Source organism: Nocardia sp. NPDC047648 (assembly GCF_040642815.1).
In the GTDB taxonomy this organism is placed as follows: domain Bacteria; phylum Actinomycetota; class Actinomycetes; order Mycobacteriales; family Mycobacteriaceae; genus Nocardia; species Nocardia gamkensis.
Genome location: NZ_JBEYSX010000001.1, coordinates 282,903 through 340,051 on the forward strand (window position 1 = coordinate 282,903; position 57,149 = coordinate 340,051).

The 57,149-nt window shown below is 66.1% G+C and carries 58 protein-coding genes and 1 pseudogene (2 of these 59 cut by a window edge); 33 read left to right on the top strand and 26 right to left on the bottom strand.

From position 1 onward, the window contains the following. The 4 genes from ABZ803_RS01260 to ABZ803_RS01275 form a co-directional block, all read right to left on the bottom strand. A protein-coding gene (locus ABZ803_RS01260) for a GDSL-type esterase/lipase family protein (RefSeq protein WP_357031142.1) crosses the window boundary here: on the bottom strand, positions 1-837 show its 5' portion. 360 nt of this gene lie to the left of the window's left edge; the window shows 837 of its 1,197 coding nt (coding positions 1-837); it begins with the start codon at positions 835-837; its stop codon lies off the left edge, out of view. A gap of 220 nt (positions 838-1,057) precedes the next feature. Next, complete coding sequence (locus tag ABZ803_RS01265; protein ID WP_357031145.1) at positions 1,058-2,644, bottom strand: GMC oxidoreductase; 1,587 nt, start codon at positions 2,642-2,644, stop codon at positions 1,058-1,060. A gap of 184 nt (positions 2,645-2,828) precedes the next feature. Beyond that, positions 2,829-4,163 carry a lipase family protein gene (locus tag ABZ803_RS01270; RefSeq protein ID WP_357031148.1) on the bottom strand — a complete coding sequence of 445 codons (1,335 nt, stop codon included), beginning with the start codon at positions 4,161-4,163 and terminating at the stop codon, positions 2,829-2,831. 133 nt (positions 4,164-4,296) lie between these two features. Beyond that, a complete protein-coding gene (locus ABZ803_RS01275) occupies positions 4,297-4,860 on the bottom strand; it encodes a hypothetical protein (protein ID WP_357031150.1) in 564 nt (187 codons plus the stop codon). 1,182 nt (positions 4,861-6,042) lie between these two features. Between ABZ803_RS01275 and ABZ803_RS01280 the strand changes: the two genes are divergently transcribed. Both ABZ803_RS01280 and ABZ803_RS01285 read left to right on the top strand, forming a co-directional pair. Further along, positions 6,043-6,354: a hypothetical protein gene (locus ABZ803_RS01280; protein WP_357031153.1), complete on the top strand. Its 312-nt coding sequence runs from the start codon at positions 6,043-6,045 to the stop codon at positions 6,352-6,354. 477 nt (positions 6,355-6,831) lie between these two features. Next, positions 6,832-7,062: a DUF6400 family protein gene (locus ABZ803_RS01285; protein ID WP_357031156.1), complete on the top strand. Its 231-nt coding sequence runs from the start codon at positions 6,832-6,834 to the stop codon at positions 7,060-7,062. Positions 7,063-7,173: 111 nt separating this feature from the next. On the opposite strand, the pseudogene ABZ803_RS01290 reads toward ABZ803_RS01285, so the two are convergent. The 3 genes and pseudogenes from ABZ803_RS01290 to ABZ803_RS01300 all read right to left on the bottom strand — a co-directional run. Beyond that, positions 7,174-7,251, bottom strand: a pseudogene (locus tag ABZ803_RS01290) (ferredoxin); the annotation flags it as partial. A 187-nt stretch (positions 7,252-7,438) separates the two neighbouring features. Beyond that, positions 7,439-11,833: a hypothetical protein gene (locus ABZ803_RS01295; RefSeq protein WP_357031159.1), complete on the bottom strand. Its 4,395-nt coding sequence runs from the start codon at positions 11,831-11,833 to the stop codon at positions 7,439-7,441. Further along, entirely contained in the window at positions 11,826-13,121 is a 1,296-nt protein-coding gene (locus ABZ803_RS01300; protein ID WP_357031162.1) for a hypothetical protein, read from the bottom strand. Before ABZ803_RS01300 ends, ABZ803_RS01295 begins: the two co-directional genes overlap by 8 nt. A gap of 496 nt (positions 13,122-13,617) precedes the next feature. Between ABZ803_RS01300 and ABZ803_RS01305 the strand changes: the two genes are divergently transcribed. From ABZ803_RS01305 to ABZ803_RS01315, 3 genes are all read left to right on the top strand, one after another. Next, positions 13,618-14,517 carry an AraC family transcriptional regulator gene (locus ABZ803_RS01305; RefSeq protein ID WP_357031165.1) on the top strand — a complete coding sequence of 300 codons (900 nt, stop codon included), beginning with the start codon at positions 13,618-13,620 and terminating at the stop codon, positions 14,515-14,517. 146 nt (positions 14,518-14,663) lie between these two features. Then, positions 14,664-15,044: a peptidase inhibitor family I36 protein gene (locus ABZ803_RS01310; protein ID WP_357031168.1), complete on the top strand. Its 381-nt coding sequence runs from the start codon at positions 14,664-14,666 to the stop codon at positions 15,042-15,044. 414 nt (positions 15,045-15,458) lie between these two features. Then, positions 15,459-16,700, top strand: a complete 1,242-nt coding sequence (locus tag ABZ803_RS01315; protein ID WP_357031171.1) for a hypothetical protein — start codon at positions 15,459-15,461, stop codon at positions 16,698-16,700. Positions 16,701-17,083: 383 nt separating this feature from the next. Here the strand turns inward: ABZ803_RS01315 and ABZ803_RS01320 are convergent, their stop codons facing one another. The 4 genes from ABZ803_RS01320 to ABZ803_RS01335 form a co-directional block, all read right to left on the bottom strand. Continuing rightward, entirely contained in the window at positions 17,084-17,482 is a 399-nt protein-coding gene (locus ABZ803_RS01320) for a PPOX class F420-dependent oxidoreductase (protein WP_357031174.1), read from the bottom strand. Positions 17,483-17,667: 185 nt separating this feature from the next. After that, positions 17,668-18,144, bottom strand: coding sequence for a DUF1772 domain-containing protein (locus tag ABZ803_RS01325; protein ID WP_357031177.1), 477 nt, complete (start codon positions 18,142-18,144; stop codon positions 17,668-17,670). A gap of 391 nt (positions 18,145-18,535) precedes the next feature. Then, entirely contained in the window at positions 18,536-19,108 is a 573-nt protein-coding gene (locus ABZ803_RS01330; RefSeq protein ID WP_357031179.1) for a TetR/AcrR family transcriptional regulator, read from the bottom strand. Between the two features lie 201 nt (positions 19,109-19,309). Further along, a complete protein-coding gene (locus ABZ803_RS01335; protein WP_357031182.1) occupies positions 19,310-19,801 on the bottom strand; it encodes a DUF2199 domain-containing protein in 492 nt (163 codons plus the stop codon). A 124-nt stretch (positions 19,802-19,925) separates the two neighbouring features. Here ABZ803_RS01335 and ABZ803_RS01340 point away from each other — a divergent pair, with 124 nt between their 5' ends. Together ABZ803_RS01340 and ABZ803_RS01345 are read left to right on the top strand one after the other, a co-directional pair. Then, complete coding sequence (locus ABZ803_RS01340) at positions 19,926-20,429, top strand: hypothetical protein (RefSeq protein WP_357031185.1); 504 nt, start codon at positions 19,926-19,928, stop codon at positions 20,427-20,429. After that, on the top strand, positions 20,430-22,841 hold the full coding sequence (locus ABZ803_RS01345) for a hypothetical protein (RefSeq protein ID WP_357031188.1): 2,412 nt from the start codon (positions 20,430-20,432) through the stop codon (positions 22,839-22,841). It abuts the gene before it with no gap. A gap of 34 nt (positions 22,842-22,875) precedes the next feature. Here the strand turns inward: ABZ803_RS01345 and ABZ803_RS01350 are convergent, their stop codons facing one another. Beyond that, a complete protein-coding gene (locus tag ABZ803_RS01350; RefSeq protein ID WP_357031191.1) occupies positions 22,876-23,304 on the bottom strand; it encodes a helix-turn-helix domain-containing protein in 429 nt (142 codons plus the stop codon). A 65-nt stretch (positions 23,305-23,369) separates the two neighbouring features. Next, positions 23,370-23,888 (bottom strand): DUF2199 domain-containing protein, encoded by a 519-nt coding sequence (locus ABZ803_RS01355; protein WP_357032604.1) that lies wholly within the window; start codon positions 23,886-23,888, stop codon positions 23,370-23,372. 338 nt (positions 23,889-24,226) lie between these two features. On the opposite strand from ABZ803_RS01355, the gene ABZ803_RS01360 reads away from it, so the two are divergent. Both ABZ803_RS01360 and sigJ read left to right on the top strand, forming a co-directional pair. Then, positions 24,227-25,420, top strand: a complete 1,194-nt coding sequence (locus tag ABZ803_RS01360; protein ID WP_357031193.1) for an FAD-dependent oxidoreductase — start codon at positions 24,227-24,229, stop codon at positions 25,418-25,420. Beyond that, positions 25,417-26,337 (top strand): RNA polymerase sigma factor SigJ, encoded by a 921-nt coding sequence (gene sigJ / locus ABZ803_RS01365; RefSeq protein WP_357031196.1) that lies wholly within the window; start codon positions 25,417-25,419, stop codon positions 26,335-26,337. Before ABZ803_RS01360 ends, sigJ begins: the two co-directional genes overlap by 4 nt. A 651-nt stretch (positions 26,338-26,988) precedes the next feature. Here sigJ and ABZ803_RS01370 read toward each other — a convergent pair. From ABZ803_RS01370 to ABZ803_RS01390, 5 genes are all read right to left on the bottom strand, one after another. Then, positions 26,989-27,573 carry a hypothetical protein gene (locus ABZ803_RS01370; RefSeq protein ID WP_357031199.1) on the bottom strand — a complete coding sequence of 195 codons (585 nt, stop codon included), beginning with the start codon at positions 27,571-27,573 and terminating at the stop codon, positions 26,989-26,991. 174 nt (positions 27,574-27,747) lie between these two features. Beyond that, on the bottom strand, positions 27,748-28,509 hold the full coding sequence (locus tag ABZ803_RS01375; protein ID WP_357031202.1) for a hypothetical protein: 762 nt from the start codon (positions 28,507-28,509) through the stop codon (positions 27,748-27,750). A 281-nt stretch (positions 28,510-28,790) separates the two neighbouring features. Further along, positions 28,791-29,429 carry a hypothetical protein gene (locus ABZ803_RS01380; protein WP_357031205.1) on the bottom strand — a complete coding sequence of 213 codons (639 nt, stop codon included), beginning with the start codon at positions 29,427-29,429 and terminating at the stop codon, positions 28,791-28,793. A gap of 47 nt (positions 29,430-29,476) precedes the next feature. Further along, a complete protein-coding gene (locus tag ABZ803_RS01385) occupies positions 29,477-29,821 on the bottom strand; it encodes a PEP-utilizing enzyme (RefSeq protein ID WP_357031208.1) in 345 nt (114 codons plus the stop codon). Positions 29,822-29,862: 41 nt separating this feature from the next. After that, positions 29,863-30,123 (bottom strand): hypothetical protein, encoded by a 261-nt coding sequence (locus ABZ803_RS01390; protein WP_357031211.1) that lies wholly within the window; start codon positions 30,121-30,123, stop codon positions 29,863-29,865. 171 nt (positions 30,124-30,294) lie between these two features. On the opposite strand from ABZ803_RS01390, the gene ABZ803_RS01395 reads away from it, so the two are divergent. After that, the gene (locus tag ABZ803_RS01395) at positions 30,295-30,843 is read left to right on the top strand and encodes a hypothetical protein (protein ID WP_357031214.1); all 549 of its coding nucleotides are present in this window, start codon (positions 30,295-30,297) and stop codon (positions 30,841-30,843) included. Here the strand turns inward: ABZ803_RS01395 and ABZ803_RS01400 are convergent. Next, positions 30,743-31,960, bottom strand: a complete 1,218-nt coding sequence (locus ABZ803_RS01400) for an FAD-dependent oxidoreductase (protein ID WP_357032606.1) — start codon at positions 31,958-31,960, stop codon at positions 30,743-30,745. The genes ABZ803_RS01395 and ABZ803_RS01400 overlap by 101 nt on opposite strands. A 24-nt stretch (positions 31,961-31,984) precedes the next feature. Further along, positions 31,985-32,245 (bottom strand): hypothetical protein, encoded by a 261-nt coding sequence (locus tag ABZ803_RS01405; RefSeq protein WP_357031217.1) that lies wholly within the window; start codon positions 32,243-32,245, stop codon positions 31,985-31,987. Positions 32,246-32,688: 443 nt separating this feature from the next. On the opposite strand from ABZ803_RS01405, the gene ABZ803_RS01410 reads away from it, so the two are divergent. From ABZ803_RS01410 to ABZ803_RS01420, 3 genes are all read left to right on the top strand, one after another. Further along, entirely contained in the window at positions 32,689-33,099 is a 411-nt protein-coding gene (locus ABZ803_RS01410; protein WP_357031220.1) for a hypothetical protein, read from the top strand. Between the two features lie 608 nt (positions 33,100-33,707). Beyond that, a complete protein-coding gene (locus ABZ803_RS01415; RefSeq protein ID WP_357031222.1) occupies positions 33,708-34,007 on the top strand; it encodes a DUF6342 family protein in 300 nt (99 codons plus the stop codon). Between the two features lie 565 nt (positions 34,008-34,572). Next, positions 34,573-34,875, top strand: a complete 303-nt coding sequence (locus tag ABZ803_RS01420; protein WP_357031225.1) for a hypothetical protein — start codon at positions 34,573-34,575, stop codon at positions 34,873-34,875. A gap of 311 nt (positions 34,876-35,186) precedes the next feature. On the opposite strand, the gene ABZ803_RS01425 is transcribed toward ABZ803_RS01420, so the two are convergent. After that, the gene (locus ABZ803_RS01425) at positions 35,187-35,852 is read right to left on the bottom strand and encodes a helix-turn-helix domain-containing protein (RefSeq protein WP_357031228.1); all 666 of its coding nucleotides are present in this window, start codon (positions 35,850-35,852) and stop codon (positions 35,187-35,189) included. 233 nt (positions 35,853-36,085) lie between these two features. Here ABZ803_RS01425 and ABZ803_RS01430 point away from each other — a divergent pair, with 233 nt between their 5' ends. The 6 genes from ABZ803_RS01430 to ABZ803_RS01455 all read left to right on the top strand — a co-directional run bounded on the left by ABZ803_RS01430 (position 36,086) and on the right by ABZ803_RS01455 (position 40,576). After that, positions 36,086-37,270, top strand: coding sequence for a cytochrome P450 (locus tag ABZ803_RS01430; RefSeq protein ID WP_357031231.1), 1,185 nt, complete (start codon positions 36,086-36,088; stop codon positions 37,268-37,270). 13 nt (positions 37,271-37,283) lie between these two features. Next, the gene (locus ABZ803_RS01435; protein WP_040787029.1) at positions 37,284-37,481 is read left to right on the top strand and encodes a ferredoxin; all 198 of its coding nucleotides are present in this window, start codon (positions 37,284-37,286) and stop codon (positions 37,479-37,481) included. Beyond that, positions 37,478-38,608 carry an NAD(P)/FAD-dependent oxidoreductase gene (locus tag ABZ803_RS01440; protein ID WP_357031234.1) on the top strand — a complete coding sequence of 377 codons (1,131 nt, stop codon included), beginning with the start codon at positions 37,478-37,480 and terminating at the stop codon, positions 38,606-38,608. The genes ABZ803_RS01435 and ABZ803_RS01440 overlap by 4 nt, the downstream gene beginning before the upstream one ends. Positions 38,609-38,668: 60 nt before the next feature. Next, positions 38,669-38,791: a hypothetical protein gene (locus ABZ803_RS01445; RefSeq protein WP_357031237.1), complete on the top strand. Its 123-nt coding sequence runs from the start codon at positions 38,669-38,671 to the stop codon at positions 38,789-38,791. A gap of 70 nt (positions 38,792-38,861) precedes the next feature. Further along, positions 38,862-39,947: an S-(hydroxymethyl)mycothiol dehydrogenase gene (locus ABZ803_RS01450; RefSeq protein WP_357031240.1), complete on the top strand. Its 1,086-nt coding sequence runs from the start codon at positions 38,862-38,864 to the stop codon at positions 39,945-39,947. Continuing rightward, on the top strand, positions 39,944-40,576 hold the full coding sequence (locus ABZ803_RS01455; RefSeq protein ID WP_357031243.1) for an MBL fold metallo-hydrolase: 633 nt from the start codon (positions 39,944-39,946) through the stop codon (positions 40,574-40,576). Before ABZ803_RS01450 ends, ABZ803_RS01455 begins: the two co-directional genes overlap by 4 nt. Positions 40,577-40,648: 72 nt before the next feature. Here ABZ803_RS01455 and ABZ803_RS01460 read toward each other — a convergent pair whose 3' ends face one another. Next, complete coding sequence (locus tag ABZ803_RS01460; RefSeq protein WP_357031246.1) at positions 40,649-42,022, bottom strand: FAD-dependent monooxygenase; 1,374 nt, start codon at positions 42,020-42,022, stop codon at positions 40,649-40,651. A 35-nt stretch (positions 42,023-42,057) separates the two neighbouring features. Between ABZ803_RS01460 and ABZ803_RS01465 the strand changes: the two genes are divergently transcribed. Beyond that, positions 42,058-42,744, top strand: a complete 687-nt coding sequence (locus ABZ803_RS01465) for a TetR/AcrR family transcriptional regulator (RefSeq protein ID WP_357031249.1) — start codon at positions 42,058-42,060, stop codon at positions 42,742-42,744. Between the two features lie 71 nt (positions 42,745-42,815). Here the strand turns inward: ABZ803_RS01465 and ABZ803_RS01470 are convergent, their stop codons facing one another. After that, the gene (locus tag ABZ803_RS01470) at positions 42,816-43,718 is read right to left on the bottom strand and encodes a helix-turn-helix transcriptional regulator (protein ID WP_357031252.1); all 903 of its coding nucleotides are present in this window, start codon (positions 43,716-43,718) and stop codon (positions 42,816-42,818) included. A gap of 109 nt (positions 43,719-43,827) precedes the next feature. Between ABZ803_RS01470 and ABZ803_RS01475 the strand changes: the two genes are divergently transcribed. Next, complete coding sequence (locus tag ABZ803_RS01475; RefSeq protein ID WP_357031255.1) at positions 43,828-45,183, top strand: hypothetical protein; 1,356 nt, start codon at positions 43,828-43,830, stop codon at positions 45,181-45,183. A gap of 540 nt (positions 45,184-45,723) precedes the next feature. Here the strand turns inward: ABZ803_RS01475 and ABZ803_RS01480 are convergent. After that, entirely contained in the window at positions 45,724-47,244 is a 1,521-nt protein-coding gene (locus ABZ803_RS01480) for a catalase (protein WP_357031258.1), read from the bottom strand. Positions 47,245-47,710: 466 nt separating this feature from the next. On the opposite strand from ABZ803_RS01480, the gene ABZ803_RS01485 reads away from it, so the two are divergent. From ABZ803_RS01485 to ABZ803_RS01510, 6 genes are all read left to right on the top strand, one after another. Further along, complete coding sequence (locus ABZ803_RS01485) at positions 47,711-48,760, top strand: fused (3R)-hydroxyacyl-ACP dehydratase subunits HadA/HadB (RefSeq protein WP_357031261.1); 1,050 nt, start codon at positions 47,711-47,713, stop codon at positions 48,758-48,760. A 161-nt stretch (positions 48,761-48,921) separates the two neighbouring features. Continuing rightward, positions 48,922-49,086 (top strand): hypothetical protein, encoded by a 165-nt coding sequence (locus ABZ803_RS01490; protein WP_157113828.1) that lies wholly within the window; start codon positions 48,922-48,924, stop codon positions 49,084-49,086. A gap of 276 nt (positions 49,087-49,362) precedes the next feature. Further along, complete coding sequence (locus tag ABZ803_RS01495) at positions 49,363-50,571, top strand: fused response regulator/phosphatase (protein ID WP_357032609.1); 1,209 nt, start codon at positions 49,363-49,365, stop codon at positions 50,569-50,571. Further along, positions 50,568-52,166: a CHASE3 domain-containing protein gene (locus ABZ803_RS01500; protein ID WP_357031264.1), complete on the top strand. Its 1,599-nt coding sequence runs from the start codon at positions 50,568-50,570 to the stop codon at positions 52,164-52,166. Before ABZ803_RS01495 ends, ABZ803_RS01500 begins: the two co-directional genes overlap by 4 nt. After that, positions 52,163-52,609 (top strand): response regulator, encoded by a 447-nt coding sequence (locus ABZ803_RS01505; RefSeq protein ID WP_040872046.1) that lies wholly within the window; start codon positions 52,163-52,165, stop codon positions 52,607-52,609. Before ABZ803_RS01500 ends, ABZ803_RS01505 begins: the two co-directional genes overlap by 4 nt. Before the next feature lie 265 nt (positions 52,610-52,874). Then, a complete protein-coding gene (locus tag ABZ803_RS01510) occupies positions 52,875-53,366 on the top strand; it encodes an ATP-binding protein (protein WP_357031267.1) in 492 nt (163 codons plus the stop codon). Positions 53,367-53,375: 9 nt separating this feature from the next. Here ABZ803_RS01510 and ABZ803_RS01515 read toward each other — a convergent pair whose 3' ends face one another. Then, on the bottom strand, positions 53,376-53,732 hold the full coding sequence (locus ABZ803_RS01515) for a MerR family transcriptional regulator (RefSeq protein ID WP_040872048.1): 357 nt from the start codon (positions 53,730-53,732) through the stop codon (positions 53,376-53,378). Between the two features lie 144 nt (positions 53,733-53,876). Between ABZ803_RS01515 and ABZ803_RS01520 the strand changes: the two genes are divergently transcribed. The 4 genes from ABZ803_RS01520 to ABZ803_RS01535 all read left to right on the top strand — a co-directional run bounded on the left by ABZ803_RS01520 (position 53,877) and on the right by ABZ803_RS01535 (position 55,996). After that, positions 53,877-54,296 (top strand): HSP20 family small heat-shock protein, encoded by a 420-nt coding sequence (locus ABZ803_RS01520; protein WP_040872081.1) that lies wholly within the window; start codon positions 53,877-53,879, stop codon positions 54,294-54,296. Positions 54,297-54,412: 116 nt separating this feature from the next. Continuing rightward, positions 54,413-54,568, top strand: coding sequence for a hypothetical protein (locus ABZ803_RS01525; protein WP_357031270.1), 156 nt, complete (start codon positions 54,413-54,415; stop codon positions 54,566-54,568). Positions 54,569-54,584: 16 nt separating this feature from the next. Next, entirely contained in the window at positions 54,585-54,854 is a 270-nt protein-coding gene (locus ABZ803_RS01530; RefSeq protein WP_281032586.1) for a cold shock domain-containing protein, read from the top strand. Positions 54,855-55,009: 155 nt separating this feature from the next. Continuing rightward, the gene (locus ABZ803_RS01535; protein ID WP_357031273.1) at positions 55,010-55,996 is read left to right on the top strand and encodes an LLM class flavin-dependent oxidoreductase; all 987 of its coding nucleotides are present in this window, start codon (positions 55,010-55,012) and stop codon (positions 55,994-55,996) included. Between the two features lie 66 nt (positions 55,997-56,062). Here ABZ803_RS01535 and ABZ803_RS01540 read toward each other — a convergent pair whose 3' ends face one another. After that, complete coding sequence (locus tag ABZ803_RS01540) at positions 56,063-56,368, bottom strand: hypothetical protein (protein ID WP_357032713.1); 306 nt, start codon at positions 56,366-56,368, stop codon at positions 56,063-56,065. On the opposite strand from ABZ803_RS01540, the gene ABZ803_RS01545 reads away from it, so the two are divergent. Both ABZ803_RS01545 and ABZ803_RS01550 read left to right on the top strand, forming a co-directional pair. After that, the gene (locus ABZ803_RS01545; RefSeq protein WP_357032612.1) at positions 56,316-56,543 is read left to right on the top strand and encodes a hypothetical protein; all 228 of its coding nucleotides are present in this window, start codon (positions 56,316-56,318) and stop codon (positions 56,541-56,543) included. The genes ABZ803_RS01540 and ABZ803_RS01545 overlap by 53 nt on opposite strands. 187 nt (positions 56,544-56,730) lie before the next feature. Next, on the top strand, positions 56,731-57,149 hold the 5' portion of the coding sequence (locus ABZ803_RS01550; protein ID WP_357031276.1) for a hotdog domain-containing protein. The gene runs 355 nt beyond the window's last position; the window shows 419 of its 774 coding nt (coding positions 1-419); its start codon is at positions 56,731-56,733; its stop codon lies beyond the right edge, outside the window.

Sequence of the window (57,149 nt, forward strand, 5' to 3'; positions counted from 1 at the left end):
GGGCGGCGGCAGGCCGAGATCGTTGATGCCTTCTTGGACGAGAACCCCGCTGACACCGGACCGAGCGAGCGCGTCGCGCTCGAAGCGCGCCAGCCCGCTGGGGCCGAGCAGAAGCGGCTCACCGCTGGTGAGCACGCGATTGCTGCCGATTCCGGCGTTGACCACCGAGATCGGAATGCCCGCGGCGTCCAGTCGGCGTTGCAGCACGTCGGGATAGCGCCCGTTGGTGTCGGCGACCGCGCGATCCACCGGCACGCTCAAAGCGGTCGCCCCCACGAAACCGTCGGTGATGGAGTCACCGAACGCCACCACCGCACGGGTATCGGAGGGTGCGAGAACGTCCAGAGCGGTGACATACAACCAGGAACCGGTGGTGGAGCCGAATCCGTCGGCGCCTGGCCGCCCGGTGAGATCACCGCTACCGGCGGGCGCGTAGAACGAGGTGGCGTTGGCGTTCCAGTGCTTGGTCGGCGGCCCCGCCGGATCGGGAACATAGATGCTGACCGTCAACGGGGCGAACGCCGAGACATCGAACGACACCGGGTCGCTGACGACATCGGCTCCGGCAGGCAAGGTGATCGCTGCCTGCCCGCCGAACAGCACCGGCACCGGGTTCGCCACCGCCGCGCCGGATGCCTGGTCGGCGATGCTCACCCGTCCGAATGTGACCGGCGTCAGCCCGAACCGGTTGGTCAGATGCACACGCAGTCGCGATCCACCCAGGTGCGGAGTGATGACCATCCGAAAACTCTGATCGTCGACCGCGACCGGAATCGGCCCTCCGGCCGCGTCGAGGGGAGTCACCGAATCGGTGGGGCTGGCCGTCCACGACGCCACGAAATGCTCCCCCCGACACTCGGGAGGCTGCGCCCGAGCTGTCGCGGTATCCCCCACGACGGCCGCGGCTCCGGCCGCGAGCAGGACAGCGACCAGCGCCACCCCGCACATGCGGGTGCGTCGCCGGAGTCGCTTGCCGGGGAGGATCCCGACCGAAGTCGCAGGAGCCGTTGCAGAAGATTTCACGATGATCACCGCTCCGTCGAGGGAAGCTCGCGCGTCAGATCCGGGTGCCGATGTCGCGGGCGACGATATTGTCCATGGCGCGTTCGGCGACCGCGGCGATGGTCATCGACGGGTTGCACGCCGCGGTGTTGCCCGGCATCAACGCTCCGTCGAGGACGTAGAGCCCCGGTTGGTCGTGCACGCGGCCGTCGAGATCGCAGACCACGCCCATCCCCGCCCCACCCAGGGGATGCCAGGTCGAGGGGAACAGGGCATTGGTGTCGAGCAACATGCCGTCGGGTCCGGCGATCCGGTGGACGGCGGGGCCGATGTGATTGTCCTGGATGTAGCTGTCACCGTCGGCGGGCCAGTGCAGGATCGCGTCGTCGCGTGCGGAATCGTAGGTGAACGTACCCCGTCCGTCGCTGACGCCGTATCCGACCATCATGGTGCTGCGAGGGTCCAGCGACAAAGGCGGAATGGATGCCTGGATCACCGTGTGGGCGGCGTGCGGATCGTCCCAGTTCTTACTGCCGTAGACCACCGGCCCACCCTGGGGAGCGCCGAATTCGGCGGAGGGATCGGTCCAGACATAGATACGGTCGGCGTTGGAACCCCAGCCCTGGCCCAACCCGTCCGGCAGATCACGGATGAGCCCCTTGGCGCCCGCGCGCACCAGCAGGCGAGTGGTGTTGAGACTGCCCGCCGCCAAGATCAACGCGCCGGTGGTGAGGACCTTGTTCTCGACCACCGCGCCGGTGGTATCCAGGCGCTGCACATGCACGATCCACCGGCCGTCGGATGCGCGTTCGACGTCGGTGACCTCGTGCAGGGTTTGCACCCGCACCAGACCGGTGGCCTCCGCGGCGGCGATATAGGTGACATCGACCGAATGCTTGCCGCCGTTGTTGACGCCCATCGCGCCGTCACCGTTGGTGTAGGACGGTTTCATCTCCCCGCGCAACTCGGCCAGCGCGAAATCCCAATCGATGGGCATCGGGATCTTCGACAATGGCATCCCCGCCCGCTGGACACGATCGGCGAAAACTCGTGCGGCCCGGTAGTTGTCGCTGGCGATCAGCTCGTCGGGCGCCTCGGCCAAGCCCAGCATCCGGGCCACTCGCGGATAGTGAACCTTGTTCATCAGTGCCCAGTCCAGTTCCGCTGGGAAATGGGTGTCGAATACCTCCCGCGTGGGCTGTAGCGACATTCCCTGGTAGACGAGGGAACCGCCACCGACGCCCGACGCGCACAGGGCGGTCATGTTGACTCCAGGCACCGCTTCGACCAAGCCGGTGTAGGGCTCGAACACCATCGGCCGCCCGAACAGATTCGGGCTGGAGCGATACCACAGCAATCGCTTGTCCGGTGACGAGGCGCGGGGGAACGTTTCGGCATTCGGTCCGGTGGTCCAGCGCATCCCGCGCTCGAGCACGGTCACGGGGACACCCGCTCGAGCCAGGCGCAGGGCACTGACTCCGCCACCGAAACCGGAGCCGACCACCACTACGCGGTGCTCCTCGTGGGTCAGCGCGACGTTGTTCACCTGTGCGGCGGCAGGCACGGGTGTGCGGGCGGCCAAGGCAGCGGCACCGGTCGCGGCGATACCGGTCAACACTGACCGGCGCGAAATTGCTGGCATTACAGATCCTTCGGTGGCGAATACATGTCGAACCACGTCCTGAGCGTCGTGCGAGCCGGGCTTCCGACTGCCGGATCAGGTGGTGTGCGCGTGGCAAGGCGATCTCCGCCGCGAGCCGGGTGCGGCCGGCTCGGGCGGTCGGAGATCTCGGTCAGCGCCGATTCGAGCCCGGCGCCAGGGGCGGTCAGTCGAAAGTGCAGCCGGTGACGGGTTTGTCCGCGAGGCGATCGAGCAGGTAGGTGATCGCGTTGTCCGGCCCGAAGCCGTCGATCATCTCCGGCCCGAAATGATTCGGGATAGTGGCCCCCGGAAGGATCGGCGGCAGATCATTGGTGCGGAAAGTCACCGTGGCACCCTTCGCGCACCAATCCTCGGCCAGCTGACGCGCTTGACCGTAGGGGACCGTGTCGTCGTTCAAACCGCTGGTGATCAACACCGGCGACGCCGGGGTGAGATTACCGACCCGCAACTCGGCCAGGGCGGGGCCGGCCTCGGGAATCGCCGCCAGATGCTCACTCAGCGAACGGCCGTCATTGGTGAGCGAACTCGTCTTCATAAAGGGGTGACGGGTGATGATGTCGCCGATGCACTCATCGCTGAGCGTCTCCAACATCGCCCGCCCCGCGGGCGTGGTCACCCGATCGACAGCCTTGTTCAAGTCCGGGTACCGCGCGAGCAGACCATTGATCGCGAACCCGATGGCACCACCGATCAACGCCCCGTCGATACGTTCCAGGATCGCCGCCAGGTCCGCCACCGGCCCGCCTGCCCAAGTACCCTTGATGTTGAGTTCCGGTGCGTAGTCCGGTTGCATCTCCGCCGCCGCGGCGGTCGCACCGCCGCCTTGCGAGTAACCCCACAGCACCACCGGGGTCTCCGGTCCCACACCCGCCAGGTCATGGGCCGCGCGCACCCCGTCGAGCACCGCGTGCGCGGCCTCGATCCGGTTGGCGTAGGTATGAATTCCCGGCGTGCCCAGACCGATGTAATCGGTCACCAGCACTCGCGCACCCAGCCCGCTCCACACCACCGAAGCCGGAAGTTCCTGATTCGCCGACAAACTCGGCGAAGGATCGGCGAATACCGTCAACCCGGTGGAGAACGCCACCGACATCGCACATCGATCACCCTGGCCCGACGTACCAGGAGCGATCACCACCGTCGGACGCGGACCCGGCCCCTGCCACGGTCCCGTCGCATCGATGAACGTTCCGGACACCGCCACCGGGGACCCGTCCTGCAACCGCGAGGTGTACATGACGTGCTGCGCCTTGCCCGGCCACCCCTTGTCCGTTGGCAGCGTCGCGAACAGCGCCATCGGCGCGGTCTTGATGATCGCGCCTCGTTCCGACGGGATCTGCGCGGGCGGAAGGTAGAAATCTCCGACCGGCGCGGCCGCGGCCTCCCGCGTGTCTACTCCCACCACGGTCACAACGGTGACGCACACCGCGGCCACCACCACCGCCACCGGAGCGGCCCAGCGCCAACCCCATCGGGAACGCCCATGCTGTCGTTGCATCGATCAACTCTCCGTGAACTCCACCCGGCACCGTCGCCGGGTGTCCTGCGTCGCAATAGCCGATTGACATGAACTACGTCACAGCGTGCAACCTACGGAACGGTAACACGGTTACTCGAAAGTTGGAATCGCGTCATCGCCATCCCCCGAAGGTCGGCGAGAAATCGGTCCGAATAGGTCGACACGGGCGGCCGACCGGGCTGAGGTCTGCCCCGACCGGAGCCACGGCCGACAACCCACTACGGAACAGCTCGATCCCGCCGACCGCGGCCCCGGTGATCGTCGCGGCATGCAACGCCTGCGCTTTGAACGCTCGCGCGGCGGTACTCAATCGGTGCAGGACCGGATCGACCCGATGTCCGGACAGGGACGGCCACCCCTCACCCCACACGACCACTTCCACACCGCCGTCGTCCAACGCCTCGAGCAAGTCCCGGCGCGCGCGGCGATCGTTCGCGCAGATACTCGCACCGGCAGCCAGCGCGTCCGGCCGACGCCCCTCCCCCGACGGGGCGAGCGCGGACTCGAGTGGCACCACCTTCGCGCCCAGGATGCGCAGCGGGCGGGTATCCGACATGTCCGCGACGAGCACTGTCACATTCCAGCCCGCCGCCGCACGATCGAACAGCCAGCCACCGGCGTGCTCGACGGCATCGGCAACGCTGCTCGCGACCACGTCGAGTCGATATCTCCGCATCACCGCCCCCTCGGCTCGGGTGGTACGCACAGCGAGCCGACCACCGCCTCGCGACTACCGATTCCCATCCAGCCGCCACCACCACGGCCACCGCCGCCGCGATCCGACCGGCCCGCGCTCGCGCTCGCGCTTCCGACGAGACGTTGCTGATACATCAAATGACTCCCCAGAACTCCACCACCGCGACTTGCCGCCGCGAGTGACCCAGATCGCAAAGATGATGTCCATCACAGTGTGAACCACGGCACAGTAACACAGTTACTCTCGGCGGATCGGAACTTGCCCATGGGAGAAATGAGGGCATCGGGCGAGTTCGGAGACCTCGGTGTGGCCTGCGTCCTTCCTTGCGACCGGGATTGCCTCGAGGAGTTCGGTGTACTCGGCTCGCCGTGCTGTCGGTCATCGCGGGACAGCGACAGGGGCGGAGGGGCCGCCGTATGGGTGGGGATGGACAACGGCCCGATCGGCGGGGGCTCAGCAGTCTCCAGCGATCACCCCCGTCGATATGACGGCTCCCGCCCGCCGCACCGACCGGCTCTGCGCACCAGGCAACGGTCAGCGTGGTCGGCCGCAAGTGAGGCTTCGAGCGTGGAGTTTCGGCAGCGCTGCCGGTCCTGCTCAGCGAGTCACCCCGAGCAACGCTTGCCCGTCCACAGTGGCGACCACCTCGGTAACCTCACCGATTCGATCACCGCGCCAGCAACGCACGGGGAGGCAGTGACCGGCGCTCGGCCGGATCTCGCCCCCGGCGATCCTCGACGATCGACAGCACCGAGAGCCGGCACCGGCGGAACCCGACCGGCGGGCGGTGTTCGTGAGGCCCACCTGCGCGCCGACGGAGGAGCAGTGGCCGCGGTTTGCGCACGCACCGGCATCCGGGAGGGCGCGCGGGGCAGCCGACAGCCCGGTTCCGCCGAGCCGGAATCAGGACTCCCCCGCTACGAGATCGGCTCCGCCACACGGCGATACGTGGCACAGTGAAAGATATCGATCGATTCGATCATGAATTTGTATCCGAAGTGAAGATCAAATGGTGTTACCTCGGCACAATATATCGTTTGCCAACTATTAACGGTGATTATCCCCACAATAAGAGAAGTGGATTTATAGATCTCTTTTTCCTAACGTTGCTGGTGCACGCCCTATGGCGTCGTTATCCAACTGTGAAAGGAAGCTTCGTACATGTTCTCTCGCAAGGCCCTGATCGCCGCCAGCAGCATCTCCGCCGCCGCCCTGTTCTTCGGCCCCGTCGCGGTGGCCTCCGCCGCCGGTGCAGGCGCCGCCGGTTCCGCTGCCACCGGCTCCGCTGCCACCGGTTCCGCCTCTGGTTCGGCCGACGGCGGCTCGTCCACCGGTTCCGCTGGTTCGTCCTCCGGTTCCGCCATGCTCGACTCCGGCAGCTCGGCACTCGACGGCGGCACCTCCGCGATCGTCAACATCATCGATGCGATCACCGGCGTCCGGGACCTGAACCAGCCCCAGCCCGCCGCCTGATCCGGTCCCGGTAGATCACCACTTTCTCCGAGCCACCGCTCGGGACCGGCACTTCTTCTCACCGCCACGCTGCGCATCAGCGATGCACGCACCATTGCAGTGTATTTGCCAGATTTTGAATATTCATTCGACGTGCCAGCGTAGCCACGGCGGATGAACCCCGGCGATTACATTTGCCTGCCAAGGAGATCGCAGCTTCACGCGATGAGCGCGAGGCTTCCTTGATCACCGACTGCGGAACCCGTGGGCGAACTCGAATCCACTCGCTACCGGAACCGCGGACACGATGGACCGGCGCCACGGCCGACCGGACGATCGCCGTGATGGCCCACTTGGCGCCACACTTCATTCCGCCGGCACCACGACCAGCCCGAACACCACGTCAGATCCGTGACATTTCGTCGGGCCGGTGTCAGCTGGGCTGACGACAGTTTCGCTGTGAACAGCCCGGCAACCGCACCTCGTTGGAGATCCCGAATGACCGACCACGATTTTGCATACGACCTCACGCTGGACGAGGCACGACGGCGCAGAGCCGTCCTCGCGGCACTGGGGGACGACTGGGATCCGGTCACGGTGCTCGCCGAGGAAGATCTGGCGTACGACATGCTGTACTCGAATCTCGATGATGAGCAGCAGCGAATCTACGACGAACTCGTCCGAGCCGGGATCCTGCCCGAACGGACGACGCGCGATACCGCCAACTGATCTCACAGCCGAGCACAAACCACGGTTGGTTGTGTCACCCCGTTTGCCGATCCGGATTGCGGTTGCCGGGCATATTTCTTCGGCGCCGCGGGCCGCGGCATGATGGAGCGGGGCCGGTTCGGGCTCGAGCAGTACTGATCTTCCGCTGCTGTCCTGGTCGAAGATCTGCGGTGCGGTCAGGGCGCACATGCCCGATGCAGAGTCCACGATCCACGCTGATTCTCATCGGCATGTCGAGCGCCGGCGAAAGATATTCGACCGAACCGGCCGCACAAAGGCCGGTAGCCAGTAGGCGAATGTCAGCCTGTCGTCCACGCATTCGGCACCGACGGCAACGTCCGCGCCACCGCCTTCAACACCTGGGCCCGAGCCGGGTTCAGGTAGACGCTGGTGGGTTCGGATGTGGAACGCTGCTGATACGCAGGAGAGCGACCCCGTCTTCGAGTCCGACAGCGAGTTCGGCGTCCCCTGTCGAACACATGCAGGTGATGTCGGCGCCGAGGTCGAAGCCTGTCAGATGTTCACCGGATTGTAGGTGCACCATCCGCAGCATCCTGCCGAATGCCACTGCTACGACGACGCGGCCGTCTTCGAACCCTATGGTCGCCATGTGGCAGGTCGCCGACGCGTTCATGAAGCGACCGGGGTCGCAGTCGATCGCTGGACCTACTGCGATGCCGGTCTTCGGATTCCGCAGTCGCAGCGTCCAGTCGTCTGTATTCGTAGTGGCCAGAAGTTCTCTCCCATCCGGCAGGGCCACGGTGGCAAGTGCTGACGCCCGGCCGATCCGCCAGCTTCGTAGGCCGTGAGGTAGGCCGCGAATCGTCGGGCGGCATAGGCGCAAGGTGCGGTTGACATCTTTGGTGGCGAGCACCACCTGACCGTCGTCCAACCTGGTCGCCGCAGTCGAGGCCGTGGCGGCCGTCCACTCGATAGGCCCACTCGGTCGGGTCCGGACTCGCTCGCCTGTTATCGGATCCCATAGCCGTACGGTGACGCCGCTAGTGGTTGCGACGAGTGTTCGATCGGGCGCGTATGGCACGGCTGCGATCGCAATGATCCGATCGTGGTGGCCTGCCGGAGGGTTTCCTGTCTGCTCCCCTGTGGTCGGGTCCCAGATCAATATCGAGTTCCGGTCATCTGCTGTGATCAGCAGCGTCCGCCCGTCATGGTGGGGTACGGCCGCTATCGCGGCGATTCGGGCAGTGTGTCCGGTCAGTGGTCGCCCTACCCGCTGCCCTGTAGTCGGATCCCAGATCCGCATCGTATTCCGGTCATCCGCTGTGACGAGCAGAGTTCGCGCGTCTTTACGTGGAATAGCCGCGATAGCCGTCACCGCATTGGTTTGCGCGGCCAGCGGCTGTCCCATCGGATCCCATACCCGGATCGTTTTGTCGTCGCCACCGGTAGCGAGGAGCGTTCGTCTATCACGGAGCGGCACAGCCGCGATCGCGGATACCGCTCGGTGGTGGCCGATCAAGGGTGTGCCCACGAGCATTCCGGCGTTCAGATCCCACAAGCGGGTGGTCTTGTCGACACCGCTGGTCGCCAGAAGAGTTGGTCCGTCGGGCACGGGGACAATTGCGGCGTTCTTGACGGAACAGGTATGACCGGTGAGGGTTTGCCCGATCGGCTTTCGGGTAGCCGGATCCCACATCCGTGTGGTGGTGCCGCCGGTGACAGCGAGTGCGATGCGGCCATCGGGCAACTTCACGGCCGTCAGTGCGCACACCCAGCCGACGTGTCCGGACAGGGGTTCACCGATCGGTTCGGAACCGCTCAGATCCCACAGTCGCACTGTGGCGCGTTGTCCGGCGCCGGGTAAACGCAGCGAACGACGATCCTCCGCTCGCGGAACGAGAGTGACGACCGCCTCCACCGCCCCGGACGGGCCGACGACCCGTTGGCCGAGACCCTCACCTGTTTCCAGATCGAACCATCGCAATGTATCGCCCGCGCCCACGCCGGTGGCGAGTACGGTCTGTCCATTCTGCAGTCGTATGGCCACAATCGCGGTGACGGCACCGACATGTCCACTCAACGGTGTACCGACCATGCTGCCGGTTTCAGGATCCCACCTGCGAACTGTCGTGTCCGTACTGCCGGTGGCCAGCAGGGGCCGTCCATCGGCGCCGGGAATCACCGCCACAGCGGTAACAGCACCGTCATGCCCGACCAAGGGCGAACCGACCATGTCGCCCGTCATGGGATCCCACAGCCGCACAGTCGCGTCCGTACTCCCGGTGGCCAGCAGGGGCCGTCCATCGGCGCCAGGAATCACCGCCACAGCGGTAACAGCACCGTCATGCCCGACCAAGGGCGAACCGACCATGTCGCCCGTTATCGGATCCCACAGCCGCACGGTGCGGTCCCTGCCGGCACTGGCCAGCAGGGTCCGCCCGTCCTCGACCTGCAGTGCTGCGATCGACAAGATTCCGTCGGTGTGTCCGGTCAGGATCCGGTGGGGCTGCCGCGGACGCAGGACAGCCCAGCCGAGTGCGACTTTCCAGGGATGCGTGCCGATGCCGGAGTTGCGATAGTGGCCGGTGTGTCGCGCGGTTGCGAGTTGAATCGCCGGCAGTCTGTCACCGCTATCGAGTCCTCGCAGGGTGGCAGCAACAGTCAGGATGCCGCCGATCGCTGGTGGAAGGGTGAAAAGACCGAACGCGGCGCGAAGGATGTCACGAGCGATCGCCTCTGGGTCGAGCAGCGTCAGAAGGTGAGTGTGCGAGTCGAGCAGGTGCCACGCAGGCTCTCCTCCGACGGCAGCGTGGCCCGAGAGCAGGTAGGTCACGTACGGGTTGAGCGCTGCCTTTCCGGACGAAAGCGAATCTTCGCACGAGTCGATGATCGCTCGTAGCATCGCCCGATGTATTTCGCGGTCCCGATCGGTGGGGATGGTCTCGTCGGTGAAGAATTCGGTGAATGCGCGGTGGGCGAGCCGGTAGACAGTTTGACCGTGTTCGCGGTCCGCCACGATGTAGGGAGCCGCATCGGTCAGCAGCGCCGTAATGTCGTCCAGGCTGATCAGCGCCTCAGGCGCCAGCACCCTGGCGCAGGTCGCCCAGATGCCCCCGGCCGCGGGCATACCGCGGCCACGCCCGTAGGCGAGAGCCTGCAGCAAAGGGGAATAGGCCGACGCCCGCCGCGACAGACGGGTGACTGCGATTCCGAACAGGTCCTTGTGGCTGCCGCCCAACAGCCCGGACCATGTGGCAGGGTCGCGCCAGACGCGATCGGCGACCACTTCATGCACGGCCAGACGCGCGAACAGGAAGCCGGGGGCACGGTCTCCGAGTCGCGCGGCGAAAGCCTCGATGTCGAAAGAGCGGGGCAATGTCCCGGCAGCGGCGGCCCGCTGTAGTCGCGATGTCGCGTATTCGCGAACTGCGGCACCGTCATGACCGACCACCAACCGTGCCGCCGGACCTAGCGCATCGATCAGATCGTTGTCACTCGCACCGTGGTCGGGGTCATCGCGAGTGCCGGCACGAGTTCCCACCAGTACCCGCACACCTGGCGTAGCGGCAACCGCGGCCAGGAGCCTCGCGACAGTGAAAGCATCGATGGCTTCATCGAGGGCATCGACCAGAATTGTCAACCGCTGCGGGTGCTCGGAAAGTTTGCCGGCGAGCCAGGCGACGGCCTGGCCGATCTCCTCCGGTGGCCGTTCGTCGACACCGGTGGCCCGGGCCATGCGAGTGATCACCTCGACGGCGGTGGCGCCGGTCAGATGCAGGACGGCATCGAACGCCGCGGGGGGCACGATCGGGGTGTCCGCGCCGTCGGGCAGGAGCTCGATGCGACGTAACGCGGCACACAGGCGCGGGTTCGCCGCCACCACCATGTGCCCGAGAAGAGCGGATTTCCCTACCCCGGCCGGGCCGGTGATCACCAGCATGCTGTCGCTGTCGTCAGTGGTCAGCCAACCGACGATGTCACCGACCTCGCGATCACGGCCGACGAAGAACCAGGACTGCTCGACCAGCACAGCCTGCTCGACTCCGAGGTCCCCACCATGCGCTTTGGGAAGAAAGTGGCGTCGCTCGTCCTCGGTCAGCGCGGCCAGCGCCGCTTCGAATTCCGCACTCACATCCAAGGGCACATTGATCGCAGGCGTCTGCCGCCGACGCAATATCCTGCCGGTCAAATGTTGACGCGCGACAGTGCCACCGGAACTTTCGAATTCGTCGGCAAGGGCGGTGAGCGGAACATCGAGCCCACGGTGGGTTCCGTTCAGAACATTGCTCATCACCTCCCGGATGCGCCCCAGATCCGTCGCGCCCTCGCCTGACATTCCCCCGACCAGAAGCACAGCCACCTTTGCGACACCGCGCGTGGAGAGTTCGAAACTCAGGTTGCTGATGAACCTGGACGATCGGCAAGCCTCTATCAACACCAGCACCCATGAGCCCGGCGCACTGTGGTCACGGTCCTCGATCGCATCGGCGAGCCGCGCCGGTGAGATCCCATCCGACCTCACCTGCGCGTCACTATGCGCGTGCACCAAACTCGCCGATATGCCGTCCGACCAGCCGTGGCCCACCCAGTACAACACCGACCCCACCGCCCGGCCGGCCGACCACTCCCGCAGCCGAGCACTCGCCTCGTCTCCCCCACGCGCAGCCATGTCGACATCCCAGTCGACACAATGAGCATCGAAGGCGCGCAGAAGCTCTGCGACCTTTTCGATTTCGTCGTCGACTTCAACCGGGTCGTGGTTGTCATAGCTGCCGAACCCGACAGGGAACAGCTCGACTTCCTCAATCATCGATCGCGGTGGTGGGGTCGACGGCGAGGAAGAGTTGGGTGACAGGGCTGGTGCCCGAGCCGTCGACCGAGACCCGATACGCCCCTGCTCGATACACCGTCGCCGGGAGAACGATCTCACCGTCACGGCGGGCCGCGGTGACGGTATCGACGCGACGGCCGGTGTCGGCATCGAACAGCGTGGCGCGCACACCGCTCGGGCGCTCCACACCGGATACCTTCACGAGGAACTCGGTACCGATGTCGACGACATCCGGTGCGACGATGCCGATCTCACCAGGTCCGGCCAAGCGGGGGCCGCGGTCGCGGTCGGCGTGGCGGAGGACATCGATGACGAAGGTGATCGTCTCGTCCGACACCGCGATCGGCCCGTGCTGCTGCGGCAGCGAGAAAACCGCCGAATCCGTCAACGGCACAGCGGCATTCCTGGGTACCGTACCGTCGCCGAATCCAGGACTGCGGATTGGGAGGCCGGTGTCGAGGTCACGGGCCACGTCCCCGTCGTTTCCTGGAGTGAAGGTGTGAAACAGCGGCTGCGGGCGTCCATGATCGAGGCCGACGCTGCAAATCGTTGGTTGGGCGACGCCGATCACCGGCCGGTGTCCCGGCAACACCACCGACGCTACCTGTGCGCGGTCGGCCGACGCAGCGGCGGCAAGCTCGACGTCGGCGCCGATCCCGGCCATATCTTCCTGCGTCAGTCTGCGTACAGTCGTGCCTTCATCGATGCAACGGTAGCCGGGTAGCAGGTCGTAGACCCCAGCCATGGTCACAGCGATCGCCTGCAACCGGCTCGCCGGCACCGGGGCACCCTCTCCCGTACCCAGCATCACCACTGCTTTGGCGGCACCTTCGAAGGGCGTGCCAAGGGTGATCACCGAGCTGACATCATCGAGGGCACCCGGGATCGCGGCGGCATGCTGAGCGACCAGCCCACCCATCGAATGCGCAACCACCACAACCTTGCCCGCGGGACGGTCGGAGAACTCCCGCCACCACCGCACATGCGTATCGATCGCCTCCGCGAGCAATTGTGCGTTCGATTTCACCGGGAGCCGCCAGTCGTAGGCGAACTCCAGCACCGCTCGCGGATGCCGCACCACGTTCCGCAGCGCCGCGACGAGCTTGGTGTATGGCTCGATACCCGCGAACACCGGACACACCGCACAGACTCGCAACAATCCCCGCGGCCGCACGAACCCCGGTCCCTCCGCCGCCAGTGCCAGCGGCGTCAGGGCTTTCGTGGGAGCTGTCCACATCCGGGCCAGCAGGCGGGCTTCATTCCCCACAGCAACTTGCCGGTTGCGGTGTCGACCAGCTCCGAGCCCATAATGCCCGGCACCACAACCACCGCGTCTTCCACTGCCTGTCCGACCGGACGGCCTGCATCCCAAAACGACCGCCCACCTACATACGCGGGCGGGGAAACCGTCTCAGCGACCGGGAATTGGAACACCACCGACGCCCCCTGGTTCCGATCTCCTGGAGCGCGTCCACGCTCCGTTGTCGGCATGGTAGACAGCCGCACGTGCTCCGGCAGCACATTCGGCCGTCACCGAGCCCGGCTGCGGGATTCCCGCCGCCGATGAAGCGTCCACAAGACGCACCGCGGAATGCGAAAACTGATGCGTGCCCGCAGGTCTCGACGGACAATACCTTCGACATCCACTGATCAGGCCCGTTCGCGCGGCGCCTGCTGCTTGGAGGGCCGTCGGAATGTTCGTCGAACCGCTGTCGGGGCATCGCTATTTTCGCACCGCTGACCCCGAGGTAGCCCGGGCGGGGATGAGCGGCATTCTGCGTGAAACCCGGCTCGACCCGGGCGCCTCCACCATGCAAGCCAGCTGCAATGTCGTCCGGTACGGCGATATCGGCCTGGTCTACAAGCATTACGGGGTTCAGGTTCGGATCCGAACCGAACCCATCGAAACCTTCCGCCTGGTTCAGATTCCGCTGGCCGGGTGGGCCCGGGTACTCAACGGGACCGCGGATATCGCCTCCGATCCGGCGGTGGCCTCGGTTCCGGACCCGGACGCGCCCCTGGACATGAACTGGCACGAGAGCAGCAGGCAACTCCTCGTCCGATACGACCGTGCCGCGCTGGACGACCATTTGCGGCGGATGCTGGGCCGGCCGCCGGATCGTCCGCTGCGGATGGCCATCGCCATGCAATTGCGGTCACCGGCGGCCCGGATCTGGTTCGAATCGCTGCGCATGCTGCGGACCGACGCCGAAGGCCCCGGCCTGTTCCTGGATCCGCGGCTGCGGCCGCAGATCGAGCAGCTGATGATGTCGCAATTCCTGCTGGCCCAGCCGAACAGTTACTCGGAACTCCTGCTCGACGGCGTCCCCGGAAAGTCGACGCCGCGTCCCATCCGCCTGGCCGAACAACTCATCACCGACCACGCGCACGAAATGCTCACCGTCACCGACATCGCGGAGGCAGTGGGACTTTCGGTGCGCAGCCTCCAGGAGGGCTTCCGCCGATACCTCGACACCACACCGACGGCGCGATTGCGTGAAGCCCGGCTGGTGGGCGTGCACTCGGCGCTGGCCGCCGCGGACCCCACCGTGGCCACGGTCGCCTCGGTGGCCGCGGACTGGGGGTTCTGGCATCTGGGCCGTTTTTCGGCTCTGTACCGGCGGCGATGGGGTGTACCGCCGTCGGTGACGCTGCGCGCCTGACCCGCCGCCCCGCGTCGAACCTGGCGCGCTGCCCGGACAGAACTCGCGCTGAGTGGATAGTCGCGGGCGGCCCGGCCCACCCATCATGAGTGCGGCGGATTTCCGCCGCATCGATACTCGATCCCATCGGCTTCGAAGGGTCAATCATGTTCCCACTCAAACTGTTTCGCCGTCTCAGCGTCGCGGCGGCGGCCACCCTCGCGGTCGCCGGGTACGGCGCAGCCGTCGCGCCGACACCGGCATCGGCGAACTACGACTGCCCGGGCGGACTGTTCTGCGGCTACGACCACCGCAACGGCACCGGCATGTTCGTGCAGGTCGACAACAACTGCCTGCTGCACGACATCGGCAACGAAGGAAATGGAGATCGTCTGAGCTCGTATTGGAACCGCACCGGCAAAACGGTCGGCGTCTTCAACTGGACCGGTCAGGAGTGGCAACTGCTCGTCTCGGTCCCCGACAACAGCAAGGGCAATGTGCCCGCCGACGGTGACAACAAGGCCGATGCGCTGCGGGTCTGCAACTGAGGGTTGCAATTGCAGTACTCATAGACCCTCCCGGCACGCAGTCGGGAGGGTTTACTGTCTGTCCGCTCCGCTTCGACACGGCGTCATGGCACAAACGACCACGCGGTCGTACGACGTACTCAGCACGCCGGAAACGGCCGACTACACCGTCCTCGATTCGCAGGTCAGTAGCCTGCTGGTGCTCAGTTCGGCTCGCGCCCGGGCAGACCAGCCGTCGGCCGCGCCGAGTCATGGAGTTTCGTTGAATCCTGGACAGACAGCTTATTCGCCCGCATGTGTGGTGGATCGTCTAGGATCGAATACGCGGCTACCGGTCCGGGATGTTCTGTCCCCGATGCGTACGCGGCGTGTGAATTCGCGTCACCGCTTTCTCCTCTCTGTTTCGGATGAAACTCAGCCAGTAAGGAGCGGTACATGACTGCACAATCCACGACTATCAATGAGCCGAATCTGCAGGACAAGATCGCATACCAGCTGTGCGAGTACGCGAATCTGGTCAATACGATCAGCAAAGAAGACAGCGACCTGGAGAGCACGCTCTCTCAGAAGATCCAGCAGTATCTCGACACCAACCAAGAGGTCATCGGAGGGTGGGAGATCGTCTGGGGTCCGGGAGTCGCGCTGTTCGACACCGACTTGTATGCGGTCAACGCCCTGTACATGGTGCGAAGCACCGAGGATCGCTCCCGGTACGTGCTCGCCATGGCCGGCAGCACTGACGCACTGGTGTTCGACTGGCTCGTCGAGGACTCGTTCATTCTCCAGACGCCGTGGTTCGCGAATAACGCGGCCATGCACACGATCGGCACGGCCATCGGGGTGAAAACTCTCATCAATATCAGACCCTCCGGCCAACGTCCCGGCGCCGGTCACACCCTGCCCGAGTTCCTGAGCACGCTCGGCGACAAGGCGATCGACCTGACCGTCACCGGCCACAGCCTCGGCGGTGCGCTGTCACTCACGCTGGCCCTGTTCCTGCGCGACACCCAGTGGCTATGGGACAACTCCGAGAAAGCCAAAATCAGCGTGCTCTCGACCGCCGGGCCGAGTTTCTGCAATCAGGAATTCGTCGACTACACCACCCAACGCCTGCAACGAGTGCAGCGCTACGCCAACGACCTCGACGTCGTCCCGCACATGTGGAACCCGCCCGACATCGATGGTGCCAAGGCTCTCTACTCCAAGAACAACCAGCCTGCTCCCGGTGCTATGGAGATTGTGTTCGACTTGCTAAAGGCGCAGGCGTCCGCATCGGGCCAATATGCGCACTTCGACCCGAGCAGCGGCGTGTTCCAAGGCACGTTCAACGACGAGATCAATCAAACGCAAGGCTCGACGTCGGACGATTTGTACTGGAACCAGGTGGGTTACCAGCACATAGGCGGCTACCATGACTTCTTCGAAATCAAAGGCGTGCAGTGGCCGCAGGGCGTCGTAGCACTGCCGCCGGTCGGCGCCGACACCGTGATGGGCCGTCTTGTGGCAGCAGCCGGTCGACCGGGCGGAGACGGTGCCGGACAGATACTGGCGAACCGTCCGCCGGTGACCGTCCCGATCAACGGACAGCCCGTGGAGATGCCCACCGACCACAACAGCCCCGAAGCCAAGAAATTCGTGGACCGCGTCACCGCCGAGTTCGACCCCACCTCCGCATGAACTGACGCTCCTGCCCCGCACTCGGTGGCACGCGAGCTTCGATCCGGTAAGCGCTGAAGCGCTCCACCGGGGCAGGACGTGGCGGTCGATTCCGGCGGACAGCTGGGCGACAACAGGTCGGTCGACGAGGTCCAGCGTCGACCTCCGCAGTCGGCCGCCACGACCAGGTGGTGTCTCCCGATGATTCGAGCCATTCGATGATGAGGGCCAGGACGAACGGCTCGGGTAGGTGATCGCGTCGAAGTCGATCAGATCCCCCCTCCCGTAGCGCAGGTCGCCGTAACCGATGTGGTAGTGCCCGGTCTCACTCACCGACGCGGGCCACTCGGTACCGGGACGGTCGGTGACGGCCTTTCGGGCGTGAGGATCACCAAGGTGCCCGACTATTCGGCGCTGCGACTGGTGAAGTCGAAGGATCCGCCGTCGATGCCCCAGGAGATGATCCGTTCGGCGTGAATGCGGATGACCGCGCGTTCCTGAGGTGGGAACGGCGGCTCCTCGTCATCGAGCGCCTCGGCCGTGCCGCGTACCTCGATGCCGCGGATCACGTATGGCTCCAAGGAAACCTGTTGGTCGATCACGAACGACACCCGGCTGCCCGCCTCGACATTGCGGTACTTTCGACTGCCGCGCATCCCCATTCCCCCGATGTCGATCGTGCCGTCGGCGTTCACCCGATAGCTGGTGGGGTTGTTCTGCACGACGCCGTCGGGCGACACCGTGGCCAGCCGACCGATCCCGGCCTCGGCGAGGAACTGCTGTTCATTGGTGGTGAAGGTCATGTCCGTTACTCCTTGGTGAATTCGATATCCGATGTGCCCGGCGATCAGCCGGAAGCTGTCGGGGTGAAGGAAACTCGAGCTGTTGCCTGCCGCGTCCCGCGCGTCAGCGCGACGGCGACGACGAGCTTTCTACTGGTGCGCCGACCACCTACTCCGCGCGACACCGCCTACCCCGTGTTCTGAGATCAGAACAGAATCAGCGCGGCGCACAGTCCGGCGATGGCGATGAACTGCAGGGTGACCCGGTACTTCAGAATGCTGTCCCACTTGTCCTGCAGCGCACGGGCATTGGCCGGGATGATGCCGCTCTGCGCAGCGGCGGTCTGCTGGGAATTGATCGGCTTGGCGATGCGGACGTAGAAGGCGAGCCAGGTGAACAGTGCCGCCACCGTGATCCCCGCCGCGATAGCGGCGCCGATCTGCCCGGCCAACAGTGCGATCAGCAGCGTGAGCACGGCGCTGACGACACCGACCACACCGACAACCGGCATGCGCTTGTCGCCGTAATAGTGACCCCAGCCCGCACTCACGGTCACGGCAGCGTCATCGAGCTTGCGGTACACGGACCGGGTGATCACGGCCACGCTGACATCGGTGCCATAGACGATGGCATTGGAGAGAACGGCGGCGGCGGCGATGACCTGGCCGGTGAGAATGAGCATTTCGACTTCCCTTTCCAAATTTCTAGCATCGCTAGCAACAAGAGCTACGTTAGCATTCGTCCGCTATGTTGTCTAGCCTTGCTAGATTTCAGACCTGGAGCCGGCTCCTGCACCCTGCATCAGCTGTGTCATTCCCGGCTCGTGCACGCCGCGGAGGACCCTGTTGCCATGAAGCGGTCCGGGCTGATCTCGGTGCGCCCTCACGAAGTACGCGAGGTGGCCGAAGACGGGCTACTGCGCTATCAGGCCGACCAGTGACACTGCTGAACGGCGGCGGCCCGATGGTGTTCACGGGTGGAGTCCGGGACCGCGGCGCTGGTGACGACAGCGTCCTCGCCCATGCGATCGGCCAGCGGCGCCGTCGGCTGGGACCCGCGGCCTCGGCAGAGGCCTATCGGGACCATTGGTCGAGCAACACCGCCAGGCGGGCGTCTCGCTGAGCCGGCCGCAGACGTCCACCGCGGTCCAGGGTCGCCAGGCCGTGCAGGGTGCTCCAGCCGACCTCGGTGAAGGTCTCCGGATCATGCTCGCCCGCGAACGGCGAGAAGGCGGCGAACATGACGGCGAACGCGTCCCGCAGCGGTTGCGAGGCATTCTCGCCGAACGCGAGATTCACCTTCATCAGGAACATCGCGTCGTAGAGCGCGGGCCGCGCGGTCGCGAAGTCGAGATAGGCCCGCGCCACCGCCGCCAACGCCGCGCGCGGCTCGCCGCCCGCGGACTCCAACGCCGCGCGGCTCCACGCGGCCATCTCCGCGATGCCCTCCTCGGCGACCGCCGTGACGATCTCATCCTTACCCGCGAAGTGCGAATACAGCACCGGCTGGCTGTATTCGATCCGTTCGGCCAGCCTGCGCACGGTCACCGCGTCCCAGCCCTGCGACTCGGCCAGCTCCCGAGCGGTGTCGATGATCAGCCGGTGCCGTTCGGCGCGTTCCCGCTCTCGGCGCGTCTGGGTCGTCATGAGCTGATTTTAGCATTGCTATACCATCTAGTGTCACTAGATCCGGATCAATCCGCACGGAGACGACGGCCGCGGCGCCGGGGCGCCCGTCGCGCCGATCGAAACGGGGCTGATGACAGTGCAGCGCTTGGCGGATCGAAGCCGAACGCACCGCGTCGTCAGCCACCTCGCGTGCGTAACGGGACCAGGGCTGCCCGTGGTTCAGTGGAGCGAACCCAACACGACTTCATGCGACCACTGCTCGTGCAACACCCGCGCCAGGAGCGAATCCGTCGACGCTACGCAAACCGGCAATCGCTCGGGATCTTTCACGATCGCCTCGACCGGCGATCCCAGCATCCCCCACGACGGAATCTCGTTCGCCAGATAGCCTTCGATGCGCAGCTGAGAATAGCCCGGACCCCACCAAGCTTCGCAGATCGACCGAAATTCGGCGGGATGGACCAGGAGCCAGACCCCGAAAGTAACGCGGTAACCGCCGGTCAGCGCGACCGGAAGCGTAGCGCGCGCGAAGGTTCCGACCTGCCGCACCTGAAGCAACTCCGAACCGCCCATGTCCGAGCCGCTCATCCACACGTCGCGCGCGGGCACCGGCTGGGACACGCGCAACACCGGTTCTGGCAGCCTGAACCTTTGGTGCCGGTCGTGTTCGTCGAGCACCCGTCCACAGTCGGGGCAATTGCCGATAGGCACGCCACCAGTATCGGCGACTCAGGGCGCGGCTGCGCCCGCAGCACCCCCGAAGGCATGGCAGAGACAGCCCAGTTGTGGCACGCTGTTGGTCTGACTCGATTGTCTTCGCGCAGGGGGAATTTCGGTGAACGAGCCGTCGCAGACGCAGGCCGTCCTACTGGACCCGTGGGAGGTGCCGTCGGCACGCGCGCTGGCGGCGGCCCACGGCGTCGAGGTGCAGGAGTTCCCCCGCCGCGGAATCGAGCCGGTCACGACCGTGACCCTGCTGCTGATCGGTGCGGCGGCCGCCGTCGGTGCGGTATTGCACATATTGGAGCAGCGCAAAGGTGGTCAGGTGATCGACCTGCGGCCCGGCGCACCGAAGGCGTTCTACCGCACCCCGGATGTCGTGTACGGCACCGTCGTGATCGTCACCGTCGACGGCAAGGTGACCGTTGAGGTCAGGGAGCCGGAGGGCATGTTCGGCAAGGTGGTATCCACCCTGCCGCAGTTGCTTTCCAGCGGCGGCAGCGCGGAGGAGGTCACTCGGACGGTGACCGAAAGGTTCGGCGCGGACATCGCGATAGAGACGGCGGACATCGCGGTCGAGACGATCGATGACGATCCGGCTCCCGAGGGCGGCGCGTAGGTGCACGGTGACGCCCAGCAAGCAGCACAACGGTATTACGAGCAGCTGCGGGCGGCACTGGAGGAGCCCGAGCCCGGCGATCTCGCCGGCGCCGACTTGGCCGAATTCGAGGCCAGGGCCACGGAACTCCTCGAACGGCTCCTGCGGGACTACGCGGCTCCCGAGGTCACCCCGGAGCTACGGGCGGAGGCGGAGCGGGTGGTCGCCCAGTTCATGCGCGGTCGCGCGGGCCGCCACGAGATCGAAGTCGAGCAGCTGAGCAGAATCCAGGACAGGATCGAAGCTGCCATTCCGACCATGTTCTCGGACGGCTTGCCCCGGCTCGGCGGGCGCCCGCTGGTGCGTCCGCTGCGAACCGGGCAGCTCAATGCCGTGTGCACGCTGACACCGGGACACTCGGATGCCTACCTGGTGCTCGTCGAGGACCAGATGGAGGAGTTCTGGCACAAGCTGAGCGCGGCAGTCGCCTGGGCGATCCCGCGCGGCCCTGTGCACGACGGACATCTGCGCGACTATCAGCTCGGTGTGTCCGGCGTGACCGAGCGGATCGAGTCCGATCCGGATGTCCTCGCTCGTTTCGTCGACGCCGTCACCGGTTACGCCGTGACCGGCCGGTTCGATCGGACCGAGTCCTATCCCATGCTGCCTCCGGGCTACCTCAACTTCGCGAACATGTTGGGACAGTCCCTGGAGAACTTCGTGATCGGCCACGAATACGGGCACATCCTTCTCGGCCATCTGCACAAGACGGCCTCGAGCCGAGGTGTCCTGCCGATCGACGACGTCAGCACACTGACCTACTCGTGGAAGCAGGAGCTCGAAGCCGACTTCATCGGCATGGGCCTGGCGATCAACTGCACCGACGCATACCCGGTCGAGTTGAGTTTTCTGGGCATCAGCCTTTTCTTCGACGCCTTGGACGTCATGGATCGAGCGGTGTCCCTGCTGGAAACCGGTGACGAGAACGTCCGCCAGCTGGGGTCGCACCCACCGTCGTATCTGCGCAGGCGACGAATGCGGGAGTCGCTCGAGCAGCTGGCTCGCGTCGACGGCACGGACGAGCGGGAGAAGGCCGAACGGTTCCGGGCGGCGCTGAAGAACGCCGAGATTCAGGCGGACGTCGTGCGTCTGCTGTGGGAACGCACGCGACCGCGCCTACTGGAACTGCGTGAGCGTGGCGTGCGACCGGCGCGTACCTGGCGAACCATCCCGAAAGAAGCGCCTACGCCCGGCCCCACGCTCGATCCGGGGTCGCTACACCCCGACGAAGCAGCGTCGCACTACTACCGGAATCTGCTGGCGCGGACCGATGCCTTACTCGGTGCCCGCGCTCGAGTCGACCCGGCCGCTCTGGGAACCGAACTCGATCGCTTCCTCCGCGTCGAGCGAGCCGACGATCCGCGGGCGGCGACGGTGCATCTGGGTCGCGATCCGCGGGACGTGGGCGACCTGTTCGCCGAGGTGCTGGGCTGGACCGAGCGTGCGTTGCAGGCCGAGGTGGCCGAATTCCCCCGCCCACTCGTCCGCCACCTCCGGACGGGTCGGCTCGACGCGGTGCTCGCACCCGTGCCGGGCCATTGGGACGCTCGGGGCACCTGCCTGATGCTCGTCGAAGACGAGCTGCCGCTGTTCGCGTTCAAGCTCGGTGAAGCGGTCCTGTCGGTCCTGCCGCAGCAGCGCACCGATAGGAGCGGTAGAACCAGCTTCTCCTTCGACGAGTCCTTCGCGGCCGAGCGATTGGATGCCGAGCCGATGCTCGCCGCACGCTTCGCCGAAATCGTCAGCGTTTACGCCATGACCGGCAGTGTCGTCGGCCATGCGCTCGTCGGGCCGGCGGGTGGTCAGCTCGACTTCGCCGCGGACCTGCGTGATTTCCTCCTTCGTTTCGTCCTGGGGCGGGCGTACGCACACCTCCTCGTGCACGCCCATGAAGCGCCGCCGCGCGCGGGAATGCTGCCGGTCCCCGATGCCGAATCACTCACCCACTCCTGGCAGCAGGAATTCATGGCCGACGAGATCAGCTTGGGCATTCTCGCGACGGCCGGTCTCGGCGACGCCGACAACATCGACTTGGTAGGCGCCTACCTGGGCATCGGCTTGTACTTCGATGTGGTGGACGTGATGGATCGCGCGTTGTCGCTGCTGGAGACCGGCGAGGAGCGGGCTCGTCAACTCGGTTCCCATCCGCCCGCGGACGCGCGAAAGCGACGGCTGAGTGAGCTTCTGGTGACGAGCGCCGAATCGACACGCCCGGTGACCGGAGCAGCCGAGGTGCAGGGCAGGATCATCCGCCTGTTCTGGGACCGCGCCCGGCCGCGCCTGCTGGAACTGCACCGGCAGGGCGCACGTCCAGCGCCCATGTGGCGGACGATCCCGAAGGAGACGAATACCGGCCCCGCACGCGACCGGTAGAGACATGACCATCTGCTACTCGCAGGCAAGGTAGTCACTGATCGTCGAGGGAATAGGTGTTCCCCGAGCCGGCTGCGAGAGCGTGCTTGTGCGACAGGGTTATCCGACGGTTCGCACGGTCGATGTCCAGGATCTTCAGGGTGATCACTTCGCCGACTCGAACGATATGTTCAGGGTTCAGGGAAGCGCAGCTAGCAGTCTTCCAACGCCTCGAACGGCAGCACGTTACCGCTCCTCCGATGTCGAAAGGGACCCGGCGTTCTGATGGCGGTTCAAGGACCCGGTAGACCGTGGCCCGACTGGTCGAGAACAGATCTGCCAGGTCGGCGATCGTGTACTCGCCGGACCGGGTGACATCGAGATCGAGGAGGATCTCTCGCTGCGCGGTGAGGTCCTGCTTGTCCGGACTGCATCTCGCGTGGTCTTCTCCGCTGCGCTCGGTCCAGCGCCTGCGTTGTTGCAACTCCCCAACGGCGGCCGGTTGGCGGGAGCCATCCGGCCGCCAGGGCTACTGTGCAGCATCGCGGCTCAGTCGCCCTGTGGGTCGGCGTGTAAAAGTTGCTCAGCAAACCACTGAACGCGGGCCATTGTGATCCCCGCTCGCTGTTCAACGGCGAGCGGATGATCGGTGGGCTCCAACTCCACTAGTGGGCGTTCGCCGGGGGGCTGAGTGTGCAGCTTGGTCTTGAGGTTCACCGTGGTCGGCTCATACGGGGAAAGCGCTGTGGACAACCACCCGAAATATGGCGGCTCCTCGACCCTTTCGGGATCGTCCCACAACGCTGACATGCGGTGAAAGCTGGCCTCGCTCAGCGATACCCAGACACCCCAGTCGAACTCACCATCAGTATCTGTGATCGGAAGCACCAGACGCGCCCGCACGAAGAAGTGCTCCCCGGCGATCACGCATTGTTCTTCCCCCAGCACGCTGCCCTGCTGATCCGCGAAGTCGGCGTTCCAGTAGACGGGCGCGAGGGTGCCATAGCTGAGAGGAGGCCCGTCGTGCAATTCGGCACAGGAGGAGCAGGAGAACATGGAGCCAACCATCACCGCCCCAGCCTACTGCCGCCGACCGTATGCACCCCCATCGGCGTGAGCGCTTGTCCAGGTCGGCTGGGTATGCGCCGGGATGTCCCCATTGGCCCCGTGGGGGCACGAAACCGGCCGTCAACCACTCGTCCTGATGAGCCCGGAAGACCATCTCCGCCACCATCTCGAATGCCATCGCCGAGGCGGTGGGAATCTGCGACAACGGCACACCGATCACCTGCACTCCGCACGACTTCCGTCGCCTGTTCACCACCGCCGCCGTCGGTGCCGGGCGCCATGAACGTGACGAGCGTCACTTCGTGTCGGATCTGGGCGCTGTGGCGTGTCTAGAGGTTATGACTGATTTCAACGCAATTACCAAGGTGGTCGTCATTGGTGGCGGTTATGCCGGTGCCGTGGCGGCCAATCGGCTGCGGCTTCGTCGCGATGTCGAGATCACGCTGGTCAACCCGCGGCCGGAGTTCGTCGAGCGCATGCGCTTGCACCAGTTCGTGGCTGGTACCCATGAGGCCGCCGTCGCTTACGACACGCTGCTCGGCGCGGGTGTGCGGCTGATCGTGGATCGTGCCGTCCGCATCGATACCGCCGCTCGCAGGGTGGAATTAGGTTCGGGGCGTGCGCTCGAGTACGACTATGTGGTCTACGCCGTCGGCAGCACCGCCGCGGTGCCCGAGTCGGTGCCTGGTGCGGTCGAGTTCGCTTATCCGATTGCCGAATTCGAACACGCCCAGCGGCTGCGCGCCGCTCTGGGGGAGGTACCCGCGCAGGCGCCGATCGTCGTCGTCGGTGGCGGGCTCACCGGCATCGAGACCGCCGCCGAACTTGTCGAGCAGGGCCGCACCGTCACGGTCGTGGGTGGCGGTAGGTTGGCAGCGAACTTCTCGAATCCGGCCCGACGGTCGATCGCGAAGTGGCTGGCCGAGAACGGAGTCGATGTGCGCGAGAATGCGCGGGTGTGCGAGGTGCGGCGCGACGGGGTGGTATTGGCCGAGGGCGATGTGCTTCCCAGTGCGATCACGATCTGGACCGCCGGATTCGGGGTGCCCGCGCTGGCGTCGCGTAGCGGGCTGCGCACCGACGAATTGGGTCGTTTGCTGACCGATGAGACGCTGACCAGTATCGACGACGATCGCATCGTCGCCGCCGGAGACGCGGTCGCGCCCTCGGGCCGGCCGCTGCGGATGAGCTGTTATGCCGCCCAGCCCCTGGGTGCCCAGGCCGCCGACAACGTGCTGGCCCGCATCGCGGGGTCCGATCCCAGCGTGCTGGATGTGGCCTTCGTGGCGTGCACCGTCGGTTTGGGTGGCCGCGCGGGTGCGATGCAGTTCAGCCGTCGTGACGACACACCGGTGCCGATGTACCTCGGCGGGCGTGTGGCCGGGTGGATCAAGGAGCGGGTGGGTCTGGCGGGGCCGGTAGGGACCATCCGCAAAGAAGCCCGTAAGCCCGGCGCGATTCCCTCTTTCATGGGCTTGGGCAGGCGCAGGGAATTGCGCGGAGCCGAGGCGGAGAAGGTCGTACGACCGTGACCTCCGTCGACGAGCACACCCAGCGTTTCGTGCACCTGCGACCGCTGCTGTTCACCATCGTCTACGAAATCCTCGGCTCGGCAACCGAAGCCGACGATGTGCTGCAGGACAGCTATCTGCGGTGGCGGCGGGTGGACCTGACCACCATCCGTGACACGAAATCCTATCTGGCCCAACTAGTTACCCGGCAGGCGCTGAACGCGTTGCGGGCCGATGCCAGCCGCCGCGAGGAATACGTCGGCCCGTGGTTGCCCGAGCCGCTGCTGCTCAGCGACGGCGACGCCTCGAGCGATGTGGTGCTCACCGAATCGATCTCGATGGGGATGCTGGTGGTGCTGGAAACGCTCACCCCCATCGAGCGGGCGGTCTTCGTGCTGCGCGAGGTGTTCGGCTTCAACTACGACGAGATCGCCTCCGCGACGGGCAAATCCGTCGACGCCGTCCATCAGACGGCTCGCCGCGCCCGCAACCACGTACAAGCTCGGCGCAAGCGGTACGCCCCCGTCGACACCGCCCGAACCGCCGCGGTCACCGAACGCTTCATCACAGCCGCGACCACCGGAGACATGGCAGGCTTGCTGTCGATGCTCGCGCCGGATATCACCTGGACCACCGACAGCGGCGGCAAGGTGACGGCGCTGCCGGAGCTGGTCATGGTCGGCGCCGAGCGGGTGGGCGCAATTCTCATGGCGGTCTTCCGATACGCGCAGCGGCGACCACAGGTACGAATCGAGACAGTGAACTGCAACAACCAACCAGCACTCGCGTGCTATATCAACGACACACTGGAAGCCGTCCTTGTGTTCGACATCGCCGACGGCAAGATCATCAACGGATATGGTATTCGCAACCCCAGCAAACTGGCCGCCCTCGAAATCCCGCGCGCAATCAGTCGCACCGGAACACCCACGGCGTAATCCCACCTTGCACGCGATGCCGACATCCCATAATGCCGCATTGTGCGCGATTCGAAACGGCCACGGACGCTTCGAAGCCGATCGCGGTCCGCTGAACTATGCCGAGGTGCGCTCGGCGGAGGTCGAATGCTGTTCGGTTTCCGCCGTCGTCCGTTGAAGCGTGGCGCCTAGCTGGACGAGCTCGTCGTCGACGTCGGCGCAGCCGACCTGAAGGCCCTCGACTCCACCGAGCCGGCCTTCGCGTTCGGCTTCGATGCCGCGAGCTTCGAAGTTGTCGCGAATCTCTTCGAGCCGGGGCCGCTCGGCGGGGTCCGGCCGTCGAGGACGACCTTCAACGGCTCCTGATAGCCGGGCGCCGCACGGAGCTGCAACCGACGCTTACAGATCAGATGTACTGCTCTGACTCGCAATCGGCGGCGCGCGTGAGGACTACCGCGGCGGCGGCTGCTGCCGCGGCGAGGAGGCGGCGCATCGCTCAGCTGAGGCCGTATCCGATTCCGAACGTGACGGCCAGCCATCTGAGGAACGCGTGGAGGCCGACGCCGAGATCGAGGCCGAAGGGGCCCATCGATCTCATCTCCTTCCGCGATCGAATCGTCTGCGATTCCCCGACCTGTTGACGATTTTATCGCTGGTCACAGCCCTGCCGCATCATCGATCGGCACCGATGGAAGGCTGGCTGGCCCGGTCGGTGACGCGGGCGCGGCCGAGGGGGAACGGGAGGGTTACGGGGTCGCCGGGGCGGTGGGCCTCGATGTGTGCGAGGTGCGGGGTGAGGCCGGTCAGGCCGCTGAGGCGGGCTTGACTGTGGGGGGTGCCGACGAGCAGGACTTCGACTTCGCAGTCGCGCACGGTGTCGGTCGGTAGCGACCGGTCGAGGGTGGCCGCGATCGTCGTGACCGGTTCCAGGCCACGGTCGAGATAGCTTTCGCCGGCCTCGGAGGGTCCGTAGATCCAGGTGAGGACTTCCGGGCCGGAGCATTCCCCGAGAAAGGACCAGCCGCGTACCCGCATCATGATGTCCAGCCCGGCGAACACCCGCATATCCGCTGCCGGCACGGGGTGACCGCAGGGTGTGCCCAGCGCCTGCATCACCGAGGACGGTGGGTATCGGCGATGCCAGATGTGCGCGCGCATCGCCGCGACCCAGGCAGCCTCACCGCTCGGGGAATCCCAGGCCGCGTCACCGCCGGATCGCCGGGCGCGGCGGGCTGGCTTCTTCTTCGCACCGGACATGGGCGCTCATGCTCGCAGCCCGCCTGCCCGCACCCCCGCAGACACGCCCACCGTGTGTCGCTGAATTTTCCGCCATCACGGGTGGCACCCGCATCCCCTGGAGGCCGTAGCGGCGCGGTCGAGCAGTTGGTGTCCCAGCGCGAGGTCACCGAGCAGGGCCCCGTCGCGCGAGTTCTAGTCTTCCGTGAGCGCGCGGTAGGCCCTTTCCCAGACATAAGTGTTATTCGGCTCGGGGTAATCGACTACCGGGCCTTCATATTGCACGCCGTGATCCCAGGTGAAGACGTACATCTGGTCTTGCTTGAACAACATAGTGCGCCAGCTGCCGCCGTCATTGGGGATTTGACAGGCAGCGTCGAGGTGGCCGGCAAAGAAGTCGGGGATGTTGTTCCACTGTTTCGTGTAATCCTGGACCCTGTACTGCTTGGAGCCGTCATCCCAGTTCAACTCGAGCAACTGATCACCCTTGAAAAGCAGTGTCCGCCAACTACCACCGCTATCATTGGGAATTCGACAGGTGGTGTCGAGGTGGCTCGTAAAATACGCGGGGATGTTTTTCCACTGTTTCTGATAATGATTGATCGTGTACTGCTCGGGGCCGTGATCCCAGTTCAACTCGAGCAACTGATCACCCTTGAAGAGCAATGTCCGCCAGCAGCCGTTATCATCGGGGATCGGGCAGGCGGCATCGAGGTCGCTCCTAAAATATTCGGGCAGGTTCTGCCACTGTTTCTGGTAGTCGGTGATCCTGTATTCCTGGTAGCCGTGATTCCAGTTGAGGTCGAGCAACCGATCACCACGGAACAGCAGAGTGCGCCAACAACCGTCGTCGTTCGGGAGTTGAACCGCAGCATCGAGAAACCGCATCGCGTCCTCCTTGATAGTCGAACCGGTGACGAAACCAGGCTCCCAAGCGCCCGCCGTGAGTCGGTTCACTCGTTACGGGTGAACTTTGTCGGTGTCCACGGGCTGGGCGTCGTCACCGCCGATACGGGATGCCGGACGATGGTGGGATTGCCATGTGGGCGGAGGGCAGGCCCGCTCCCCCACTGTCGCCAACCGCATTCTGGGCATCCGACATCGAGGAGGCCGTGTGATGGCCAGAAGTCGAACGTTGTGGTGGAGTGGAGTTGTGCCGCCGGTGCCGTTCCGGAGCACGGCCTGCGCACTGTCCTGGACGGCCCGAACCGCCGAGCTCGGGAGAACGGAGAACCTCCCTAGGGGCCGGAGGTGAATGCCCTGTCGATTCCCAGCGTGGCAATCAGATCTTCGTGCAGTTCGAACCAAACTCGGTGGGCGGAATCCTGTTCGGTGCCGGTAACCATCTCGGGGTCATCGGCGGCCAGGGAGAGGGCCGCGGCGAACCGAGTGTCGTAACCGGAGAACCGGGCGAGTCGTTCGGTGAGTTGCATCGTCAACGGAACCAATTCCCTTGCGAGGCTCTCCAGTTCGGCCAGGATCGGCCGATCGGTCTGCGCGTCGGCGTGGTCGTTATCCGTCATGCTGCCATCGGGAAGGATGGTCAGCTGCCAGGCCGTGCAAGCCCGCACCAACCGTGCGTTGAGCGGGAGAAACTCACGATAGACGTCTTCCACCAAAGGTTTTGCCCCCCACTCGGAAAGCTCGTCGGCGAGCAACCGCTCGTTCTCAACGCGCCCGCTCGCGGTGAGCGACCACCCTGCGTCCGCCCCGAAACGGAAGCGGCTGATCCAGCCACATTCTCGGAAGTGCCGCACATGCGACTCGGCGAGGCCGACCGGCATTCCGTATCTGTCGGCCACCGCCTGCGTATCAACGAACCCTCCGAGACGGATCGCGTGCAACGCGAGCAACGAACTGCGGGAAACGTGCGTCACCGCGGACCTCCCTTTCGTATCGATCAGCCGTGCCTGATGAAGCGAAATCAACGTCGAGTCGAGCGAACCGCATGAACATGTCCGTTCGTCCCATCGACCGAGATCCTCCGATGATTCGCCAGGACCTCCATAGCACCCTCGGCCGCCACCACGGCTGGAATCCCGTACTCGCGGGCGACGATCGCCGCATGGGACAGAATCCCCCCGGTTTCGGTCACCACCGCGGCGGCAACGCCGAAAAGCACTGTCCACGACGGATCGGTCGTGCGACAGACGATGACATCGCCCGGCCCAACCGCGTCGAAGTCGTCGACACTACGCACCAGCCGGACCGGGCCGACGGCAACCCCACGGCTGGCCGAGACGCCGGTGACAATCGGCGCTTCTGACATCCCGGTTCCTTCTATCCGCCGCGCCACCACGATTCGGCCCGTCACCGCCGCGTCGTGGCCGCATGGCGCTCTGCGACGCGGGTCGCGAATCGTTGCTGCGCGGACTGCCTGGAGACACCGAGGTGGGCGCCGACTTCCGTCCACGGCATGCCCGCGTGCTGGGCTCGGTCCACGAAATAGTCGAGCAGTTGATCGGCCGGCCGCAACCGGTGCCCAGCGTGAAACACCGCTGATGCCACCTGATCCAGGCCGCCACCGGGGTGCGCCCGCTCGATCGCGGCGATCACGTCGCGCGATGACATCTGCCGATCCATGCGTCAACTAATAGTTGACGATTATGTCGTCGTCAACTATTAGTTGACGACATGGCGATAGTTCGTGATGGCTTTCGCCGAACGATCGGCGCTACATACGCGTCGACGTGCCGCTGACGGACAACCGAGACTCCTCGAACGCTGACCGTCGGAGAGACCGTGCGCCGCGAAGCCGAAGTGGTGTCGGCGACCGAGGAGAACGCCCGTTCGGGCGCACTCGTCGTGGTGGACGTGGCCATCCGGTTGTTCACCGCCGCAGGCGAACTCGCGGTCGAGGAGCAGCAGAACCTGATCTACCGGGAGGCCGCGCCGCGGCCGGACAAGCCCGCTGCGCTCCCCGACTCACCCGAACCCGGAACTCCGCTGACCCGGATCTCCGGCGCCGAATGGGCCCCGCGCACGGATCCCGATCTGCTGGTTCGGTTCTCGGCCGCGACAGCCAACGCGCATCGCATCCGCTACGACTGGCCGTACGCGACTGGCGTCGAGGGCTATCCCGCTCTGGTCGTGCACGGTCCGCTGCAGGCGCTGGCCCTAGCGGAGGTCCACCGGCTCATGGCCAAGGAGGCGGGACCGAACGCGACCGTCGGCATCGTCACCACCGGTCTCAGTGTCCGTACTCCGGTGCGGCCTGCAAGTCGGGCGCGGCGGCGGCCAGCAATGCGTCGCGGTCGCGGCTCAACGGTGGGTAGATACGCCGGGTGTTGATGGCGCGCTTGGTGTCTTTGGCCTCCTCGCCGCACGCGACCACATGGCGGTCCCAGCCCTCGGTATACACCGCTCCTGCCGGTCCCAGATCGAGAACCGTTACATACCAAGGGATCCTCAACGGCTTCATGGGCTCGCCCAGAAGATCGCCGATGACGTTGTATCCCGCCCATCGGCCCATCGGTCGGCTGTGCTGGCAGGACATCACCGAAATATGCTCGTCGTCCATTCTCGCGGCAGCGACGTCACCTGCGGCGAATACCCCGGGCACACCACAGACACGCAGATAGTCGTCGACGGGGAGTCGCCCCAGCCGGTCACGGTCGACGCCGAAGTCCGCGGTCAGCAGGCTGGCCCGCATGCCCGCACACCAGACGACGGTGGCGGCGGCCACCATTTCACCCGAGGACAGCGTCACCCCGCGTTCATCGATGGACACCACCCCGACGCCCAACTTGGTCTCGATGCCGGTGGAGGCCAACGCCGCCTCGATGACCGGTCGAGCCGATACACCCATGTCCGAGCCGACGAACGGGTTGCGGTCGACCAGGATGACCCGCGGTGCGACCGCACGCGTGGCAAAGACGTCGGCGAGCGTCGCGGGCAGCCCGGTCGCCTCCTCGATCCCCGTCAATCCCGCCCCGACGACGACTACCGTGGCGGCCGCAGGGTCAGCGGGACCCTCGGCGAGCCGGCGCAAGTGAGCCTGCAGTCTCGTCGCCGCGTCGTGGGTATCGATGTCGAATCCGAACTCCCGCAGGCCAGGGATATCGGGCTTGACCACCTGGCTGCCCAACGCGAGCACCAGCCGGTCGTAGCCGTGAGCGCCCGCGGTGGATTCCACGATTCGCGCCACAGCGTCGATCGCCGTCACTTCGCCGATGATGTGCTCGATTCCGACCGGATCGAGAAGAACGCTGAGCGGGATGCGGGATGTGCTCAGATCGGTCTCATAGTCACGCACGCGGATGTCGTGGTACGGCGTGGAACTGATCATCGTGATATCGACGGTCCCGCCCGCCACACCGAGCTCGTCGAGCCGCCGGGCCGCCGCGAGCGCCGCCCACAGACCCGCGAACCCGGACCCGAGGACCACGACACGCGACGGATCGGTCACTGCAGCGCGCTGCACATCGTCATTCTAAACCTCGTGATCGTTGCTGCCGCTGGTCTGGACGCTGGAAGCCCCGAGGTGATGGAGGCGCCCGAGCAGGCGGCGCAACGACTGGTCGGGGCTCCCGCCAGCCGTGTCGAGGATGATGCGGTCCCGATCCCACGGCTGATATTCGCGGTCGAGCACCTGCTGCCATTCCGGCAGCGACAGGTCAGGGATGTCGACCGACCGCGAAACGACACGGTGCCGATGCTCGGCCGGATCCGAGCAGATCACCTCGATTTCCACCGCGGGGCGACACCGACCGACTGGCTCCGCGGCGGCCGCACATGACCCGAACGAAAAGGAGGCTGATCCGGCGCAGGACACGCGAGCAGGTCTCCCGGCCGGATCACCGACGGTGATTCATCCGATGCGGACGACGCCGTTGCCGAGGGTAACTCCGCCGGCCGGGTTCGCGATCGTGGTCTCGACGTCGGCGAGGGCGTATTCGGCGGTGATATCGATCCGCACCGACCAGCGCCATCGCGCGAGAGGCGCTGTCGGCGAGTCGCTGCGGGTGTGTCCGGCTGCCCAGATTGCTGTTGTAGGTCATCAGCGACTGGCCGTGCATCAGCAGGTGGGCGGAAGGTCAAGCACTGCCGCGTCGAGAGCTCATCGAAGAAATAGCAGAAAGGTTGGACGTGGACGACGACGAACGCCAAGTGTGGGAGTTCGCGGTAGGACTCGGGTTGCCGGACGCGACCGGGCCCGGCGCCCTCGACGGCGAGGGAATCCACCCGGTCGCGCTAGCGCTGGAAGAGAGCACCCACCGGATCCGCGGGGTGAACCGTATCCCGTGCTTTACCAGCTTCGGACCGGTCACCGCGGTCGACGAGTTCGCTCAGCGCGCGTGGGGCGACGCATACGACCCGGCGCGCGTCCCAGTGGAATGCCGTCTCGCCGTCTATGCGACCGATGACGAGCTGGAAGAACTGGTGCCAGCGATCGTCGAGGATCTCGGCATCGATGAGGACGGAACCTCGACGGTAGTCGGCCGGAAGGTCACCATCGGCCTGCGGGCCATCTCGTCGGAGTCGCCAGAGAACAGCTTCTACCAGCACCTCGTGAACCAATACCGGGATCAACCCACCACGGATTGACTCTGTTGGCGGAAGCGCCCGGGTGACGAGGACTCCGAACCGGTCCAGCTCTATATCCCGCGGATGATCAAGCCATTCGCGTAAGTACAGACGCGTCTGTGCCCGAGCGTCGGTCTCCAGGCTGTCCTCGGCACCCGCTCAACCTGATGTGCCGGGCCCGGTGATGTTACGACCATCCCCGGGCCCGACCTCGCTTCCCTCAGCGGCTCGACTCGCTTCTTGGACAACGCGATGCGCTGGAAGTCCGCGCCTTCCGTGCCGGTTGTCGAGTGTCCAGAAACCGAACGATTTCTCGACAGCGTTCTGACGCTGGAGCAGTCGGGGAGGTCCGAAGCGCCCGCGGTTCGAACAGCCACATCAGTCGGAGCGGGAGCGCGCGCTACCGGATCGCAGGGGCCCGAAGCCTGTCCACGAGTGCCGGATCCGTACGGATCCGGTGTCCGGGGCGATCTTGACCGAAAGTTCCTACTCCCATAGAGCGAGTGACCACAATCGCTCCGTTGGCGTCCGACCCGACACTCGTCTTGCGTAGAATCATGTTGCGGGGCAATCGAATTGGATATCAATTCGAGGATCGCAGGATGATCTGCAACCTAAGGGGAATCAGCATGGGTGATATCGATTTGGGCTTGGCCTCCGACTGGGAAGAGGGCGACACCCATGGTCGGGTGAAGCTGCGCCAGAACCAGGTGTATCCCACCTCACCGAAGAAGGATGTCCTCATCAGTTCGCCGGTGAGCATCGAACTGTCGGTGAACACGAACTTCAGCTCCTCCCAGGAGGCCGACAAGATCTACTTCACAACCCACCACGGCACCCAGAAGAAGATCATCGCCGTGCTGGACTCCAATGGCGACCTTTATGTCGCGGGTCGGGTGATCACCGGACAGACCAACTTGGGCTACTGACGGGTGCCGCGACCGGCCGTGTGTCGTGTCGCGGTCCGGATCGAAAATGGGGAAACGCCCTGCCGACCGTCGCACGGTCGGCAGGGCGTTTCTGCCGAACTCCTCATTTTACCGATTTCCGGCCGATCGATGAGGCATTTGGGCAACCGCCTCGGACATGGGACCAAAGATTCTTCAGGCGCGGTCTATCACCTCGTGCTAGGAGCAACGTGAGTTCCGACGAAGTCCCCCTACGGCAAGCTCTGCCCCACCGTCGGCAGCAACCTCTGCTCGACCGCCGCGTGGGCCATGCTGGCCGCTCGTCGGCTAGTTGTTCCCGGTTCGGTGAGTACATCGACCACATGTGTACGAAGACCCCGCAGAAGCCCCCGGCAAGCTACGCCTCGTCGTGGCGGGCGATCATCGAGGTCTGGGGTGAGCGGAAGCTGACCGACCCGACCGCCCCGGAGATCGGAGAATTGATGGACGCGCATCAGATTCGTTCTCGCGCTCGCGCGAACTCGCGTGGCGGGCACGGCTCCGCGGAGAATCTTCTGTCGGCCTTCCGCATCTGTACAAGCGTGCTGTGCGCGAAGGGCTCATCGACCCCTCCGACAACCCCGCGGCCGCAGCGCGACTTCCCTCCCGGCGGGCGGGCAGAGGCGGCATGCTGACCAGCGAGCAGTTGCGCGAGGTTCACCGCATCGCTTCTACAACGGGTGATGACCCTGAGTTGGACGAGCTGATCGTCATGTTGCACATCCAAACTGCTTGCGAGCGACAGGTTGTCATCGATCTCGCGCTCTACGATCTCGACTACGACAACTGCCTTGTCCGGTTACGCAACCGAGGTGGCGGCTTCTATTGGCATCCCCTGTCCCCCGTCTGATGGCTGCACTGGGAAGGCACGCCGAATCCCCGCGGCATTCGGCGATAGGTCATGTGCGGTGGTAGGGCCGGGTCCTACCGCACCAGCGACTGCGCAAGCGGTCGGTCGAGTGAGTTCGGGTTGTCGGTTTCGGGCACGGCGCGGCTGTTGTCTGGCCGACGGGGTGTCGTCGACAGCTGTCGATCCCGCGTCTCTGCGTGCTGCGGCCCCGCCGGGGGTGGCGTGGCCGCGCGCAGGCAGGTGAACCTCAGTCTGCACAGCTGCGAACCCATACACCTGACGGACGGTTCCTGCACCTCACTGCTGCAACTTCACCGCCTGCGACTATCAAGCATCGCTTGCGTGGCGGTCTCCACATCGAGGGCGGGGTCGAGTTGACCGGCAGCACGCAGCCCGGCGACCACCATCGGGATCAGGGCATCGATCATGGATTCGATGTCGAAGGGTTCTCCGTTCTGTAACCAGTAGAGGGTCGCCTCATCGATCGCACCATTGGCAGACCGCATCATCATGCGCAAGGCGGGAATTTGAGGGTCGAGTCCCAACAGGGTGGTCCACCCCTCAATTGTCTGCCATCGACCCGCTTCGAAAGCCTCGAACGCCTCGGGATCAGCGCTTCGTCCGCCTAGCACCAACCGGAGCGCGAGCCCGCGGTGTGCGGCGAGATAGCTGAGGTGCGCGCGGAACCCCGCGCGGATCTGCTGGACGATAGGAAGCTCGGGATCGCGTCCCTGAGCTCGCACGATCCGGTCGGAGGCATCCCGTAAGGCCGCCAGATAGATGCCACGCTTGTTGCCGAAGTAATGGAACAGCAGTCCATGGGCCACCCCGGCGGCTTTAGCGATGTCGGCCACGGCAACCTCGTCGTAGCTGTGTTCGGAGAACGCCTCGACTGCGGCGTCGATGAGGCGCCGGCGGGTCTCGGCGGCCTGCGCAGCACGCATGGTCGTACGTCCCTTCCCGGTTGTCGCGGTCATCGGTGTCCCTCCTGTTGCCTGCCGATCGCCTCCTCCGATACTGGGCCGCCACCGAGGTGAACACAAGTTGATTTCATGTCATTGACATTCAATCAATCAAATGACTAGCCTGAGACGCAGGCCACAGATCGGCCTGGCGATCCAGTCGCCTGAATCCAGTTCGAGGCGGGATTCGGCCGGGACGATCCGGTGAAGAGCCATCGACAGACGATCGTTGGTGTTGAGGAGTTTCGATGCGTAAGACTGCTGGTGTCCCCGTTTACCAGCCGGACCTGTACTCGCGGCAGGTGATCATGGACCCGTATCCGCACTACGCCCGGATGCGCGAGTTGGGTCCGGTCGTGTGGTTGACAAGGCAGCGGGCATACGCGTTACCACGCTATGCCGAGTGCAAGGCTGCCCTACTCGCTGACGACACTTTCATCTCCGGCGAGGGCGTCGGACTGAATCCTGTCGCCAACCGGCTTTCGCGTGGCACCACCCTCAACAGTGACGGCGAAGACCACAGCCGGCGGCGTGCGCTACTAGGCCGACGATTGACCCCCAAGGCGCTGCGCACGATGCGTGAGACGGTCGAGCGGCAAGCGGTCGCTGCCGTCGAAGCTGCTATAGCACGGCGCCGGATCGACGGCGTCGAATTGGCTACCACACTGCCGATGTCGGTCGTACCCGATTTGATCGGATGGCCACAGCACGGGCGTGAGCACTTATTGCGTTGGGCTGGAGCCACTTTCGACTCACTCGGGCCGATCAACAACCAATCGATCCGAACCGCTCCGGCCGGCATCGAGATGATGCGGTTTACCCGCCGCCTCGCTCGCGACCGGCAGCTACTGCCCGGCAGCGCGGGTGCGGAGATCCTCCAAGCCGCCGATGAAGGCGAGATCGCGCACAACGAGTGCCCAGCCATGATGATCGACTTTCTCGCACCCTCACTGGACACCACGATCAGCGCGATCTCCAGCGCCCTGTACCTGTTCGCCGCCCATCCGCACCAGTGGCAGCTACTGCGGTCCGACCCCACGATGATCGCCAATGCGGTGAATGAGGTGGTGCGCTACGAGTCACCGCTGCGGGCGTTTTCTCGCAAGACAATTCGTGACGTCACCCTGGCGGGGGTCACCATTCCGGAGGGCGCACGGGTGGTGGTGATGTATTCCTCGGCGAATCGGGATCCACTCGAGTGGGAGTCTCCCGACACTTTCGACATCCGCCGCGACGCATCCCGCCAACTGGGCTTCGGCCACGGCACCCACGGCTGCGCGGGTCAGGGCTTGGCCCGGCTGGAAACCCAGGCCATCCTTGCCGCACTGCTCGAACGCGTGGAACGCATCGAGATCGCCGGACGACCGCAATGGGCGATGAACAACATCATCCACCGCTTCGAAAACCTTCCCCTGCAACTTTTTCCCGCCTGAAGGACGAATCGCAATGAAGATCTCCGTCGACTACCTTCGCTGCGAAGGCCATGGCATGTGCGCCGAGCAGGCCCCCGCAGTGTTCGAACTCGATGACGCAGGCGAATTGACTTACCGATTCGAGGGCGGTGACGTCCCCGAAGAGCACGTCACCGCCGCGCGCGCGGCCATCAGTTCCTGCCCGGTAGCGATCCTGCGAGAGCAGTCGTGACATTCCCCCGCTCGATCGTCGTCGTCGGCGAGTCCATCGCCGGGATCACCGCGGCGCGTGAATTGCGCGCCCTAGGACACACCGGTCGACTGACCATCATCGGCGCCGACGAACTCGGCGGCTACTCGCGACCACCGTTGTCCAAAGCGGTCCTGCACGACCCGGCCGCCGAGGACTCTCTGCCGTATCGGCTCGACGACCTGGAGACAGATCTCCTCCGCGAATCCGCCGTCAGCACCGATTTCGACGCCCGCACCGTCACCACCGCAACCGGCCGCACCCTCGCATATGACGCGCTCATCGCCGCAACCGGCGCCGACGCACGGCGGCTGGCCGCCTGTGGACAGACCGGGGAACTGGTCCTTCGGACACTCGAGGACGCGCGGATGTTGCGAGCGAGGCTCTCGACCGCCACCTCGGCGATCGTGGTCGGCGCCGGCTTCCTGGGAATGGAGGTCGCCAGCGCGTGCGTCGCTCGCGGCGTCGCGGTCACCGTGATCGACGTCGACCCTCCGTTGCGGCGCATCCTCGGGCCTTTCCTCTCCGACGCCGTACGCGCACGGGCCGAAGAACACGGCGTCCGGATAGTGCACACTCCCCGGTTGGTCACACTTGCAGACGATCCGGTCTGCGGTGTCATTCTCGGCGACGGATCTGTAGCGACCGCCGACCTCGTGGTCACCTGCGCCGGGGAAGTACCGAATACCTCGTGGCTCGATGGTTCCGGCCTAGCCGACGAACGCGGCATCGGTATCGATCATTTGTGTGCGACAACGACTGCCGGGGTCTACGCGGCCGGCGATGTCGCCTACTCGATCCGCGACGGCCGACGGGCCCCGTTCTGGTCCAACGCTGTGGCACAAGGCAAGGTCGCCGCCGCGTCGGCCCTCGGGCTCGCATCTTCAACGTCCGCCACCGACGACTACTTCTGGACCGAAATTCTGGGGGTGTCTATCAAAATCGTTGGGCCGCTGCCACTGGTCGGCGAACCGACCAGTGTAGAGGGCAGCATCGCGGACGGAGCCGCTCTGCTCACCTGGAAGCGGGCTGACATGCGACCGACGGTTGTCGCCTACGGGATCCGGAAATCCGTCGCCGCATTGAGGAAGATGGCTGGCTCCGTATAGCCCTGCGGCAGCGCATCGAGGAAGAGCAGATGAGCTGGCAGATTCGACCTGCTGTTGTTGATGATCGGTGCTGTTGTCGTCCACGTACGCGCCCGCGACAAGCCAGCTGCCATGCTTCCCGCCGTCATCACAGCGCTGCTCGTCCTCGCGTATCCGATGACACTGTCCGGCGCCACCCGATGAGTGCCGGATGAATCCCGGTCGTTCGTCGACCGGCGCATGCTTGCCAGGTCCGTGAAGAAAAGGAAACCAAATGCCTCAGAAGGTGCGCGGCGTAATCGCTCGTGCGAAAGGAGCTCCCGTCGAGCTCACCGACATCATCATTCCCGACCCAGGCGCCGGTGAGGTCGTCGTCGCGATCGCCGCGTGCGGGGTGTGCCATACAGATCTGAGCTACCGGGAGGGCGGGATCAACGATGAGTTCCCGTTCCTGCTCGGACACGAAGCCGCCGGCACCGTCGAAACCGTCGGGCCGGGTGTGGATTCGGTGCAACCTGGCGACTTCGTCATCTTGAACTGGCGCGCGGTCTGCGGTCGATGCCGCGCCTGCAAACGCGGGCGTCCCCAGTACTGCTTCAGCACGTTCAACGCCGGCCAGCCCATGACGCTCGAGGATGGCACGAAGCTCACCCCGGCGCTCGGGATCGGGGCGTTCGCGCAGAAGACGCTGGTACACGCCGGGCAATGTACGAAAGTCGACCCCACCGCCGACCCTGCCGTCGTCGGACTGCTCGGTTGCGGCGTGATGGCGGGATTGGGTGCCGCGGTGAACACCGGCAACGTAGGCCGTGGCGATTCCGTCACAGTCATCGGCTGCGGCGGCGTAGGCGCCGCCGCGATCGTGGGGTCACGCCTGGTCGGTGCATCGAAGATCATCGCCGTGGACCGTGATCGACGAAAGCTCGCCTGGGCCAGAGACTTTGGTGCCACACACACCATTGATGCGTCCCGCGTCGACGTAGTCGCCGCTGTGCAGGAACTCACCGACGGGTTCGGCACCGATGTCGTCATCGATGCGGTGGGTCGCCCAGAGACGTGGAAGCAGGCATTCTATGCCCGCGACTTGGCCGGCACCGTTGTACTCGTCGGTGTGCCGAGCCCCGACATGCGGCTCGATATCCCACTGCTGGACTTGTTCTCCCACGGTGGCGCGCTGAAGTCGTCCTGGTACGGCGACTGCCTACCCGAACGAGACTTTCCGGCACTGGTAGATCTCTACCAGCAAGGCAGGCTATCCCTGGAAAAGTTCGTCACCGAGCGCATCAAGATCGACCAGGTCGAGGCGGCCTTCCAGAGGATGCGCACCGGTGATGTGCTCCGTTCGGTGGTCATCCTGTGAGCGAGGGACTCCGTATCGACCGCGTGGTGACCAGCGGCACCTTCGAACTCGACGGCGGCGTGTGGGAGGTCGACAACAACGTGTGGGTCATCGGCAACGACGAAGAGGTCATCGTCGTCGACGCCGCCCACGATGCCGAAGCGATCATTCGAACAATCGGCAATCGCAACGTCGTCGCGGTGATCTGTACCCACGGCCACAACGATCACATCACCTTCGCGCCCCAGCTCGGCGAAAAGCTCTATGCACCAGTGATTTTGCATCCCGCAGACCAAACCCTCTGGGACATGAGTCACCCCGGACAGCGCTACTGGGCGGCCACCGACTCGCTACGTATCGCGATCGCTGGGACAACCGTCGAGGTAATCCACACTCCCGGACACTCCCCAGGCTCCATCTGCCTGCACCTGCCCGAGGCCAAAGCCCTGTTCTCCGGAGACACCCTTTTCTCCGGAGGGCCAGGCGCGACCAGCAGCTCCTTCTCCGATTTCCCCACCATCATCGGTTCGATACAGCAGCGACTGCTGGCCCTACCAGAAGACACCCGGGTGTACACCGGTCACGGCGACGGCACCACCATAGGCGTCGAAGCACCGCAACTGACTCACTGGATCGAGCGGGGGTTCTGAGCGTCCGAGCGTCGCGCAGCCCGCTGAGACGCACGGCCTCGAATCACGCGGGCTGCGACAGTGCGGGGCGCGCTAGCTGTAGGAGCGGCTCACGAAACCGTCGGGGCGGACCAGCACCGTCCCGTACGGCCAGCCATCCACCAGGTGCACCGGAACGTCGGCCTCCACGCCGGGATCGGCCGTGAATACGCACCACTGCGATCCGACGAGATCCAGCGTGGACACCCCGTCGGCCACCCACATGTGCGGCAAGCGCGATCCCGGGGACCCGTCGAGGTCGAGGGCGACGTCCTCGGTGGAGGGGAGTTCCGCGCCGCCGTACCGGTAGCCCAGGTGCACGACCGGCGCGTTGAGCGCCCCTGCCGCCTTGCGTGCCGCTGCCATGTCCTTTCCCCAGTGCAGGGACGGATCGTTGAACCGCAGGCGCGCCTGCTCCATCGTCATCAGGGCCACCGGATGGCGTTCGGCGTGATAAGTCTCCAGCAGTTCGGGCCCGGCCTTACCGCGCAGCACGTGTGCCAGCTTCCACGCCAGGTTATGCGCGTCGGCGATGCCGGTGTTCAACCCGAACGCGCCCAGTGGGGGGATCGCGTGCGCCGCGTCGCCCACCAGGAAGACCCTCCCGACGGACAGGCGATCGGCCACCTGGCCGCGGCCCCGGAACCTCAGCACACTGCGGATCACCACTTCGATGGACGGGTCGCCTAGCGCGGTGCGGATGAGGTCGGGAGTCGGCTCGGTGTCGAGGCCGGTGAGGAACACCCACTCACGTTGGCCGTCGACGGTCACCAGCAGGCCGGTCGCGTCCGGATGCTCGATATTGCACATGGCGAACGGCTCGCTCGGACGCAGATCAGCGCGGAACAGGACACTCGTCGTCTCCCGACCCATCACACCGGGACCGGTGAGGCCGACTCCGAGGACCTGCCGGACCCGGCTGCGCACCCCGTCGGCCCCCACCAGATAGCGCGCCCGCACGACACGCCCGTCGGACAGTGTCGCGGTGACGCCGCCAGAGTCCTGCTCGAATGAGTCGAGCGCCACGCCGAACTCCACGTCGCCGGCCTTGGTGATCAGCACACGGTCGAGCAGGTTCTGACCGCAGGTGCCGCGGATCCGGGCCGGTGTGTAGATGAGCTCGGCCTCGGTCTTCGCCTTCCACTCCACACCTTCGGTGAAGTCGGCCTCGGCGAGGGTGCGCCCCTTGATCTTGCCCGCCCGCAAATCGACCGCAGCCTCGTTGACGGCTTGATCCAGGCCCACCTCGCGCAGGATCTCCACCGATCGCGACCCGATGCCGGTGGCCCTGGGGTGGGGCGAAAGGTCCGGCTTCTCCTCGACGACCAGCGGCTTTGCGCCGTGGTGGCGCAGCAGCACCGCGAGCATCAGCCCGACGGATCCGCCGCCGACGATCAGAACATCCGTGGATACAGTGTGCCCGTTCATGGGCACACTGTATCCATTCCTGTAGACTCCTGTCCATGTCGCTTATCTGGGAGCGTGAACCGTACCGGTCGAAAAGGCAGGCCCTGAGCGTGGAGCGCATTGTGGACGCGTCCGTCGCCATCGCTGACGCCGAGGGGATCGACGCGCTGTCGATGCGCCGCGTCGCCGCCGAGCTGTCGACCGGCACGACCTCGCTGTACCGCTACGTGGACAGCCGCGACGACCTGCTCGACCTCATGGCCGATGCGGTACAGGACGACCACGCGCCGCTGACGGGAGACTGGCGCGCCGACCTCGAGGCATACGCTCACCACGAGCGCGAACTGTGGCTGCGGCACACCTGGCTCGCCCCGCTGCTGGCCACCCGGCCATCGCTCGGCCCGAACTGGCTGCGCGGCCTGGAACACGCACTCGCCGCGGCCGCCCCGCTGACCTCCGACATCGCCTACGCAGCCTCGACCGTCGGACTGATCAGGGACTACGTGCGCGGCGCGGTCATCCGCGAGCTCGCCGAGAAACAGACTCAGCGGCGCACCGGTCAGACCGAAGACCAGTGGCGCGCCACCGTCGCCCCCTACATGCGCAAGGTCATCGACAGCGGCGCATATCCCTCAATTTCGCGCATGATCAAATCCGCCGACCTGAGCCCGGCCGAACAGTTCTCGCACGGGTTGCGCCGCATCCTCACCGGGATCGCGGACTCTCAGCAGACGGCACAGTGATCACGAACAGACCGAGGCGATCCGGGCACCCACGCGCGGTGAGTTCGCCCACGACACCGCATGAACGAGATTCAGCCTGCCGCAGCGTGATACAGCTCCCGATGCTCCGCCCACGGACGCTGCCGCTGCTCCGGACTCATCGACAGCAACTCACGCAACTTCCCCCACGCTACCTCATCCACCGGCGTATACACCTGCATCCACGCATGCGGCACCGACGGCAACGACATACTCGTCAAAAACATCTCCAACTCCCCCACCGCCAAATTCCGCACCTGCTTCGTCCGACTCACCGGCACCGCCACATCGTTCAACGCCCACAACGACGCGAAACTCTCACTCTCAGCACACAACTCCGCGATGAACTCCTCCCACTGCGGGTCACCCAGATTCTTCGCATACGCACCCCGCAGATACCCCACCATCCGCCGCAGATCATCCCAATTATGGCGATACGCGTTGCAGCACTCCGGGGTCAAGAACACCCGACGCGCCACATTCCGCTCCCCTGCCAAAAACCCCGGACACAACGCTTCATACGAACTGTTGTGCGCCAACACGTCATACCGCGCACTCAACACCACCCCCGGCAACGGCTCCAGATGATCCAGAATCACCTGCAACTCCTCCGGCAACGCCGACCCCGAAGACACCGAAGGCACCGTCGGCACATCCGCCAACCGATACAAATGCGCCTTCTCCGCCGCATCCAACGACAACGTCCGCGCCACCGCATTCAACACCTGAACACTCACATTGATGCTCCGGCCCTGTTCCAGCCACGTGTACCAGGTGATCCCTATCCCGGCCAATTGAGCGACTTCTTCCCGGCGGAGGCCCGGGGTTCGTCTGCGCGGTCCAGGCGGTAGTCCTACGTCCTCGGGCGAGATCCGGGCTCGGCGGGACTTCAGGAAAGCCCCGAGTTCGGCGCGCCGGGCCTTGCGGACCGCCTGGACGTCGACAACATCGGTCATCCTGAGATCCTCCCCTACCGTGCCACAGGTATCCAGGTGCTGGTAATACCAGTTTCGGAGGCGGGCCGGGCGGAATGTTCGGTTCGACGTCGCTGGGTACGCCTGTGAAGTGGTGCGACGGAGTGAAGTGCTCGAAGGCGTCACGGCGTTCCTGGCCACGGCGGTGGCCGGGCTGCTGCTGGTCGTGCCGCTCAGTTTCGGGCGGACCTGCCGTTGCACGCCTTACCAGGTGAACCAGCTGATCCTCAGCGTGCCGCGGGAGGCTGCGATCGGGGTGTTGGTCGCCGCGGTCACGGCGGTGGTCGCGGTCAGCCTGGCCCGGCCGCGCACCGCGTGGTGGATCGCGCTGGCAGGGACGCTGCTGCTGTTCATCACGCATACCGTCGAAGCGCACAGCTCCTCGCCCGACATCCTGACGACCACCGCATACCTCGACGCGATCAGCAGCGGAATCCTGCTCGGCGCGACGGGCGTGGCGGTGCTCGGCCGCCGCGTACCGGGGATGGGGTTCGTCGTGGGCGGCGCCGGGTGCTTCGTGGTCATCACGCTCTCGCAGGCGTCGGGACTGCTGGGCAATCCGCACCGGGCGACGTCCGAACCGCGCGTGTGGTCGGTGTTCGGAACGCAGCCGCTCTGGTTGCTCGCGGCGGTCGCCGTGCTCATCCTGGCGTGCCAGCTGGTCACCCGGCAGCGGTTCACACCGGAACCGATCTACCCGGAATTGCCACTCAGCCCCGTCGTCGCCGCGATCGTGCTGGTGATGACCGAATTGGCCGTCGCGGAGTGGCGTTTCCGCCACGGCGACGGCAGCATCGGGCTCATCGTGACGGCGGTGTGCACCTTGCTGGCCACGACCGGCGCCGCGTGGTTGCTGCCGCGCCGGGACGGGATCGCGATCTTTCTCGCGGTCGCGCTCAGCGCCACGGGCAGCGCGGTGGGCAACGGGCCGCGCCCGGCATGGAGCGTGCCGGTGCTGCTCGGTCTGATCCTGCTGGGCTACCTCGGCGGAATCCGATGGTCGAGTCCGCTGGCCGGCGCCGGGTTGCTCGCCGCTGTCGCGTTGCTGGCCGCTGTTGCTCCGGCCGGTGACATGCGCAATCTCGCCACGGCCGCGCTGGCGGTCGTCGCGGGGTACTGCTGCGCTTACATCCAACCCCGAACGGCGGGCAGCATCCTGGCGATCGCCATCCTGTGGCGGCCGTCGACCGTGGCGCCCATCCGCACCGAATCATTCGACTGGACGATGGTCTCGCCGCACCATCTCGGCGACCGGGGCCCCATCACCGTGGTCTCGGGTTCGGCATGGGCCGGGTTCGCGATCGTGGTCGGTTGCGGGATCGGACTCGTACTCCGCGCTTTCCCCAAAGAGAAAGCGGCTGCGGACCTTCGCGATCCGGCCGCCGAGGCGGGGGATACCGCCGCTGTGGCGAGTCGGGATGCCGAGAACATCGGCGACTCGCCATGAGCGCGTGCAATGGAGTTCTAAGCCATCGGAGCGATCGAGGCTTGGTGTGGAAGCGCTCGACCGAACGGCATCTGGGGAATCGGGGGTGCGGGCGGGGTGAATCGCAGAATCTCGGGAAAACCCCGGAATCCACCGGGAATGGGGACTTCTACCGGGACATCCGGTGCGCCGCGAAGGGATGGCTGCGCGATGGCGGGCGCGGCGGCGAGTACTGCGGTGGCGGCGACAACCCCGGCTGTCATGACCTGCCACGAACGACGTGACGGGCGTCGAACAGGTCGAACATCGGCTTCGAAAGCCATGCTGCGGTCCTCCGATCTACGTCGGCAGGCCCGGTACGATCCATCCGATGCCACGGGGAGGTCACCGAGCCTCGAATTGATTCGAAACACCACGGTGTTTGCGGTCCACTGGATCCGGGACTCATGCTCCCGCACTCGACAGAAGTGCGCGCCCCGGACACTCCCGAACCATATAACGAACCAATAACGCAGCGCGGGCGGAAGCGGCCGGTCGTGCACCGGCCGCCTGCGGCGTCCGTCAGGCTTTGACCTGCGCCGACGAGCGAGCCGGATTGGCTTGGCCGGCTGCCTTGGGGTCGCGTTCGTCCTGTTTCGCGCGCACCCCGGCCTCGACCCGGTCGCCGAGGTTCTTGTCGACATTGCGCCAGTATTCGAAGGCGCGTTCCAGCACCGGTGCGGTGACACCGTTCAGCAGGTGCCCGACGATGTTGTCGACCAGCCGCTGGCGCGCCGCGTCGTCGAGCACGTCGCGGACCAAGGTTCCGGCCTGACCCCAATCGTCGTCGTCCCGGTGCAGCGTGTAGGCCGAGCGCACGAGTTCGCCGTCGGTGTGCCAGGTCGCCGGCGGACCCGCGGCCGCGGGATCGGCATGCGGGCCGCCTTTGGAATTCGGCACGTAGACCGGGTCGCCGGGGTTGTGGTGGCGCAGCGCGCCGTCCTTGCTGTACGACCGGACAGTGGTGGCGTGCGGTGTGTTGACCGGCAACTCCTTGTAGTTGACGCCGATGCGGTACCGGTGCGCGTCGGGGTAGGAGAACCAGCGTGCCATCAGCATCTTGTCCGGGCTCGGGCCGGTGCCCGGCACCGAATTGCTCGGCTCGAACGCCGCCTGTTCGATCTCGGTGTGGTAGTCCGCCGGATTGCGGTCGAGGGTCATCTTGCCGACGTCGATCAGCGGATAGTCGCCGTGCGGCCACACCTTGGTGAGATCGAAGGGGTTGAACCGGTAGTCGCGCGCCTCGTCGAACGGCATGATCTGCATCTTCAGCGTCCAGCTCGGGAAATCGCCGCCTTCGATCGATTCCCACAGGTCGCGGGTGTGATAGTCGGTGTCCATCGCCGCCATCTGATCACCTTCGTCCTGGGTGAAGAACTCGATGCCTTGATCGGTTTTGAAGTGGTACTTGACCCAGAAGCGTTCGCCCGAGGCGTTCACCCACATATAGGTGTGGCTGGAGTAACCGTTCATGTGCCGCCACGTGCGCGGGATGCCGCGATCGCCCATCAGCCAGGTCACCTGGTGCGCGGATTCCGGTGACAGCGTCCAGAAGTCCCATTGCATGTCGTGGTCGCGCAGATTGTTGTCGGCGCGGCGCTTCTGGGAACGGATGAAGTCCTGGAACTTCATCGGATCGCGAACGAAGAAGATCGGCGTGTTGTTGGCGACCATGTCGAAGTTGCCCTGCTCGGTATAGAACTTCAGGGCGAACCCGCGCGGATCCCGCCAGGTGTCGGGGCTGCCACGCTCACCGGCGACGGTGGAGAAGCGGGCCAGCATCTCCGTCTTCTTCCCCGGCTGGAACACATCGGCCATGGTGTAGGCGCTCACGTCGTTGGTGACCTCGAAGACGCCGAACGCACCGCCACCCTTCGCGTGCGGCTGGCGTTCGGGCACCCGTTCCCGATTGAACGCCGCCATCTTCTCGATCAGATACCAGTCCTGCAGCAGGATCGGTCCATCCGGTCCGACGGTCAGCGAGTGCTCGTCGCTGGGAACCGGGATACCGGCGTCGTCGGTGGTGTGGTTCGGAACAGACATCTCTCTCCTCTCCTACAAGCCGCGGGCGGAGGGCCGGCGACCGAACCGTCGGGACAAGGGGCGCGAGATCGCGATACCCGGCTGCGATGTGGCTGCGGCGGTTCGGCCGGAAGCTCTCCGATCGGCGTTGCAACCGACCTGCCTGCCGAGGAGCGCGGCCACGACGGGGCCGAATGCCGACCCCATCCCGTCGGTCCTGTCGATCGACTTCCCAGCGCTCCGCTGCTCAAACCGCTGCCGGCCGGGGCGGCTGCGCGCGAGAAGGCGACCGGATCGCCCGCGCCCGCGCCGGAGGATAGGCCGCCACCGATCGGTGCGCGGGAACGCGGCCGTAGTGGTGGCCGCCGAGCGAAATCTCCGCTGAGCGGCGGCCGACGCGACCTGGTTCGCGGACGTTGCCGCCGCGAAACGGCGTGCGATGCGGGCTGACCGGAATTCCGCCGCGCGTTGGGTAGATTCCCCCGCGATGTCCAGACTCCCTACCCCATCCGGTGCGAACGACGTGACCGATGCCGCGCTTCCCGCCTCGATGGTCGGGCGCCGGTATCGCAGCAGCGATTACTACGAAGTCGGGCGCGAGAAGATCCGTGAGTACGCCCGCGCGGTGCGCAACCACCACCCCGCGCATCGGTCGGAGGAGGCGGCGGCCGATCTCGGCTACAACCGTCTGCTCGCTCCCCCGACCTTCGGCGCGGTGCCGGGGTACCTCGCCTACGCCGAAGCGTTCGAGACGATCCTGCCCGGCTACGACCTGAGCCGGACCATCCAGACCGATCAGATGATCGAATTCCACCGCCCGCTCCAGGCGGGCGACCGGATCGACTTCGAGATGTGCCTGGACTCGTTCCGGCACGCGTTCGGCGGCGACCTCATCGGCCTGCGTCAAACCATTCTGGATCAGGACGACCGGCCTGTCGTCACGTCCCGGACCAGTTTGGTCGGGCGAGCCGACGAGGCTCTCCCGACGTGGTTCGACGCGGTCGTGATGCACGGCGCCCGCCCGGAAGCACGGAAGCAGCGCCGCGCATCCCACCCGCGATATGTCGGGGAAGGCAGCGAGCCCGTACGCCGGACGCCGCCCGCACCGGCCGGTCCCCATGTCCGGCCCTTCGGCACCGTGAGCCTCGGGGCGGAGCTGCCGCCGCGCGCCCTCACGGTCACCCGGGGCGATCTGGTCAACTACGCCGGAGTCGCGGGAGATCCGAATCCCATCCATTGGAGCACCGCGGCCGCCGCGCTGATGGGGCTGGAGACCGTCGTCGCGCAGGGCATGTTCACCATCGGGCTCAGTGTGGACTTGCTCACCTCCTGGCTGGGCGATCCCGGCGCGCTGCGCTCCTACAACGTGCGCCTGACCAACCCCGTCCACGTCGGCGTGACCGGCGGACGGATCGAGTTCGCGGGCCGGGTGAAACACCTGGACACGGCCACCCGTACCGCCACCATCGCGATCACCGCCGAGCACGACGGACGCAAGATCTTCGGTCGCGCGACGGCCGAGGTCGTCCTCGCGTGACCGCACGCTCCGTCCGCGCCGCCAGAATCGATGGGTTTGGCCCGGAGCAGCCGGGGCACGTTGGAGGCGGAGCGCGCGCCCGCCGGGGCCGGCGACGCGAACTCGGCACCCGATCGAGCGGGCAACCGGCCCGCTCGCACCCGAAAGGACCGGTATCTGTCGTGGTTGTGCTTCTTGCTGTGATCGGCTCGGCTTCCCTTGCCGTCATCGCGGTTCATGCCACGGTCGTCGCCCGCAGCTTGGCGGAACTCCGTTCCCCGCGCCGCGATGGCGCGGTCCGGGAGGCCGAGCGGGACACGGCGCGGCTCACCGGCACCACGGTCTGATCGCCCGCGCCATCCTTTCGGCAGCTTCGCCATCCGCGCAGGTCGACACGGTCATGTCTCGGTCGGATGTCGGATCGGATACGATCTTGACTGTTTCTCGGTCCAGCAAACGGCCGCGGAGACAGTCGGCGTGCGCTGGTGCCGCCCCATGGTGATCGGAGGCCGGGTTGTCGGTGTTCGCCGACGACGGCAATCGTGCTGTCATTCGTTCTGCCACAATCGGACCCGCGACCGGTGGTGTCCGTGCGGCGTGACGGGACAGACGACGATCCCGAAGTGATCGTGGACGCGGATTGGCCGTGGCAGCAACCTTCCGTGCTGCTGATCGAGGACGATCCGGGGGATGCGTTGCTGGTGGAGGAACTGGTCGTGGACGGCGCGCCCGGGTTGCAGCTGCACTGGGTCCGGTCGCTTGCGGAGGCCGCCGAGCATCTGGCCACCGCCGAGCCCGACTGCGTGCTGCTGGACCTGCATCTGCCCGATGCCCAAGGGCTCGAGGCGGTAGAACGCATCCGCCGGCACACCGACCAGGTCGCGATCGTGGTGATGACCGGTCTGGATCAGGAGCAGACCGGTTTGGCCGCGGTCGCGGCGGGAGCCCAGGACTACCTGGTCAAAGGCCGGGTCGAGCCCGAACTGTTCGGCCGTGCCGTGCGTTATGCGATCCAGCGCAAGCAAGCCGAGCGCACCAGCGCGGCCTTGCAGGCGATCAATATGCGCGCGCAGGAGAACGCGCGGCTGGAACGTGGCCTGCTGCCCACTCCGCTGCTGCGCGGGAAGCGGGTCGTCGACGTGGTGGCGCGCTACCGTCCCGGCCGGGCCCACGCGCTGCTCGGCGGCGATTTCTACGACGTGGTGCAGGACTCGGACGGCACGGTGCACGCCGTCATCGGCGACGTGTCCGGGCACGGTCCGGACGAGGCGGCGACCGGTGTGGCGTTGCGCTTGGCGTGGCGCACGCTGGTGCTGAGCGGGGTGACCGGGGCGCGGCAGCTGCGGTTGCTCGAACAGGTCCTGCTGGCCGAACGCACCGGCAGGCAGACCTTCGCGACGGTGACCAGCCTGATGTTGCATCCGGGCGAGCGCCGTGCTCAGGTGCTGCGGGCCGGGCACCCGGGCATGTTGCAGCGCTCGGCCTCCGGATTGACCTGGGTCGAGGTGCCCGGCGGGCCTGCCCTGGGCTTCCTGCCCGGTCGCGCCGAGTGGCCCGCGCACGATGTGGACCTGCCACTGGGCTCCGGGCTGATGGTGTTCACCGACGGATTGTTCGAGGGCAGGGTCGGGACCGACCAGGAACGTCTCGGCGAGGAAGGACTGATGGAGGTCGCCCGCGCCGTCCGGGCCGCGGATCCCGACTGGTTCGTCGACGAGCTGATCGGCCGCGTCGAGGCACTGGCGGGGGCGTCGGGCGGTTTGGACGACGATGTCGCCATCCTGTATCTGGGATGGCACGGCGACGGGCGAGGACAGGACCAGAACCGATGACGACGAAGACCGAGCGGCCGTCCCTGAGCACGCGACTGACCGCCCAGGCCTGGTTTCAACTGGTGCTCGCCTCGATGGTGCTGGTGGTGATCATCGGCACCGTGGCGGGCGCCCAGGTGATCGCACAGACGAACCGGGGGGCCGATCGGCTGCTCGACAAGTCGTTGCCCGCGGCGGCCGAGGCCTACAAGTTGCAGAGTGCCCTGGTGGACCAAGAGACCGGCCTGCGCGGCTACGGCATCACCGCCGACCCGCAGTTCCTGCAGCCCTACCGGGACGGCACCCGGGACGAGGCGCAGTCGGTCGCCCGCTTGCGGGAACTGCTGGCCGACCGCCAACCGTTGCTCGACGAGCTCGACGCCGTGGAGCAGTCCGCGCAGCGTTGGCGCACCGAGTACGCCGAGCCGCTGGTAGCGGGATTGACATCCGGGGCGACCCGCGGACTCGAGCCGTCCACCCCCACCCGCGGTAAGCCGCTGTTCGACGAGCTCCGGACGCGCTTCGAGGCCCAGAACAACGGTCTGGAGGCGGCCATCGCCCACGACAAAGAGGAGCTCGCGCACGTCCGCACCGTCCGGGACGCCGTGCTGGCCGGAATGGTCATCGCGTTCCTGCTGACCGGCGTGTTGCTGACCGTGTTGGTCCGGCGGTTGATCGCCCGCCCGCTCGGCTCCTTGACGGAAGCGTCGCTGCGGGTTGCGGGCGGCGACTTCGATCATCACATCGACGTGCACGGTCCGGCCGACTTGGCGACCGTCGCGCAGGCGGTGGAGAGCATGCGCCGCCGGATCGTCGCCGAGCTGGAATCCTCGCGCGCCAAGGAAGCCGTACTCGCCGAGCAGAAGACCGATCTCGATTTGCAGGCCGTGGAACTGCGCCGTTCCAACGCCGAGCTGGAGCAGTTCGCCTACGTCGCCTCACATGATCTACAGGAGCCGCTGCGCAAGGTGGCGTCGTTCTGCCAGCTGCTGGAGAAGCGCTACGGCGACAAACTCGACGAGCGCGGCAAGCAGTACATCGACTTCGCCGTCGACGGCGCCAAGCGGATGCAGGTGCTCATCAACGACCTGCTCACCTTCTCCCGCGTGGGCCGCATCACCGACCGCACCGAACCCACCGGCCTCGCCCAGTCCCTGGACAAAGCGCTGACCAATCTCTCCGCTGCCATCGATGACACCGACACCCGGATCCGGCACCCGGAGGAGCTGCCCGAGATCATCGGCGATCCGACGCTGCTGACGATGCTGTGGCAGAACCTGATCGCCAACGCCATCAAGTTCCGTCGGCCCGATCACCCACCGGAGATCGAGATCACCTGCGAGCCGGGTGAGAACGGCGGCGACTGGCTGCTGTCGGTCTCCGACAACGGCATCGGGATCGCACCCGAATTCGCCGAGAAGGTGTTCGTCATCTTCCAGCGGCTGCACAATCGTGAGGAGTACAGCGGAACCGGCATCGGGCTGGCTGTGTGCAAGAAGATCGTGGAGTATCACGGCGGCCGGATCTGGATCGATACCGATTACACCGCGGGCACCCGCTTCTGCTTCACGCTGCGGACCGCCGACATTCCCGCCCCCGAAGGAGCCACCGTATGACCTCCCCCGGCCAGCCGATCGACATCCTGCTCGTCGAGGACGATCCCGGCGACGAGCTGATGACGCGAGAGGCCTTCGAGGACAACAAGATCGGTAACACCCTGCATGTCGCCAGGGACGGCGAGGAGGCGCTCGAGTTCCTCTACCGCCAGGGCCGGTACCCGGACGCGCCGCGGCCGGACCTGATCCTGCTCGATCTGAACCTGCCCAAGTACGACGGCAGGCAGGTGCTGGAGAAGATCAAAGCCGACCCCGATCTGGCGCATATTCCGGTGGTCGTGCTGACCACCTCCGCGGCCGAGGAGGACATTCTGCGCAGCTACCGGCTGCACGCGAACGCGTACGTCACCAAGCCGGTCGACCTCGATCAGTTCGTGGCCGCCATCAAGCAGATCGATGATTTCTTCGTCCAGGTCGTCCGGCTGCCGCGCCAAAACTTGTAGCGGCGTCCCCTCGCGAAACCGCGTCGGCTCTGCCGGGCTGTGGCACAGCGTTTTACGGATGCCACGCGATGGCCGGGGGCCGGAACTTCCCGGCCGCCACCCGGGATGAATGGGGAATGATCAACTGGGTATAGCCTCGGGGAGCATGGCACACGTACGGCGAACACGGCCGCCGAGCCCGATGACGGTCCACGTGCTCGGCGTGACGGGTACAGCGCACCGATCCCCGACAGGGAGGTAACGAGGTGACGGCGCATCGACGCCCTTGGCACGGCACGACGACGGGACGACCGGACCGCGACAGACGCACTCCGATCCCGGCGGCTGGTGCGCGCTCGTGAGCGCGGGCGAGCAGGTCCCGCTACCCAACGCCGTGACGCCCCTGGAGTTGGATTTCGCTGCCGAGGCGGTGCACTTGGCGACCGTCCGGCACACTCTCCAGGAATGGCTCAGCAAGTGCGGGATGGCGGCCGCTCCGGCCTACGACGTGCTGCTGGCCGTCGGTGAAGCGTGTACCAACGCCGTCGAACACGGCCATCACGGCGACGGAGGCGTGGTGCGCTTGCGCGCATCGATCGAGGGCGACGAACTCCGGGTGACCATCGCCGACAGCGGCCGATGGAAACAACCCGATCCCCAGGCGGATCCGCTGCGCGGGCGCGGCATGCCGCTGATCCGCGCGCTCATTCCGGACGTCAGCGTGACCACCGGCGATTCCGGCACGGTGGTCGATCTGCGCACCCACTTCTCGGAATAGCTTCCGTATCTATGCCCGGCCGGGCGCGTTGTCCTGCGCGTCCCGCAACCGGACGTTGTCGGCGTGCAGCCGGTCGTTGTCCGCGTGCAGGTCGGCGTTCGCGTCCTCGAGGTCGAGAATGCGGCGGATGCCCGCCAGGTTCACGCCCGTGGCGACCAAGTCGGTGATCCGCCGCAACCGGGCGAGGTCGTTACCGCTGTAGCGGCGGGTGCCCCCGTCGCTGCGCGCGGGAGTCAGCAACCCGTGACGCTCGTAGAGCCTGAGCGTCTGCACGCCGATTCCGGCCAGGCCGGCAGCGACCGAGATCCCGTACACCGCTTGGCCCGGATCCGGCAGATGCCCCGAGTCGCCCCTCTCCCGCGTCATCCATCCTCACTTCGAGTTGCCCAACAGATTTCCTAGTTTAGCGCCTTGCGCTCAACTTCTCGCGATGCTATAAAAAATCTATGTCAGGTAACAGAGGTTATCTGACCCCTACTACGGAGAATGGAGTGAGTGGAGGTGGCGACCATGCTGATGCGCACCGATCCGTTTCGCGATCTGGACCGTCTGACGCAGCAGGTGTTCGGCACGAAGGCGCATCCAGCGGTGATGCCGATGGATGCCTGGCGCGCGGGCGAGGAGTTCGTCGTCGAGTTCGACCTGCCCGGCATCGACCCCGAATCCCTGGACCTGGATATCGAGCGCAATGTGGTGACGGTGCGCGCCCGCCGTCCCGAACTCGACTCGGGCCGTGAGATGATCGCCGCTGAACGTGCCCGCGGCGTGTTCAGCCGTCAACTGTTCCTGGGCGAGAACCTCGACACCGACAAGATTCGCGCCGATTACACCGACGGCGTACTGCGGCTGACGATTCCGGTCGCGGAGAAGGCCAAGCCGCGCAAGATCGAGATCGGCCGCGGCAACGGGCACAAGGCGATCGACGCCTGAGCCGGCCGCGGAGAAGCGGGCCCGGGACCCCGGGCCCGCACCCGGCCGGGAACGCGAAAGGCGTTACCGCACAGAGGTTATCCTTGCGAACGGAACACCTGATGGAGCACCCGATCATGACATCGACCGAACGGCACGTCCCGCCGCTCGCGACGGCCGCGTCCGGAACCGAGGTTTCCCCCGAAGCCGCGGTCGTCTGGCCCGACCCCAGCCCGCTGGACGCCTGGTGGCAGCGAATCATGCACGCCGATCCGTGGCCCGACGCCGCGTGACCCGGACCATCCGTTCGTGACCGGCCTGCCCCACCACCGGACCGCGGCGGATTTCTGGCGCCGCGGCACGGTGGTCTGGTTCAACATCGAGAAGGGTTTCGGATTCCTTCAGCCCGCGGACGATCCCACGCAGGTCTTCGTCGAGTACACCAGCATCGAGACGACCGGATACAAGTCGTTGTACGCAGGCCAGCCCGTCCTCTTCACCGCCACCATGCGCAAGCGCGGCCCCGAAGCCACGGCGGTGCGTCCGCTGCTTCCGGACGCTCGGCCGCGGTCTCGATGATCGGCACCATCATGACGCTGCCCGCAGCGGCGCGACGACCGCGTGGTTCGCGCGACACTCGCGCGGCCACACCGGGACAGTGATATAACCGGACATACGTGTCCGGAGACGTCATGGGCCGGAGCGCAAGTCGCAAGCTCGTCGGAGGTGGTCGCGTGACTTCGGACCCGCCGCGCCTCGAGCCGGTTCCGCCGCACCGGAGATCCGGAACTCCCGCCGGTATGGAGTTCGGGATCTACGTTCCGCAGATCGTCCCGGAGTACGAGACGCTGCTGGGCCTCGCGCGAACCACCGAGCGAACGGGCTTCGACTCGCTGTGGTTGTTCGACCACCTCTACGCGCCCGGGCTCCCCGACCATCCGGCGCTCGAGGCGTGGACAACCGCCACCGCGCTGCTCGCCGACACCACGACTCTGCGGGTCGGCGCCTTGGTGCTGTGCAACAACTTCCGGCACCCGGTGCTGCTCGCCCGCATGGCCACCACCCTCGACCTGATCTCCGGAGGGCGGCTCGAGTTCGGCCTCGGCAGCGGTTCGGTGCGCGAGGAGCACCGGCAGGCGGGCCTGCCCTGGGGGTCGGCCTCGGACCGAGCCGAGCGGCTCGGCGAAGCGCTCGAGATCATCACCCGGATGTTCGCCTCCGAACGCACGTCGTTCCAGGGCCGGCACTACCAGGTGACCGAGATGCCCAATCGGCCGCGACCGGTCCAGCAGCCGCGACCCCCGATCCACATCGGAGGCGCGGGGCCGAAGTACACCATGCCCCTGGTCGCTCGTTACGCCGACGTCTGGAACGTGCCCACCTACGGACTGCGCGATTGGCCCGCGCTCACCGGCGTGCTGGAGAAGGAATGCGCACGGATCGAGCGGGACCCGGACTTGATCCGCCGATCGCACCAGGCCGTCTTGGCGGTGGCCGCGCACGAGCGCGATCTCCCCGAATTGCGGGCGCGCGTCGGCCGCCGCTTCGCCGCCGCGGCGTTCGGCGTCGACGACGGTTACATCGGGACGCCCACCATGCTGGTGGATCGACTGGGCGAACGAGCCCAGCAGGGCATCTCCTCGTTCGTGTTCATGGTCGGGGCGAAACACGCCGCGGCGACGATGGAACTCTTCGCGGCCGAGGTCATGCCCCGGCTGTGAGCCGGACACCCGCGGCGAAAAATAGGTATACCCCCGGCCGATCGGCCGTCGTGCGGTGAACCACGCCTACGAGAGACTGACCTGGTCGGTGACATCAGCACGATGATTTCGAGGCTCTATGTACCAGCGCGATCCGAAGCACACCGGAAACGTCGGTGACTGCCCCTCCGCTCGACGAGAGGCAACGCTGATGATCCGGCGTTGCGAATGCTGCGGCCATCTGCTGGCGCCCCTGTTCGACGCGTGTTCGTCCTGCCGATCCGCTGATCTGGCCTGGGTTCCGTGCTCCGGCACCGGATCGGTCGTGTCGTGGCGGGTGGTGCAGTGCGCCGCGAATCCACGCGCCGAGGTCGAGCGCTGCACGATCGCCATCGTGGAACTCGATGAAGGTCCGTGGTTGTACACGACGATCCATGGCGAACTGCCGTCCTCTTCCACCGGGCCGGTCCGTGTGCGGTTCCGGGCACGTTCCCGCGGGGACAGATTCCCGGTGTTCGCGGTCAACCGTGAGGCACGGGCCTCGGACGCCAGCCAGCAACCGGCATAACTCCGCTTCTGCCCCGCGCTCCCTCGGCTGGGCCGAGCCGTATGCCGCCATCGCCTCCGGCGACACCCTCGATGATGGGCACCCGGGCGTGCTACGTTTGAGATCGACATTCTCTGATAGGAGAATTAGATTATTCACGGTCCGAGGCCTCGCGAGCTCGAGCCGTGGCGCCGAGCAGGAGGAAGCCGTGGCGAGCGTCCTGAGCAGCCTGGAAGAACGTGGCCGCATTCTGCGGGAACTGGGGTTCGTGACCCGCCGGGTCGGCGACGAACTGCACGGTCGCGCCGAGATCACGCCCGAGATGCACGTACCGGGCACCGCCGTGCTGCGCACGTCCATCCTCGCGACCTGGGCCGACACCGTTTCCGGCCTGCTGGCCTCCCTGGCGATGGGCCCGCGGGTACCGGTCACGCTGGAACTCGACGTCAACCTGTACCGTCCCGCCCCCGGTACGGGCGAGGTCAGGGCCGTCGGACGAACGGTGAAAGCGGGTCGCTCGGTCTTCGTGGCGGAGTTCGAATTCAGCGTCGATGCCGAGCCGATCGCCCTCGGGGCCGCTTCCTTCATGGTGGCGCCCGATCCGGACGTCCAGTTGCCGCCGCGGCT

Bases quoted from the DNA above. Each gene is read 5' to 3' on its own strand.
- ABZ803_RS01265 (WP_357031145.1), bottom strand. From the start codon at position 2,644: ATGCCAGCAATTTCGCGCCGGTCAGTGTTGACCGGTATCGCCGCGACC.
- ABZ803_RS01270 (WP_357031148.1), bottom strand. From the start codon at position 4,163: ATGCAACGACAGCATGGGCGTTCCCGATGGGGTTGGCGCTGGGCCGCT.
- ABZ803_RS01275 (WP_357031150.1), bottom strand. From the start codon at position 4,860: ATGCGGAGATATCGACTCGACGTGGTCGCGAGCAGCGTTGCCGATGCC.
- ABZ803_RS01280 (WP_357031153.1), top strand. From the start codon at position 6,043: ATGTTCTCTCGCAAGGCCCTGATCGCCGCCAGCAGCATCTCCGCCGCC.
- ABZ803_RS01285 (WP_357031156.1), top strand. From the start codon at position 6,832: ATGACCGACCACGATTTTGCATACGACCTCACGCTGGACGAGGCACGA.
- ABZ803_RS01295 (WP_357031159.1), bottom strand. From the start codon at position 11,833: ATGATTGAGGAAGTCGAGCTGTTCCCTGTCGGGTTCGGCAGCTATGAC.
- ABZ803_RS01305 (WP_357031165.1), top strand. From the start codon at position 13,618: ATGAGCGGCATTCTGCGTGAAACCCGGCTCGACCCGGGCGCCTCCACC.
- ABZ803_RS01310 (WP_357031168.1), top strand. From the start codon at position 14,664: ATGTTCCCACTCAAACTGTTTCGCCGTCTCAGCGTCGCGGCGGCGGCC.
- ABZ803_RS01315 (WP_357031171.1), top strand. From the start codon at position 15,459: ATGACTGCACAATCCACGACTATCAATGAGCCGAATCTGCAGGACAAG.
- ABZ803_RS01320 (WP_357031174.1), bottom strand. From the start codon at position 17,482: ATGACCTTCACCACCAATGAACAGCAGTTCCTCGCCGAGGCCGGGATC.
- ABZ803_RS01325 (WP_357031177.1), bottom strand. From the start codon at position 18,144: ATGCTCATTCTCACCGGCCAGGTCATCGCCGCCGCCGCCGTTCTCTCC.
- ABZ803_RS01330 (WP_357031179.1), bottom strand. From the start codon at position 19,108: ATGACGACCCAGACGCGCCGAGAGCGGGAACGCGCCGAACGGCACCGG.
- ABZ803_RS01355 (WP_357032604.1), bottom strand. From the start codon at position 23,888: ATGGTTGGCTCCATGTTCTCCTGCTCCTCCTGTGCCGAATTGCACGAC.
- ABZ803_RS01360 (WP_357031193.1), top strand. From the start codon at position 24,227: ATGACTGATTTCAACGCAATTACCAAGGTGGTCGTCATTGGTGGCGGT.
- ABZ803_RS01370 (WP_357031199.1), bottom strand. From the start codon at position 27,573: ATGTCCGGTGCGAAGAAGAAGCCAGCCCGCCGCGCCCGGCGATCCGGC.
- ABZ803_RS01385 (WP_357031208.1), bottom strand. From the start codon at position 29,821: ATGTCAGAAGCGCCGATTGTCACCGGCGTCTCGGCCAGCCGTGGGGTT.
- ABZ803_RS01390 (WP_357031211.1), bottom strand. From the start codon at position 30,123: ATGTCATCGCGCGACGTGATCGCCGCGATCGAGCGGGCGCACCCCGGT.
- ABZ803_RS01415 (WP_357031222.1), top strand. From the start codon at position 33,708: ATGGGTGATATCGATTTGGGCTTGGCCTCCGACTGGGAAGAGGGCGAC.
- ABZ803_RS01425 (WP_357031228.1), bottom strand. From the start codon at position 35,852: ATGACCGCGACAACCGGGAAGGGACGTACGACCATGCGTGCTGCGCAG.
- ABZ803_RS01430 (WP_357031231.1), top strand. From the start codon at position 36,086: ATGCGTAAGACTGCTGGTGTCCCCGTTTACCAGCCGGACCTGTACTCG.
- ABZ803_RS01435 (WP_040787029.1), top strand. From the start codon at position 37,284: ATGAAGATCTCCGTCGACTACCTTCGCTGCGAAGGCCATGGCATGTGC.
- ABZ803_RS01445 (WP_357031237.1), top strand. From the start codon at position 38,669: ATGATCGGTGCTGTTGTCGTCCACGTACGCGCCCGCGACAAGCCAGCT.
- ABZ803_RS01450 (WP_357031240.1), top strand. From the start codon at position 38,862: ATGCCTCAGAAGGTGCGCGGCGTAATCGCTCGTGCGAAAGGAGCTCCC.
- ABZ803_RS01460 (WP_357031246.1), bottom strand. From the start codon at position 42,022: ATGAACGGGCACACTGTATCCACGGATGTTCTGATCGTCGGCGGCGGA.
- ABZ803_RS01465 (WP_357031249.1), top strand. From the start codon at position 42,058: ATGTCGCTTATCTGGGAGCGTGAACCGTACCGGTCGAAAAGGCAGGCC.
- ABZ803_RS01470 (WP_357031252.1), bottom strand. From the start codon at position 43,718: ATGACCGATGTTGTCGACGTCCAGGCGGTCCGCAAGGCCCGGCGCGCC.
- ABZ803_RS01480 (WP_357031258.1), bottom strand. From the start codon at position 47,244: ATGTCTGTTCCGAACCACACCACCGACGACGCCGGTATCCCGGTTCCC.
- ABZ803_RS01485 (WP_357031261.1), top strand. From the start codon at position 47,711: ATGTCCAGACTCCCTACCCCATCCGGTGCGAACGACGTGACCGATGCC.
- ABZ803_RS01500 (WP_357031264.1), top strand. From the start codon at position 50,568: ATGACGACGAAGACCGAGCGGCCGTCCCTGAGCACGCGACTGACCGCC.
- ABZ803_RS01505 (WP_040872046.1), top strand. From the start codon at position 52,163: ATGACCTCCCCCGGCCAGCCGATCGACATCCTGCTCGTCGAGGACGAT.
- ABZ803_RS01515 (WP_040872048.1), bottom strand. From the start codon at position 53,732: ATGACGCGGGAGAGGGGCGACTCGGGGCATCTGCCGGATCCGGGCCAA.
- ABZ803_RS01520 (WP_040872081.1), top strand. From the start codon at position 53,877: ATGCTGATGCGCACCGATCCGTTTCGCGATCTGGACCGTCTGACGCAG.
- ABZ803_RS01525 (WP_357031270.1), top strand. From the start codon at position 54,413: ATGACATCGACCGAACGGCACGTCCCGCCGCTCGCGACGGCCGCGTCC.
- ABZ803_RS01540 (WP_357032713.1), bottom strand. From the start codon at position 56,368: ATGGCGATCGTGCAGCGCTCGACCTCGGCGCGTGGATTCGCGGCGCAC.